Annotated in this window: 49 protein-coding genes, 1 pseudogene, 1 riboswitch and 1 other annotated feature; of the genes and pseudogenes, 31 read left to right on the top strand and 19 right to left on the bottom strand. The window is 51.5% G+C overall.

Going from position 1 to position 45,754, the window contains the following annotated elements; genetic code table 11:
* The 4 genes from JTI85_RS21375 to pduF form a co-directional block, all read right to left on the bottom strand.
* On the bottom strand, positions 1 to 94 hold a 94-nt coding region (locus JTI85_RS21375; protein WP_255575595.1), incomplete at its 3' end, for a hypothetical protein.
* Positions 91 to 1,470: a cobyrinate a,c-diamide synthase gene (locus tag JTI85_RS09540; RefSeq protein ID WP_219352497.1), complete on the bottom strand. Its 1,380-nt coding sequence runs from the start codon at positions 1,468 to 1,470 to the stop codon at positions 91 to 93. The genes JTI85_RS09540 and JTI85_RS21375, both read right to left, overlap by 4 nt.
* A gap of 87 nt (positions 1,471 to 1,557) precedes the next feature.
* Positions 1,558 to 1,733: riboswitch (cobalamin riboswitch) on the bottom strand.
* A gap of 332 nt (positions 1,734 to 2,065) precedes the next feature.
* On the bottom strand, positions 2,066 to 2,977 hold the full coding sequence (gene pocR, locus JTI85_RS09535; RefSeq protein ID WP_116360212.1) for a regulatory protein PocR: 912 nt from the start codon (positions 2,975 to 2,977) through the stop codon (positions 2,066 to 2,068).
* A gap of 202 nt (positions 2,978 to 3,179) precedes the next feature.
* A complete protein-coding gene (pduF, locus tag JTI85_RS09530; RefSeq protein ID WP_101741436.1) occupies positions 3,180 to 3,989 on the bottom strand; it encodes a propanediol diffusion facilitator PduF in 810 nt (269 codons plus the stop codon).
* 525 nt (positions 3,990 to 4,514) lie between these two features.
* Between pduF and pduA the strand changes: the two genes are divergently transcribed.
* The 21 genes from pduA to JTI85_RS09425 all read left to right on the top strand — a co-directional run bounded on the left by pduA (position 4,515) and on the right by JTI85_RS09425 (position 21,287).
* A complete protein-coding gene (gene pduA / locus JTI85_RS09525) occupies positions 4,515 to 4,796 on the top strand; it encodes a propanediol utilization microcompartment protein PduA (RefSeq protein ID WP_003030255.1) in 282 nt (93 codons plus the stop codon).
* On the top strand, positions 4,796 to 5,608 hold the full coding sequence (gene pduB, locus JTI85_RS09520; RefSeq protein ID WP_005128019.1) for a propanediol utilization microcompartment protein PduB: 813 nt from the start codon (positions 4,796 to 4,798) through the stop codon (positions 5,606 to 5,608). The genes pduA and pduB overlap by 1 nt, the downstream gene beginning before the upstream one ends.
* Positions 5,609 to 5,626: 18 nt before the next feature.
* Positions 5,627 to 7,291 (top strand): propanediol dehydratase large subunit PduC, encoded by a 1,665-nt coding sequence (pduC, locus tag JTI85_RS09515; protein WP_005128020.1) that lies wholly within the window; start codon positions 5,627 to 5,629, stop codon positions 7,289 to 7,291.
* 10 nt (positions 7,292 to 7,301) lie between these two features.
* Positions 7,302 to 7,976: a propanediol dehydratase medium subunit PduD gene (gene pduD, locus JTI85_RS09510; RefSeq protein ID WP_116360213.1), complete on the top strand. Its 675-nt coding sequence runs from the start codon at positions 7,302 to 7,304 to the stop codon at positions 7,974 to 7,976.
* A 14-nt stretch (positions 7,977 to 7,990) separates the two neighbouring features.
* On the top strand, positions 7,991 to 8,509 hold the full coding sequence (pduE, locus tag JTI85_RS09505; protein ID WP_048211994.1) for a propanediol dehydratase small subunit PduE: 519 nt from the start codon (positions 7,991 to 7,993) through the stop codon (positions 8,507 to 8,509).
* 15 nt (positions 8,510 to 8,524) lie between these two features.
* Positions 8,525 to 10,357 carry a diol dehydratase reactivase subunit alpha gene (locus JTI85_RS09500; RefSeq protein ID WP_048211995.1) on the top strand — a complete coding sequence of 611 codons (1,833 nt, stop codon included), beginning with the start codon at positions 8,525 to 8,527 and terminating at the stop codon, positions 10,355 to 10,357.
* The gene (locus tag JTI85_RS09495; RefSeq protein WP_048211996.1) at positions 10,347 to 10,697 is read left to right on the top strand and encodes a glycerol dehydratase reactivase beta/small subunit family protein; all 351 of its coding nucleotides are present in this window, start codon (positions 10,347 to 10,349) and stop codon (positions 10,695 to 10,697) included. The genes JTI85_RS09500 and JTI85_RS09495 overlap by 11 nt, the downstream gene beginning before the upstream one ends.
* A 19-nt stretch (positions 10,698 to 10,716) precedes the next feature.
* On the top strand, positions 10,717 to 10,992 hold the full coding sequence (gene pduJ / locus JTI85_RS09490; protein ID WP_001057752.1) for a propanediol utilization microcompartment protein PduJ: 276 nt from the start codon (positions 10,717 to 10,719) through the stop codon (positions 10,990 to 10,992).
* A 24-nt stretch (positions 10,993 to 11,016) separates the two neighbouring features.
* Positions 11,017 to 11,493 (top strand): BMC domain-containing protein, encoded by a 477-nt coding sequence (locus JTI85_RS09485; protein WP_061067712.1) that lies wholly within the window; start codon positions 11,017 to 11,019, stop codon positions 11,491 to 11,493.
* On the top strand, positions 11,493 to 12,125 hold the full coding sequence (locus JTI85_RS09480; protein WP_048211998.1) for a phosphate propanoyltransferase: 633 nt from the start codon (positions 11,493 to 11,495) through the stop codon (positions 12,123 to 12,125). The genes JTI85_RS09485 and JTI85_RS09480 overlap by 1 nt, the downstream gene beginning before the upstream one ends.
* Positions 12,122 to 12,613 carry a microcompartment protein PduM gene (gene pduM / locus JTI85_RS09475; RefSeq protein ID WP_219352495.1) on the top strand — a complete coding sequence of 164 codons (492 nt, stop codon included), beginning with the start codon at positions 12,122 to 12,124 and terminating at the stop codon, positions 12,611 to 12,613. The genes JTI85_RS09480 and pduM overlap by 4 nt, the downstream gene beginning before the upstream one ends.
* Before the next feature lie 3 nt (positions 12,614 to 12,616).
* Positions 12,617 to 12,892, top strand: a complete 276-nt coding sequence (locus JTI85_RS09470; RefSeq protein ID WP_219352493.1) for a EutN/CcmL family microcompartment protein — start codon at positions 12,617 to 12,619, stop codon at positions 12,890 to 12,892.
* Between the two features lie 8 nt (positions 12,893 to 12,900).
* Positions 12,901 to 13,908 carry a two-domain cob(I)yrinic acid a,c-diamide adenosyltransferase PduO gene (gene pduO / locus JTI85_RS09465; RefSeq protein WP_219352491.1) on the top strand — a complete coding sequence of 336 codons (1,008 nt, stop codon included), beginning with the start codon at positions 12,901 to 12,903 and terminating at the stop codon, positions 13,906 to 13,908.
* Positions 13,905 to 15,290 carry a CoA-acylating propionaldehyde dehydrogenase PduP gene (gene pduP / locus JTI85_RS09460; protein ID WP_219352490.1) on the top strand — a complete coding sequence of 462 codons (1,386 nt, stop codon included), beginning with the start codon at positions 13,905 to 13,907 and terminating at the stop codon, positions 15,288 to 15,290. The genes pduO and pduP overlap by 4 nt, the downstream gene beginning before the upstream one ends.
* 10 nt (positions 15,291 to 15,300) lie before the next feature.
* Entirely contained in the window at positions 15,301 to 16,413 is a 1,113-nt protein-coding gene (locus tag JTI85_RS09455) for a 1-propanol dehydrogenase PduQ (RefSeq protein ID WP_219352488.1), read from the top strand.
* On the top strand, positions 16,410 to 17,765 hold the full coding sequence (gene pduS / locus JTI85_RS09450; protein ID WP_219352487.1) for a cobalamin reductase PduS: 1,356 nt from the start codon (positions 16,410 to 16,412) through the stop codon (positions 17,763 to 17,765). The genes JTI85_RS09455 and pduS overlap by 4 nt, the downstream gene beginning before the upstream one ends.
* A gap of 2 nt (positions 17,766 to 17,767) precedes the next feature.
* Positions 17,768 to 18,322, top strand: a complete 555-nt coding sequence (pduT, locus tag JTI85_RS09445) for a propanediol utilization microcompartment protein PduT (protein WP_219352485.1) — start codon at positions 17,768 to 17,770, stop codon at positions 18,320 to 18,322.
* Positions 18,322 to 18,672: a propanediol utilization microcompartment protein PduU gene (gene pduU, locus JTI85_RS09440; RefSeq protein WP_219352483.1), complete on the top strand. Its 351-nt coding sequence runs from the start codon at positions 18,322 to 18,324 to the stop codon at positions 18,670 to 18,672. The genes pduT and pduU overlap by 1 nt, the downstream gene beginning before the upstream one ends.
* Before the next feature lie 4 nt (positions 18,673 to 18,676).
* Positions 18,677 to 19,129 (top strand): propanediol utilization protein PduV, encoded by a 453-nt coding sequence (gene pduV / locus JTI85_RS09435; protein ID WP_061067705.1) that lies wholly within the window; start codon positions 18,677 to 18,679, stop codon positions 19,127 to 19,129.
* Complete coding sequence (locus JTI85_RS09430) at positions 19,114 to 20,328, top strand: acetate/propionate family kinase (protein ID WP_115602231.1); 1,215 nt, start codon at positions 19,114 to 19,116, stop codon at positions 20,326 to 20,328. Before pduV ends, JTI85_RS09430 begins: the two co-directional genes overlap by 16 nt.
* Positions 20,329 to 20,420: 92 nt before the next feature.
* Positions 20,421 to 21,287, top strand: a complete 867-nt coding sequence (locus JTI85_RS09425; RefSeq protein ID WP_101741447.1) for an L-threonine kinase — start codon at positions 20,421 to 20,423, stop codon at positions 21,285 to 21,287.
* A gap of 39 nt (positions 21,288 to 21,326) precedes the next feature.
* Here the strand turns inward: JTI85_RS09425 and JTI85_RS09420 are convergent, their stop codons facing one another.
* From JTI85_RS09420 to phsA, 7 genes are all read right to left on the bottom strand, one after another.
* Entirely contained in the window at positions 21,327 to 21,662 is a 336-nt protein-coding gene (locus tag JTI85_RS09420; RefSeq protein ID WP_005128046.1) for a DUF496 family protein, read from the bottom strand.
* Between the two features lie 238 nt (positions 21,663 to 21,900).
* Complete coding sequence (locus tag JTI85_RS09415; RefSeq protein WP_048212010.1) at positions 21,901 to 22,959, bottom strand: FUSC family protein; 1,059 nt, start codon at positions 22,957 to 22,959, stop codon at positions 21,901 to 21,903.
* Between the two features lie 107 nt (positions 22,960 to 23,066).
* Complete coding sequence (gene sbmC / locus JTI85_RS09410; RefSeq protein WP_005128054.1) at positions 23,067 to 23,534, bottom strand: DNA gyrase inhibitor SbmC; 468 nt, start codon at positions 23,532 to 23,534, stop codon at positions 23,067 to 23,069.
* A gap of 124 nt (positions 23,535 to 23,658) precedes the next feature.
* On the bottom strand, positions 23,659 to 24,831 hold the full coding sequence (gene dacD, locus JTI85_RS09405) for a serine-type D-Ala-D-Ala carboxypeptidase DacD (protein ID WP_105242165.1): 1,173 nt from the start codon (positions 24,829 to 24,831) through the stop codon (positions 23,659 to 23,661).
* Positions 24,832 to 24,981: 150 nt separating this feature from the next.
* Positions 24,982 to 25,749 carry a thiosulfate reductase cytochrome B subunit gene (gene phsC, locus JTI85_RS09400; RefSeq protein ID WP_219352481.1) on the bottom strand — a complete coding sequence of 256 codons (768 nt, stop codon included), beginning with the start codon at positions 25,747 to 25,749 and terminating at the stop codon, positions 24,982 to 24,984.
* Positions 25,746 to 26,324, bottom strand: a complete 579-nt coding sequence (phsB, locus tag JTI85_RS09395) for a thiosulfate reductase electron transport protein PhsB (RefSeq protein ID WP_005128061.1) — start codon at positions 26,322 to 26,324, stop codon at positions 25,746 to 25,748. Before phsB ends, phsC begins: the two co-directional genes overlap by 4 nt.
* Before the next feature lie 14 nt (positions 26,325 to 26,338).
* A complete protein-coding gene (gene phsA, locus JTI85_RS09390; protein ID WP_199954518.1) occupies positions 26,339 to 28,612 on the bottom strand; it encodes a thiosulfate reductase PhsA in 2,274 nt (757 codons plus the stop codon).
* Between the two features lie 397 nt (positions 28,613 to 29,009).
* Between phsA and sbcB the strand changes: the two genes are divergently transcribed.
* Positions 29,010 to 30,434, top strand: a complete 1,425-nt coding sequence (gene sbcB / locus JTI85_RS09385) for an exodeoxyribonuclease I (protein ID WP_219352480.1) — start codon at positions 29,010 to 29,012, stop codon at positions 30,432 to 30,434.
* 39 nt (positions 30,435 to 30,473) lie between these two features.
* Here sbcB and tsuB read toward each other — a convergent pair whose 3' ends face one another.
* From tsuB to JTI85_RS09355, 6 genes and pseudogenes are all read right to left on the bottom strand, one after another.
* Positions 30,474 to 30,701, bottom strand: a complete 228-nt coding sequence (gene tsuB, locus JTI85_RS09380; RefSeq protein ID WP_048212013.1) for a thiosulfate utilization sulfurtransferase TsuB/YeeD — start codon at positions 30,699 to 30,701, stop codon at positions 30,474 to 30,476.
* Between the two features lie 16 nt (positions 30,702 to 30,717).
* Positions 30,718 to 31,776, bottom strand: coding sequence for a thiosulfate utilization transporter TsuA/YeeE (gene tsuA / locus JTI85_RS09375; protein WP_219352478.1), 1,059 nt, complete (start codon positions 31,774 to 31,776; stop codon positions 30,718 to 30,720).
* 176 nt (positions 31,777 to 31,952) lie between these two features.
* Positions 31,953 to 33,314, bottom strand: coding sequence for a putrescine/proton symporter PlaP (gene plaP / locus JTI85_RS09370; RefSeq protein WP_040231916.1), 1,362 nt, complete (start codon positions 33,312 to 33,314; stop codon positions 31,953 to 31,955).
* A complete protein-coding gene (gene yoeI / locus JTI85_RS21755; protein WP_101741514.1) occupies positions 33,304 to 33,366 on the bottom strand; it encodes a membrane protein YoeI in 63 nt (20 codons plus the stop codon). Before yoeI ends, plaP begins: the two co-directional genes overlap by 11 nt.
* A 162-nt stretch (positions 33,367 to 33,528) precedes the next feature.
* Positions 33,529 to 34,513 (bottom strand): annotated as a pseudogene (locus JTI85_RS09360) (LysR substrate-binding domain-containing protein).
* 41 nt (positions 34,514 to 34,554) lie between these two features.
* A complete protein-coding gene (locus tag JTI85_RS09355) occupies positions 34,555 to 35,379 on the bottom strand; it encodes an SDR family oxidoreductase (protein WP_048212016.1) in 825 nt (274 codons plus the stop codon).
* A gap of 174 nt (positions 35,380 to 35,553) precedes the next feature.
* Between JTI85_RS09355 and hisL the strand changes: the two genes are divergently transcribed.
* From hisL to hisIE, 9 genes are all read left to right on the top strand, one after another.
* Positions 35,554 to 35,601, top strand: a complete 48-nt coding sequence (gene hisL, locus JTI85_RS09350) for a his operon leader peptide (protein ID WP_101741515.1) — start codon at positions 35,554 to 35,556, stop codon at positions 35,599 to 35,601.
* Positions 35,577 to 35,699, top strand: a sequence feature (His leader region). Its footprint overlaps the gene before it by 25 nt.
* Before the next feature lie 45 nt (positions 35,700 to 35,744).
* Complete coding sequence (gene hisG / locus JTI85_RS09345) at positions 35,745 to 36,644, top strand: ATP phosphoribosyltransferase (protein ID WP_005128078.1); 900 nt, start codon at positions 35,745 to 35,747, stop codon at positions 36,642 to 36,644.
* Positions 36,645 to 36,742: 98 nt separating this feature from the next.
* Complete coding sequence (gene hisD / locus JTI85_RS09340) at positions 36,743 to 38,047, top strand: histidinol dehydrogenase (RefSeq protein WP_048212017.1); 1,305 nt, start codon at positions 36,743 to 36,745, stop codon at positions 38,045 to 38,047.
* Positions 38,044 to 39,123, top strand: a complete 1,080-nt coding sequence (gene hisC / locus JTI85_RS09335) for a histidinol-phosphate transaminase (protein ID WP_061067700.1) — start codon at positions 38,044 to 38,046, stop codon at positions 39,121 to 39,123. The genes hisD and hisC overlap by 4 nt, the downstream gene beginning before the upstream one ends.
* Positions 39,120 to 40,187 (top strand): bifunctional histidinol-phosphatase/imidazoleglycerol-phosphate dehydratase HisB, encoded by a 1,068-nt coding sequence (gene hisB, locus JTI85_RS09330; RefSeq protein ID WP_137364570.1) that lies wholly within the window; start codon positions 39,120 to 39,122, stop codon positions 40,185 to 40,187. Before hisC ends, hisB begins: the two co-directional genes overlap by 4 nt.
* Positions 40,187 to 40,777, top strand: a complete 591-nt coding sequence (hisH, locus tag JTI85_RS09325) for an imidazole glycerol phosphate synthase subunit HisH (protein WP_048212020.1) — start codon at positions 40,187 to 40,189, stop codon at positions 40,775 to 40,777. The genes hisB and hisH overlap by 1 nt, the downstream gene beginning before the upstream one ends.
* Positions 40,777 to 41,514 (top strand): 1-(5-phosphoribosyl)-5-[(5-phosphoribosylamino)methylideneamino]imidazole-4-carboxamide isomerase, encoded by a 738-nt coding sequence (hisA, locus tag JTI85_RS09320; RefSeq protein WP_142879747.1) that lies wholly within the window; start codon positions 40,777 to 40,779, stop codon positions 41,512 to 41,514. Before hisH ends, hisA begins: the two co-directional genes overlap by 1 nt.
* On the top strand, positions 41,496 to 42,272 hold the full coding sequence (gene hisF / locus JTI85_RS09315) for an imidazole glycerol phosphate synthase subunit HisF (RefSeq protein WP_048212022.1): 777 nt from the start codon (positions 41,496 to 41,498) through the stop codon (positions 42,270 to 42,272). The genes hisA and hisF overlap by 19 nt, the downstream gene beginning before the upstream one ends.
* Complete coding sequence (gene hisIE, locus JTI85_RS09310) at positions 42,266 to 42,877, top strand: bifunctional phosphoribosyl-AMP cyclohydrolase/phosphoribosyl-ATP diphosphatase HisIE (protein WP_048212023.1); 612 nt, start codon at positions 42,266 to 42,268, stop codon at positions 42,875 to 42,877. The genes hisF and hisIE overlap by 7 nt, the downstream gene beginning before the upstream one ends.
* A gap of 47 nt (positions 42,878 to 42,924) precedes the next feature.
* Here hisIE and ugd read toward each other — a convergent pair whose 3' ends face one another.
* Together ugd and gndA are read right to left on the bottom strand one after the other, a co-directional pair.
* Positions 42,925 to 44,091 carry a UDP-glucose 6-dehydrogenase gene (ugd, locus tag JTI85_RS09305; protein ID WP_048212024.1) on the bottom strand — a complete coding sequence of 389 codons (1,167 nt, stop codon included), beginning with the start codon at positions 44,089 to 44,091 and terminating at the stop codon, positions 42,925 to 42,927.
* A 234-nt stretch (positions 44,092 to 44,325) separates the two neighbouring features.
* Positions 44,326 to 45,732: an NADP-dependent phosphogluconate dehydrogenase gene (gene gndA / locus JTI85_RS09300; RefSeq protein ID WP_040231903.1), complete on the bottom strand. Its 1,407-nt coding sequence runs from the start codon at positions 45,730 to 45,732 to the stop codon at positions 44,326 to 44,328.
* Between the last annotated feature and the right edge of the window lie 22 nt (positions 45,733 to 45,754).

Raw genomic sequence — 45,754 nt, 5'->3', positions numbered from 1 at the left:
GGTTGCCAATCCAGCGCACCGGATGCGGCCAGTTCTGCGGATCACCAATGATAAAATCCAGCAGCCAGGCAACGCACCATGCGAGTATCGTCATAGCGCATTCCTCGCAGCGGCCAGCCAGTGATTGAGCATTTCGGGGCGCTGGGCAAAATGAACGTGCAGATAACTGGCGAAGGTATTTCCGACCTGCCATCCACCTGACCAGGCCTGCAGCGTTTTGCCATCACGCACCTTGCGGCAATTCATCACCGCCGGGGTTTCAGGGGTAAAGTCGGAATAGTGGAATTCATGCCCGCGCAGGACTTCACCGGCCGTTGCCAGTAATGTTTGCTGTGTGGCTTGTGCCTCGCAGTAGCCAAACCGGGTCAGCCGTTTGCCCATTTTGCTGTGCCCAGGAATGATATCCGCCATTAGCCAGCAATCGCCGTTGCTGTCCTCCAGCGAGCTACCGAGATACATCAACCCTCCGCACTCTGCATAAATAGCGACGCCACGCTGATGCGCCGCTCGCAGTTGCTCCAGCATGGTGACATTACGGGCCAGGGCCGCAGCATGCAGTTCCGGATACCCGCCGCCTAACCAAATCATCTGACAGTCTGGTAAACAGGTATCATGCAGCGGGCTAAAACGAACAATATTGAGGCCCGTACGCGCCAGTAATGTAATGTTATCCGGATAATAAAAGTTGAACGCCTCGTCATCAGCAATGGCCAGCGTTAGCCCTACCCCTGCGTCTGCTGCCGGTAGCGCGGGCCATTCGCCAAGAGGAAGGGTGTTTAACTGGCTTAATGCCAACAACGCGTCGATATCCAGCGTCTGTTCCAGCGTCGCGGCAAAATCCTGCCACGGCTGCTGGTTGATAACTGACTCACGAGCGGTAACTAAACCCAGATGACGTTCAGGAAGCGCGACGCCCTCCATGCGGGGAACGTAGCCTAATACAGGCACGGAGCAGTAACGCTCAATGGCAACTTTGAGTAGCTGGTAATGTGTTTCGCTGTTGACCCGATTAACAATCACGCCTGCAATGTTCAGACTGGGATCAAAATGCTGGAATCCCATCACCGTGGCGGCTATCGAAGTGGAAACCGCCTTACCATCAACCAGCAAGATGACCGGGCAACCTAACTGTTTCGCCATCGCCGCAGTACTGCAGTAATCAGGGTCTGTACCATAGCCGTCATATAACCCCATAACGCCTTCGATAACGGCAATATCCGCGTGCTGCATCTGCTCGCAAAATAAGGCATTCAGTGTAGAGGTGGGTAGCATGAAGCTATCAAGATTGCGGGAAGCCGTGCCGCACACCGCGGTGTGCCAGCCAGTATCAAGGTAATCAGGACCGACTTTGCATGGCTGGACGCGTAAACCGCGCTTTTTCATCAGGCTCAACAGGCCCAGCGTCACCGTGGTTTTGCCACAGCCGCTACCGGTACCTGCAAGAACAAATGCGTGAAAACTGGCCGCCATACCCTGATCCTGTTCAGGGTGGTAGGGGTGTATAGATACCCAGTCTCTCGACTGTATGCATCTGCGCAACCCACTTCCCACCGAAGTTGTTGGTAGTCACCGACAGGCAGGTCTTCTGGCTTAGCGTCGTCCTCGCCCGTCCTTCCCAATCTTGCGATCAGTGGTCTATACGGGGTCGTCAGCATCACAGCAGCGGGGGCTGCGGGGGATTCTCACCCCCTTCCCTACCACAAATGTGGCAAACCTGTCAGTTCAAGAGCCGATTTAATTTGGCTCTGTGTCTTGAGGCAAATTCACGACCTCATGACAATAATTCAATTTAATATCTTGCCGGGTACATTCAACCAATGTTATGGCCTCAACCCGTTTATTCATATGTTCATTTTTTGAATGAAAGCGTCATTAAAGAATAAAGAAAGTCTTTCACACAGACACTGTATCTCATCACAAAAATAAAAACTGGTGCAGTTTATCCCTCAAATACTATTATTTTGTTGCGCTATGACAATTTATTGACTGCTGTAGTTATTTTTCATTTTATAATGACTGACATAGCGTACGATATCAAAAATCGGCAATAGCAAATTATTGCTATTTAAGCTGTCTCTTCAGATGAGGTGACATTTATTTGCTGACGGAAAGCCTGCGGCGTAACCTGGTACGTTTGACGGAATACTTTGCAAAAATAACTGGTTTGTGAAAAGCCTAAATTTCGCGCAATACTGGCGATGCTCCAGTCGCTATGACAAAGCAACTCTTTGGCACTCGCCATTCGCTGTTGATTTACCCATGCGTTAAACCCTATCCCCTGATATTTTTTGAACAATTTGCTGAAATAGTAAGGACTGAGATAAACGTGAGAGGCAACATCTTCCAGACGCAGCTCGTCTGATAAATGCGCATCAATATAGCGCAAGGCTTTCTTCATTTTACTGTCATGAGGGTTCGGGCTACGATTAGCCCGCACCGGCTCTGACTGTTGCGGATTGTCTTTGATTACGACGAAATTCAGTTGTTTTTTAAGACAATTTTCTACAATGAGCTTTAGCAAATCCGCGGAAGCAATAACCCGCGAATAGTCCATTTCCGGTACATTACGAAATTCACTCACCAGTTCGGGATCGGCTTGCCAACGGTCGTCCACGTTCAGAATATCCACCAGCCCCACGTCATTGCTTAGGCGCACCTGACCGCATAAGACAAACCCGACCAGATGTCCCGCAATGACCAGCGGAATGGAGAAGTCGGTAAGTCCGGCATGGCAGCGATAAATGCAGGGTTGATCGGATTTTGAAGCTTCCAGTCCCCCACAGCGATCGCTCATACGACATCGTGTACTATGCTGAGGATGCTGGCGCATCAACTGGCAAAAAGGAGTGAAATTAAAAAGCTCAGAAATTTCATCACCGTGAATATTGACAACCACAACAGCCAGACTGGTGGCCTGCGCAAAATCCTGTGCGATTTTATTAATGAGTTCTGAGTTCAGGGCACTCGCAGAAATCATGATAAAACCTCTCAGTTAATTTATTGTTATAAATAAAACACATTATTTACATCTGCTTTTCATCTCGCTATCCAGAGCAATGATAAAAGGCGTATTCGAACATAACAAAAGTCTCCCATTCTTGGGAGACTTTTTAAGCGGTTCAGGAAACCTGATCACGAAAACAGTTATTACATTTCAAAAATAAACATTTTCCGTGAAGCTAACGCTCATTTTCCTCCAGCTTACAGCTATTACACGGTAAGTTTTTGCCAATAAAGTAACGATAAATTGCTGCCCCCGCACAAGCGCCAATGATAGGTGCCACGATCGGGACAATAAAGTAAGGAATATCACGCCCCCCAGTCATCGCGACATCCCCCCAACCCGCCATCCATGCGAACAATTTTGGCCCAAAATCACGAGCCGGATTCATGGCGAATCCGGTAAGCGGTCCGGTCGATGCCCCAAGAACGGCAACCAGAATACCGATCAGTAGTGGTGCCAACGGCCCCCGGGGAATCCCATTGCCATCATCGGTGAGCGCCATGATCATCCCCATCAGAATGGAGGTAATCACAACTTCCACCAGTGCAGCCTGCCAGACGCTGAGTGCAGCGGCAGGATAAGTGCTAAATATGCTGGCAAGCTGCAAACTTTCGAAGCTACCCCGCACCATGTGGTGGGCGGTTTCGTACTCGATAAACAAACTGCCATACAACAAATAGGCGAGCAGAGCGCCACCAAAAGCACCAGCCACCTGAGCAATGGAGTACGGCAACACTTTACGACCTGGAAAACAGGCAAACAACCACAGTGCGATGGTGATAGCGGGATTGAGATGTGCACCTGAGATCCCTGCTGTCAGATAAACTGCCAGAGAGATCCCCAGTCCCCATATAATGCAGATCTCCCATAACCCTAAACTGGCACCGGCTACTTTCAGGGCGCTCAGGCATCCAATGCCAAAAAACAAAAACAACCCGGTACCCAAAAACTCGGCAATGCATTGCGCTTTTAGTGAATCGTTCATTGTGACACCTTCTAAGCAGAGTTCGTGTCTTTACCAGCGGACTCCTTGCTGGCAAGTAGAATACTTCGAGGCTTACTATAAAAAGCCATGTCGGCAAATTGTTGGCAATCTGCGGGCGGTATGACTTTAAAAATCGTGTTGCGATAGCAAATTCTTGCCATCACTTTTATTAAACAAAGCCAAATGACGGGGAATTTCTCTATTATTTGTACATTTTAGAAATAATAAAATATTGCCAATAGCATAATCTTGTTTTCAGATAACCGTCACAAATTCATTTTCCCCGCATAGCAAATGATATTTTGCCTGTCACGTTCAAAAGTGTAAATATGGAATTAACATAACCAAATAATCACATCAACAAATCTAAAAATAATCAATAAAAACAACACAATAAAATAATTAACAGCAATTTTATATCACCAGTTCCTCACTATTTTTTCTCTCATACATTCAAGTCAGCCATTCTTTTTCCTCGCTTCTTTTTATAGTCATGAAAATCGGGACAACCCAGGCGAGGTCTTTATGCAACAAGAAGCGTTAGGAATGGTAGAAACCAAAGGCTTAACTGCAGCCATAGAGGCCGCAGATGCAATGGTGAAGTCAGCCAATGTAATGCTGGTCGGCTACGAAAAAATTGGTTCGGGACTGGTAACAGTCATTGTCCGCGGTGATGTCGGCGCTGTTAAAGCAGCAACAGATGCCGGTGCCGCCGCGGCCCGTAACGTGGGAGAAGTGAAAGCCGTACACGTCATTCCACGTCCTCATACCGATGTCGAAAAAATCTTACCGAAGGGAATTAGCTAATGAGCAGCAATGAGCTGGTTGAACAGATCATGGCGCAGGTGATTGCTCGCGTGGCGACGCCGGAACAGCAGGCTATCCCTGAAAATAATCCTCCAACACGAGAAACGGCTATGGCAGAGAAGAGCTGCAGTTTAACGGAATTTGTCGGTACTGCGATTGGCGACACCGTCGGTCTGGTGATCGCCAACGTAGATAGCGCCTTACTGGACGCGATGAAACTTGAAAAGCGTTATCGCTCCATTGGCATCCTTGGCGCACGTACTGGTGCGGGTCCACACATCATGGCTGCTGATGAAGCGGTGAAAGCCACAAATACTGAAGTCGTCAGCATCGAGTTGCCGCGTGATACCAAAGGCGGCGCTGGTCATGGTTCGCTAATAATTCTCGGCGGTAACGACGTTTCTGACGTGAAGCGCGGGATTGAAGTTGCGCTGAAAGAGCTGGATCGCACCTTTGGCGACGTTTATGCCAACGAAGCCGGTCACATCGAGATGCAATACACCGCACGCGCCAGCTACGCGCTGGAAAAAGCCTTTGGCGCACCGATTGGTCGTGCCTGTGGCGTCATCGTCGGCGCACCCGCATCCGTAGGTGTCCTGATGGCCGATACGGCGCTGAAATCCGCCAATGTTGAAGTGGTGGCCTACAGCTCCCCCGCCCATGGCACCAGTTTCAGCAACGAAGCCATTTTGGTCATTTCCGGTGACTCAGGGGCCGTGCGTCAGGCTGTTATCTCAGCCCGTGAAATCGGTAAAACCGTGCTGGCGACCCTCGGCTCAGAACCCAAAAACGACCGTCCGTCCTATATCTGATATCAGTGAGGCTGATTCATGAGATCGAAAAGATTTGAAGCACTGGCGAAACGCCCTGTGAATCAGGACGGCTTCGTTAAGGAGTGGATCGAAGAAGGCTTCATTGCGATGGAAAGCCCGAACGACCCTAAGCCGTCGATTAAAATCGTCAACGGGATGGTCACTGAACTGGACGGCAAATCCGCCAGTGAATTTGATCTGATTGACCACTTCATCGCGCGCTACGGCATTAACCTGGCTCGCGCTGAAGAGGTGATGGCGATGGACTCGGTTAAACTCGCCAATATGCTTTGCGACCCCAACGTCAAGCGTATGGACATTGTTCCTCTGACCACGGCAATGACGCCAGCGAAAATTGTGGAAGTGGTTTCGCACATGAACGTCGTTGAGATGATGATGGCCATGCAGAAAATGCGTGCCCGCCGTACCCCATCTCAACAAGCGCACGTGACTAACGTCAAAGATAACCCGGTACAGATTGCCGCCGATGCTGCAGAGGGTGCCTGGCGTGGCTTTGATGAGCAGGAAACGACCGTTGCTGTTGCACGTTACGCGCCGTTTAACGCGATTGCACTGCTGGTAGGTTCGCAGGTTGGACGCCCAGGTGTGTTAACTCAGTGTTCTCTGGAAGAAGCCACCGAGCTGAAACTCGGTATGTTAGGTCATACCTGTTATGCGGAAACGATCTCCGTCTACGGTACTGAACCCGTCTTTACCGACGGTGACGACACGCCATGGTCAAAAGGTTTTCTGGCCTCTTCTTACGCTTCACGCGGCCTGAAAATGCGCTTCACGTCTGGCTCCGGTTCAGAAGTTCAGATGGGCTACGCCGAAGGCAAATCGATGCTTTATCTGGAAGCGCGCTGCATTTACATCACCAAGGCAGCTGGCGTTCAGGGTTTGCAAAACGGTTCAGTAAGTTGCATTGGCGTACCTTCAGCCGTGCCATCGGGTATTCGCGCGGTGCTGGCAGAAAACCTGATCTGCTCGTCACTGGATCTGGAGTGTGCCTCCAGTAATGACCAGACCTTTACCCACTCCGATATGCGTCGTACTGCTCGTCTGCTGATGCAATTCTTGCCGGGTACAGATTTCATTTCATCTGGTTATTCCGCTGTTCCGAACTACGACAACATGTTCGCCGGTTCCAACGAGGATGCCGAAGATTTTGACGATTACAACGTCATCCAGCGCGATCTGAAAGTCGACGGTGGTCTGCGTCCGGTGCGAGAAGAAGACGTTATCGCCATTCGCAATAAAGCAGCTCGCGCACTGCAGGCCGTATTCGCCGGGATGGGATTACCGCCAATCACCGACGAAGAAGTCGAGGCCGCGACCTACGCCCACGGTTCAAAAGATATGCCAGAGCGTAACATCGTTGAAGACATCAAATTTGCGCAAGAGATCATCAATAAAAACCGTAACGGTCTGGAAGTGGTGAAAGCTCTTGCTCAGGGCGGGTTTACCGATGTCGCTCAGGACATGCTCAACATCCAGAAAGCCAAGTTAACCGGGGATTATCTGCATACCTCCGCCATTATCGTTGGCGACGGACAGGTGCTGTCCGCAGTAAATGACGTCAATGACTATGCCGGTCCGGCAACAGGTTATCGCCTGCAAGGCGAACGCTGGGAAGAGATCAAAAACATCCCTGGCGCACTTGATCCCAACGAACTTGGCTAAGGGGTGAAAAATGGAAATCAATGAAAAGCTGCTGCGCCAGATAATTGAAGACGTACTGTCTGAAATGCAAACCAGCGACAAACCTGTCTCATTCAGCTCAACGACAGCGGCTAGCGCACCACAGGCTGCAGCGGTACAAGGCGACAGTTTTCTGACTGAGATTGGCGAAGCCAAACAGGGCCAGCAGCAGGATGAAGTGATTATTGCCGTAGGGCCAGCGTTTGGTCTGTCGCAAACCGTCAATATCGTCGGTATACCGCACAAAAATATCTTACGCGAAGTGATTGCCGGTATTGAAGAAGAAGGCATTAAAGCGCGCGTTATCCGCTGCTTTAAATCCTCTGATGTGGCGTTTGTTGCCGTGGAAGGTAACCGCCTGAGTGGCTCCGGGATCTCTATCGGCATCCAGTCAAAAGGCACCACGGTTATTCATCAGCAGGGATTACCGCCGCTTTCTAACCTGGAGCTGTTCCCTCAGGCACCGCTTCTGACGCTGGAAACCTACCGTCAGATCGGTAAAAACGCCGCGCGTTATGCCAAGCGTGAATCTCCGCAACCGGTCCCTACGCTGAATGACCAGATGGCTCGTCCTAAGTACCAGGCGAAATCAGCCATTCTGCACATTAAAGAGACCAAATACGTCGTGACGGGCAAAAACCCGCAGGAACTGCGCGTGGCGCTTTGATAAAGGATAACTCCATGAATACCGACGCAATTGAATCGATGGTTCGGGATGTGCTGAGCCGGATGAACAGCCTGCAGGGAGAGTCCGCAACTCCGACCACGGCGAGTTCATCAGCTCATACCGCGAAAGTCTCGGACTACCCTCTCGCGAATAAACATCCTGAGTGGGTAAAAACCGCAACCAACAAAACCCTGGATGACTTCACGCTCGAAAATGTTCTGAGCAACAAAGTGACGGCGCAAGACATGCGCATCACCCCTGAAACGCTGCGCCTCCAGGCGGAAATCGCCAAGGATGCCGGACGTGACAGGCTGGCGATGAACTTCGAGCGCGCCGCTGAGCTAACCGCCGTACCTGACGACCGTATTCTTGAGATCTACAACGCGCTGCGCCCGTACCGCTCAACGAAAGACGAGCTGATGGCCATCGCCGACGATCTCGAAAATCGTTATCAGGCAAAGATCTGCGCAGCTTTCGTTCGTGAAGCGGCAGCGCTGTACGTTGAGCGTAAAAAACTCAAAGGCGACGACTAACTCAGGGACAGGATCATGCGATATATAGCTGGCATTGACATAGGCAACTCATCCACGGAAGTCGCTCTGGCTACCCTGGATGAGTCTGGCGCACTGAGCATCACCAGCAGTGCGCTGGCGGAAACCACCGGGATTAAGGGCACATTGCGTAATGTGTTTGGCATTCAGGAGGCGCTTACGCTGGCGGCTAAAAACGCCGGAATCAATGTCAGCGATATTGCGCTCATCCGTATTAACGAAGCCACTCCGGTCATTGGCGACGTGGCGATGGAAACGATCACCGAAACCATCATCACTGAGTCCACTATGATCGGTCATAACCCTAAAACGCCAGGCGGCGTCGGGTTAGGCGTCGGCATCACGATTACGCCGGAAGACCTGCTCAGTCGTCCGGCAGATACGCCCTATATTCTGGTAGTGTCATCAGCATTTGATTTCGCCGATGTCGCCACGATGATAAATGCTTCCGTCCGCGCCGGGTACCAGTTAACTGGCGTTATTTTGCAGCAGGACGATGGCGTGTTGGTCAGCAATCGTCTGACTCATCCCCTGCCCATCGTCGATGAAGTGCTTCATATCGACCGCATCCCATTGGGTATGCTGGCCGCTATTGAGGTCGCGGTTCCAGGCAAGGTTATCGAAACCCTTTCCAACCCGTACGGAATCGCGACTGTCTTTAGCCTTAGCGCAGAGGAGACCAAGAACATTGTCCCCATGGCCCGCGCACTGATTGGCAACCGCTCTGCGGTAGTGGTGAAAACGCCGTCAGGTGATGTGAAAGCTCGTGCAATACCTGCCGGAAACCTGGAACTGCAATCGCAAGGACGAACCGTACGCGTCGACGTCGCGGCAGGTGCCGACGCGATTATGAAAGCGGTTGGCGAATGCCCGAAACTGGATAACGTCACCGGAGAGGCGGGAACCAATATTGGCGGCATGCTGGAGCACGTACGCCAGACAATGGCTGAATTAACCAACAAACCCAGTCATGAAATCTTTATTCAGGATCTGTTGGCAGTTGATACTTCAGTCCCAGTCAGCGTGACCGGGGGACTTGCCGGCGAGTTTTCGTTGGAACAGGCCGTTGGTATTGCTTCTATGGTGAAATCAGATCGCCTGCAAATGGCGATGATTGCCCAGGAAATAACGCAAAAACTCAACATTGATGTGCAGGTTGGTGGTGCTGAAGCCGAAGCCGCTATTCTGGGTGCCTTAACCACACCGGGTACTACACGTCCACTGGCTATTCTGGATCTTGGGGCCGGATCTACTGACGCCTCTATCATCAACCCGAAAGGCGAAATTATTGCCACGCATCTGGCAGGGGCCGGCGATATGGTCACAATGATCATTGCCCGAGAACTGGGGCTGGATGATCGTTATCTCGCTGAAGAAATTAAAAAATACCCGCTGGCGAAAGTTGAAAGCTTGTTCCATCTTCGCCACGAAGACGGCAGCGTCCAGTTCTTCCCCACCCCGCTCCCGCCAACGGTGTTTGCCCGCGTGTGCGTGGTGAAACCCGATGAACTGGTGCCACTGCCGGGCGAACTGGCGCTGGAGAAAGTTCGCGCCATTCGCCGCAGCGCCAAGGAGCGCGTTTTCGTCACCAACGCGCTCAGAGCGCTGCGTCAGGTAAGTCCGACCGGGAATATTCGGGACATTCCTTTTGTCGTGCTGGTTGGCGGTTCCTCGCTGGACTTCGAAGTTCCGCAACTGGTCACCGATGCACTGGCTCATTATCGCCTCGTTGCCGGGCGCGGCAACATTCGTGGCACCGAAGGTCCGCGCAATGCGGTTGCCACAGGGTTGATTCTCTCCTGGTACAAGGCATTCGCTCATGGAAAGTAATCTCACCACGCCAGCCATTGTTATCTTCACTACTACCGGCTGCGCTGAAGTCTGGAATGACGTGCTGCTGGGTATTGAGGAAGAAGGGATCCCCTTTGTGATTCAGGAGAGCCATTCAACTGACGTTATCCACAATGCATGGCTGGCTGCCTGCCAATCACCATTGCTGGTTGGCATTGGCTGCAGTCATGAAAAACTGGTCGTGCACTACAAAAACTTACCTACATCAGCGCCACTTTTTACGCTGACGTATCAACAAAATAGCCATGATCGCCGCAGCATTGGCAATAACGCTGCGCGGCTGGTTAAAGGCATTCCGTTCCGCGAATGCCACTCATAATCCACAGGAGAAAAGCAGTATGAATAACGCACTGGGACTGGTTGAAACAAAAGGGCTTGTCGGCGCTATTGAAGCCGCTGATGCCATGGTGAAATCCGCAAACGTGCAGTTGGTTGGTTACGAAAAAATTGGTTCAGGCCTGATCACCGTGATGGTCCGCGGGGATGTCGGCGCCGTAAAAGCAGCGGTAGATGCAGGAAGCGCAGCAGCAAGCGCCGTTGGCGAGGTGAAATCCTGCCACGTTATCCCGCGTCCGCATAGCGACGTTGAAGCCATTTTACCTAAATCTGCATAAGTCGTTGCAAACAAGGAGCACAGCGTGAAGCAATCACTGGGATTACTTGAAGTTAGTGGTCTGGCATTAGCCATCAGTTGCGCGGACGTCATGGCGAAAGCCGCCTCCATCACGCTGGTGGGCCTCGAAAAAACCAACGGCTCAGGCTGGACGGTGATCAAGATAATCGGGGATGTGGCCTCCGTTCAGGCGGCTATATCCACCGGTGCTAATTTAGCAGAATTGCGAAATGGACTGGTCGCGCACAGGGTCATTTCCAGGCCCGGAGAAGGCATTCTTTCCCACAGTGTGCCCGTGCAGCCAGAGCCAGCACCAGCGCCAGAACCGATACCTTATCTATCGCAAGAGCAAGAAGAGATGGCTACAGAAATTGCATTACCTGAAGCCGCGCAACAGGCAGAGTTGATTAGCTGCAATCTGTGTCTTGACCCTGCCTGTCCCCGTCAAAAGGGCGAGCCGCGCACTCTTTGTCTGCACTCTGGTAAACGAGGTGAAGCGTAATGGATAAACAGCAACTGGAAACAACGGTCAGTAAAATACTGGATGAAATGCGTGAACGCCCTATCCCTCTCGGGATTTCGAATCGCCACATCCACCTTTGCGCCGAGGACTACACTCGCCTGTTTCCTAATCAGCCGATTAGCGAGAAAAAGGGTCTGTTGCAGCCCGGACAATATGCCGCAGATCAGACCGTCACGCTGGTCGGACCGAAAGGTCAGTTAAAGAATGTGCGTCTGCTTGGTCCACTGCGTAGTACTAGCCAGGTGGAGATATCTCGTACCGACGCCCGCACATTAGGTATCGCTGCGCCGCTGCGCATGTCCGGCAATATTCAGGGTACACCTGGCATTCGTCTTATCAGCCCCTTTGCTGAACTGGAGTTACCCTCCGGGGTTATTGTTGCCCAGCGACATATCCATATGTCGCCGCTGGATGCGCTGATACTGCGTGTCTCTCATGGAGATAAAGTCTCCGTGGCAATCAATGGCGATGAACGCCGACTGATTTTCGATAACGTCGCCGTACGTGTTTCGCCGGATATGCGCCTTGAGATGCATATCGATACAGACGAAGCCAATGCAGCAGGCGCTGATAATCCGCAGGCATTTGCCACACTGGTGACCTCACGATGAACAACGAACTGCTGCAACGCATTATCGAGGAGGTTGTTTCCCGATTAAAAAAACGCGCGGAAAGTACCATCACGCTGAGCGTCGCACAGTTACGGGAAATCGATTCCCTGACATTATGTTGTCAGTACTCGTCACTGCACCTCCTTCAGGCAGACCTGCCTTTACTGGAAAAAATTGCAGATTGCAGTCCGTCCAGTGTCGCAGTGGTAACAATCCACGAGGCGCTGGCATGCGGGCTTCGCGTAAAAATCTCTCTACAGCATCGGCTGCTACCGGCACTCCCCGTGAAAAAGCTCGCGCGTCTGCCGCTGGAGTTCAGTGACGAGTTGGGACGAATCATCGTGCTGCATCCTGAAACGCTTCTCAGCTACGCCGACGTCGCCCAATTGAAGGGTGGTGTACTGGTACTACGCCGTCGATGTGTCGTGACGGCTCTGGCTCAGGAAGCTGTCGGTACGCGAAATGTCCAATTAATTAAGCAGGAGTGAGCTATGCATTTGGCCCGGGTTACAGGCGTTGTGGTTTCCACGCAAAAATCCCCATCACTGGTGGGAAAAAAACTCTTGCTGGTACGTCGGGTGAGTGCTGACGGAGAGCTCCCCGCCTCCCCCGCTACCGGAGATGAAGTCGCGGTTGACTCAGTCGGTGCAGGAACGGGCGAACTGGTGTTACTCAGCAGCGGATCCTGCGCCAGACACGTTTTTTCCGGCCCGAATGAGGCCATCGACCTGGCTATCGTCGGCATTGTCGACACGCTTTCTCGTTAGGAGGAACTATGGCGATTTATACCCGAACGGGCGATGCCGGTACAACAGCTCTCTTTACCGGACAACGCGTGAGTAAAACGCATCCGCGCGTCGAGGCTTATGGTACGCTGGATGAGCTTAATGCAGCGCTTAGCCTGTGCGTTTGCGCGGCGAAAAACCCGCAGCACCGCCAGTTGCTTGAAAATATTCAGCTGCAGCTTTTTTGGTTCAGCGCCGAACTGGCAAGCGAAAGCGAACAGCCAACGCCAGAACAGCGCTACATCAGCTCAGAAGAAATTGCTGCACTGGAAGCCGCCATCGATACCGCGATGGGGAGAGTACCGCCCCTACACAGCTTTATTTTACCAGGCCGCAGCGAAGCCGCCAGCCGACTACACTTCGCCCGCACACTGGCTCGCCGCGCAGAGCGGCGACTGGTCGAACTCTCCACAGAGATCTCCGTCAGACATGTATTGATGCGTTACATCAATCGCCTGTCCGATTGCTTATATGCGCTTGCACGCGCAGAAGATCATGATGCTCATCAAAACCACATTATTCAGAAAGTGACGGAGCGCTATCTCGCAGCCATCCGCACATCAGCCACCCAGGAGCCGACTATGTCACTGTCTTTTCAGGAGCTCCACCAACTGACTCGCGCGGCGGTGGCGAGAGCAGAAGAAATTCAGGTTCCGGTCGTCATTTGCATTGTTGATGCGAACGGAACTCAAACGGTGACCTGGCGCATGCCTGACGCATTGCTCGTCAGTAGCGAACTGGCACCGAAAAAAGCCTGGACCGCCGTGGCGATGAAAACCGCCACGCACGAGCTGACATCAGCGGTGCAACCAGGGGCCGCGCTTTACGGTCTGGAAAGCCATATGCAGGGAAAAGTCGTCACCTTCGGTGGCGGGTACGCATTATGGCGAGAGGGTTTACTCCTTGGGGGTCTTGGCATCAGCGGGGGAAGCGTTGAGCAGGATATGGACATTGCAGAAACGGCCATTGCGGCGATTAACGTGAGAACACATCAATGAATACTTCAGAACTTGAAACGCTTATTCGTAACATTTTGAGTGAACAACTCGCCCCGGCAAAAGCAGAAGTTAAGGGTAATGGAATGTTTCCTTCCGTTAACGAAGCAATTGATGCCGCGTATCAGGCTTTTCTGCGTTATCAGCAATGTCCATTGAAAACCCGCAGCGCCATCATCAATGCCCTGCGAGAAGAACTGACGCCTCACCTGGCTTCACTGGCCGCCGAGAGCGCTGCCGAAACCGGAATGGGCAACAAAGAGGATAAATTCCTCAAAAACAAAGCCGCGCTGGACAACACCCCGGGAATCGAAGACCTCACTACCACGGCGCTAACCGGTGACGGTGGCATGGTGTTATTTGAGTACTCTCCATTTGGGGTGATTGGCTCCGTTGCGCCAAGTACCAACCCGACGGAAACCATCATCAATAACAGCATCAGTATGCTGGCCGCGGGAAACAGCGTTTATTTTAGCCCGCACCCTGGCGCAAAAGCAGTATCACTGAAACTGATTGCCATGATTGAAGATATTGCCTTCCGCTGCTGCGGGATCCGGAATCTTGTCGTCACGGTCACAGAACCCACTTTTGAGGCTACCCAGCAGATGATGGCACACCCTAAAATCGCAGTTCTGGCGATTACCGGCGGCCCTGGCATTGTTGCTATGGGTATGAAAAGCGGGAAAAAAGTCATTGGCGCAGGTGCAGGAAATCCGCCCTGTATTGTTGATGAAACTGCCGACCTGGTTAAGGCGGCGGAAGATATCATCAACGGTGCATCGTTTGATTACAACCTGCCCTGTATTGCTGAGAAAAGCCTGATTGTTGTCGATGCTGTTGCTGAACGACTGGTCCAACAAATGCAGTCTTTTGGCGCGTTACTTCTGCACAACGAAGACATCAACAAACTGCGCGCCGCCTGTCTGCCTGAAGGCATAGCCAATAAAAAACTGGTTGGAAAGAGTCCAGCAGCCCTGCTTGAAGCTGCGGACATACCGGTTCCGGCAAAAACACCTCGCCTGTTGATTGGCATCGTCAATGCTGACGATCCATGGGTCACCAGCGAACAGTTGATGCCAATGCTGCCCATCGTGAGCGTAAAGGATTTTGACAGTGCACTGGCGTTGGCACTGAAAGTTGAAGAGGGACTGCATCACACTGCCATCATGCATTCACAAAACGTGTCACGTCTGAATCTTGCCGCCCGCACCCTTCAGACCTCAATTTTTGTGAAAAATGGCCCCTCTTACGCCGGTATTGGTGTCGGCGGTGAAGGCTTTACCACCTTTACTATTGCTACTCCAACCGGTGAAGGCACAACGTCAGCGCGAACTTTCGCACGCTCTCGTCGTTGTGTGCTCACCAACGGTTTTTCTATTCGCTAATGGGGCCGTTATGAAAAGCTTTTCACTGCAAACTCGATTGTACAGCGGCCAGGGAAGTCTGGATGTGCTCAAGCGCTTCAAAAATAAGCACATCTGGGTTATCTGCGATGGTTTTCTCGCGCGTTCTCCCTTGATTGAAGAGCTGCGAAATACGCTGCCCGCGGATAATCGCATCAGCATTTTCAGTGATATCACACCCGATCCAACCATTGGTACGGTAGTTCAAGGGATTGCACAAATGCAATCCCTGCAACCGGATGTGGTGATTGGTTTCGGCGGTGGCTCCGCACTTGACGCCGCAAAAGCCATCGTCTGGTTTAGCCGACAGTTCGGTATCGAAATTGAAACCTGTGTCGCGATCCCTACCACCAGCGGTACGGGATCGGAGGTGACCAGCGCCTGCGTGATTAGCGATCCGGACAAAGGCATTAAGTATCCATTATTCAATAATGCGCTTTACCCGGACATGGCCATCCTCGATCCGACGCTGGTCGTCAGCGTACCGCCAGCCATCACTGCGAATACCGGCATGGATGTGTTAACGCACGCGCTGGAAGCTTACGTGTCTACGAAGGCCAGCGACTTTACCGACGCACTGGCTGAGAAAGCGGCACAAATCGTCTTCCAGTACCTGCCTGTCGCCGTCAGTAAAGGCGACTGCCTGGCAACCAGAGGAAAAATGCACAACGCGTCAACGCTCGCCGGAATGGCATTTAGTCAGGCTGGACTGGGTATCAATCATGCGATTGCCCATCAGTTGGGCGGCCAGTTTCATCTGCCCCACGGACTCGCCAATGCGCTGCTGCTGACCCATGTCATTCATTTTAATGCCCGCGATCCGCGGGCCGCAAAGCGCTATGCCCGTTTCGCTAAAGCCTGCCACTTATGCCCGGATAACGCGAACGATACGACGGCTCTGAATGCGCTCATTCATCATATCGAGCTACTCAAAAAACAGTGTGCGTTGCCTTCTTTAGTTGACGCGCTTAAAGACGGAAAGCAAGCCTGCTCGCAACGTATCCCGGTGATGGTTCAGGCCGCGCTGGCTGATGTCACGTTGCAAACCAATCCCCGCGTAGCCGATGCCAGTGCCATTCAGGAACTGCTTGAGGAATTATTATGAAGACAGCCATGACGGCAGAACATGTTCTTTATGACGCACAAACGATACGCGATCGCGTGCGTGCAGCAGGCGTGGTTGGGGCCGGTGGTGCGGGATTTCCTGCACACGTTAAACTCCAGGCGCAGGTTGATACGTTTCTGGTAAACGCCGCAGAATGCGAGCCAATGCTGAAAGTTGACCAGCAATTGATGGCCGTCCAGGCTGAGCGACTTATCCGCGGCGTTCAATATGCCATGACGGCTACCGGCGCCAGTGACGGTATTATTGCGCTCAAAGAGAAATACCAGAAGGCTATCAATGCGTTAACGCCTCTTCTGCCTGCCGGCATCCGCTTACATATTTTACCCGATGTTTATCCGGCTGGTGATGAGGTGCTGACCATCTGGATGGCAACAGGCCGGAGAGTTCCACCTGCTGCGCTGCCAGTCAGCGTCGGCGTGGTGGTCAATAACGTCCAGACCGTGCTCAACATCGCCAGAGCGGTTGAGCAGCAATACCCCGTTACCCGTCGTACTCTGACCGTCAACGGTGCGGTCGCCAGACCAATCACCCTCACCGTCCCTGTCGGCATGTCTTTACGCGACGTTTTGGCACTGGCCGGAGGCGCAACCGTTGATGACCCCGGCTTTATTAACGGTGGTCCGATGATGGGCGGCCTGATTACCTCTCTGGATACCCCTGTGAGCAAGACCACCGGAGGCCTGCTGGTTTTGCCTAAGTCTCATGCGTTGATTCAGCGGCGGATGCAGGATGAACGTACTGTGCTTTCCGTCGCGAAAACCGTTTGCGAACAGTGCCGTTTGTGTACGGACTTATGCCCAAGGCACTTGATTGGCCACGAGTTATCACCGCACCTGCTGGTTCGCGCGGTTAATTATCAGCAGGCAGCCACGCCGCAGTTGCTGCTCACGGCCCTGACCTGTTCAGAATGCAATGTCTGTGAAAGTGTGGCTTGTCCGGTAGGGATTTCACCGATGCGCATCAACCGCATGCTTAAACGCGAGCTGCGGGCGCTCAACCATCGATATGAAGGGCCGCTAAATCCTGAGGATGAAATGGCCAAGTACCGGCTGATCCCGGTTAAGCGCCTTATCACCAAACTGGGTCTTAACGACTGGTATCACGACGCGCCACTGGCTGAGACTGATTATCCCACAGATAAAACGACGCTGTTGCTACGCCAGCATATTGGTGCCAGCGCCATTCCATGCGTGCAGCAAGGCGAACGCGTTGTTCGCGGTCAATGCGTCGCCGATGTGCCGTCCGGAGCATTAGGCGCACCTGTCCACGCCAGTATTGACGGTATTGTCAGCGAAATTACTGAACAATCCATCACGGTAATAAGAGGTTAATCATGTCTCAGGCTATAGGGATTTTAGAACTCACCAGCATTGCCAAAGGAATGGAAGCTGGTGATGCCATGTTAAAAAGCGCGAATGTGAATTTGCTGGTAAGCAAAACCATCTGCCCGGGAAAATTTCTGCTCATGCTCGGCGGTGACGTAGGTGCAGTTCAGCAGGCGATTACCACCGGCACCTCTCTTGCTGGCGATATGCTCGTTGACAGTCTGGTACTCCCCAACATTCATGCCAGCGTACTCCCCGCAATCAGCGGACTAAACAGCGTAGATAAGCGTCAGGCAGTTGGTATTGTCGAAACATGGAGCGTTGCTGCCTGCATCTGCGCCGCCGACCGGGCGGTTAAAGCCTCCAACGTCACGCTGGTACGCGTCCATATGGCATTTGGTATTGGCGGCAAGTGCTACATGGTCGTTGCCGGCGATGTATCCGATGTGAATAACGCGGTGACGGTTGCCAGTGAAAGTGCGGGTGAAAAAGGCCTGCTGGTTTACCGCTCGGTCATACCTCGTCCGCATGAAAGCATGTGGCGACAGATGGTGGAGGGATAATGGAAAGGCAACCCACCACGGATCGAATGATTCAGGAATACGTACCCGGCAAGCAGGTCACGCTGGCGCACCTTATTGCTAATCCAGGTAAGGGTTTATTCAAAAAACTGGGGTTGCAGGATTCAGTCTCGGCCATTGGTATTTTAACCATTACGCCCAGTGAAGCCTCAATTATCGCCTGTGATATCGCCACAAAGTCCGGGGCGGTAGAGATTGGTTTTCTCGATCGTTTTACCGGTGCAGTGGTACTGACGGGCGATGTTTCCGCCGTTGAGTACGCGCTGAAACAGGTAACCAGAACGCTTGGCGAAATGATGCGTTTTACTGCGTGTCCCATCACCCGGACGTAATCTCATGAAACGTATCATGCTAATTGGCCCCAGCCAGTGCGGTAAAACATCACTCACACAATGTTTGCGTGGAGAAGCACTTCATTACCAGAAAACTCAGGCGATTGTCTGGTCGCCAACGACAATAGACACACCGGGTGAATATCTTGAGAACCGCTGCCTGTACAGTGCGTTACTGGCCAGCGCTTGTGAAGCCGACATTATCGCTCTGGTACTGAATGCCGACGCCCCATGGTCACCTTTTTCTCCAGGTTTTACGGGTCCAATGAACAGACCTGTTATCGGCCTCGTCACCAAAGCCGATTTAGCTAACCCTCAGAAGATTTCACTCATAGAAAGCTGGTTGGTGCAGGCTGGGGCGCAGAACGTGTTTGTCACCAGCGCGCTGGAGAATACCGGGGTCGATGAGATGTTCATTTTTCTGAATGCAAAGGAACCGTCATGTCTCACAAAATAATGGCCATTAACGCGGGGAGCTCCTCGCTTAAGTTTCAGTTACTGGCGATGCCGCAGGGTGAAATGATCTGCCAGGGGCTGATTGAACGCATCGGGATGTCTGACGCGCAGGTCACGCTTAAAACACCCGTACAGAAATGGCGGCAGACGTTACCCGTTGCCGATCACCGTGAAGCAGTAACTCTGTTACTGGAAAAACTGCTTAGCCTGAACATCATCAAAAGTCTGGAAGAGATCGATGGCGTCGGTCATCGCGTCGCGCATGGTGGTGAGTCCTTTAAAGACTCAGCCCTCGTCAACGATGAAACACTGGCCGAAATCGAGCGTCTTGCAGAACTGGCACCACTACATAACCCGGTTAATGCGCTGGGGATCGCAGTTTTTCGTCAGTTATTACCCGAAGCACCTGCCGTCGCAGTTTTTGACACTGCTTTTCATCAGACGCTGGCTGAGCCTTCTTTTATTTATCCTCTACCCTGGCGCTATTACTCAGAGCTGGGAATTCGGCGTTACGGTTTTCATGGTACCAGCCACAAATACGTCAGTACCTCGTTGGCTGAAAAGCTGGGCGTCCCGCTCAGCGCACTGCGCGTCGTATGTTGTCATCTTGGTAATGGCAGCAGCATCTGTGCTATCAAGGGCGGAAAATCGGTGAATACCTCGATGGGCTTTACACCACAGTCTGGCGTGATGATGGGTACGCGCAGCGGAGATATTGACCCGTCAATTTTGCCGTGGATTGCCCTGCGCGAAGGCAAAACACCGCAGCAACTTAACCAGCTCCTCAACAATGAATCAGGATTACTTGGGGTTTCCGGTATCTCATCAGACTATCGTGACGTTGAACGCGCCGCAGACGAAGGCGACTCACAGGCTGCTCTCGCACTTACGCTGTTTGCAGAGCGAATTCGTGCCACAATAGGCAGTTATATTATGCAGATGGGCGGTCTGGATGCTTTGGTATTTACGGGTGGAATTGGTGAAAACTCAGCCCGAGCACGCGCTGCGATTTGCCACAATCTGAATTTCTTAGGTCTGGCTGTTGATGATGAAAAAAATCAGCGCAACGCAACCTTCATTCAAACTGAAACTGCGCTGGTCAAAGTGGCCGTTATAAATACCAATGAAGAGTTGATGATCGCGCAGGATGTTATGCGTATAGCGATATCAGAAACTGTGACATTGGGCATTCCAGCTTAATCCTGCCGCACCGCAAATTGCGGCAAATCATGGTAATAGCGCGATCGCCATGACACTATGCGCCGAGGATTGCTGATCACAAAGGTGAAGACGTGGCTATTGCGCAATGTCCTGCATCGTGCGGGGAACTTATCCAGGGCTGGATTCTGGGCAGTGAGAAGCTGGTCTCCTGCCCGGTTGAATGGTATAGCACCGTTGAGGTCAGTTCGGGTTCACCACAAGTGGATGAACGCCCACTCTCGCGAGCGATGGTTGACCGGTTATTGCAGCACTGGCACTACCCGGCGCATATCAGTCAGGATATTCGTATAGATATCCAGTCAACGATTCCCATTGCGAAAGGAATGGCCAGTAGCACCGCAGATATTGCCGCCACCGCGCTTGCCACCGCTCATTTTCTGGGTCATCAGCTTGATGAACCTACACTGGCACAGCTTTGCGTTTCTCTTGAACCTACCGACAGCACCGTTTTCCACCAGTTAACCCTTTTCGATCATAACGACGCCTCTACGCAAATTCCCTGTGAAGCGCAGCCCCAGCTTGACCTGTTGGTTCTGGAAAGCCCGGAAACATTACGTACCGCAGATTATCACCGCATTCCGCGCCAGCCCGGGTTACAGGCCGGTGCTCCCGCGCTTAAACGCGCATGGGAAAAAGTACAGGAAGCCTGTATTAGCCAAAATCCCTATCGGATGGGGGAGGCCGCCACGCTTAGCGCAATCGCCAGCCAAATGTTGTTGCCAAAACCGGATTTCGATTCGCTATTGGCGCTGGTAGAAGAGTGCGATTTATACGGGGTGAATGTTGCGCACAGCGGCAGCGTGGTGGGTCTGATGCTGGACAGAAAACGTCATGATGTTGATTACATCAAATGGATGCTGGCACAGAAAAAACTGACAACTCACTGGCCTGAGCAGCATTTATTGCGGATGGTAACTGGCGGGGTAAAACTACAGTAGGGGTCGCCGCTTAGCAGCGCCCCCTACTGCCATAAAACGTTACTCTGCTTTAGCTTCGCCGTTTTTCACTTCACCCATGGCTTTCAGCTTTTTAGAGATATCACGACGCTCTTTAGAGATCTCTGCATTCTTGATGATGTAATCATCTACACGATCTTCATAGTCGCTTTTCATGCTGGCGATGATACCCTGGATAGCATCAACGCTCATGCCCGGCTTGATGTAGTCGCTCAGGTTGTCCAGCAGCAGGACGCGTTTCTGGTTGTCACGGATCTTTTTCTCAACGTCCTGGATTTCACGTTGCAGTTTGTTTTTACGACGGAACAGACGAACAAATTCCAGCACGTCCTGGAAAGAAGGCTTGGTAGTTTCCATTTTTACACCCCTGATAATGTGAGATTCGGATTCGTTAAAACAACGGCTAAAGTGGGTCAACATTACTTTCATGCCCGCCATACTTCAAGTTGCATCTGCATTGATAATGCATGGCTGAAACCTGAATTATCGAGGGTAAAGCCATTGTAGTTACCAATGGTTTTAGCCTTTTTCAGTATCATACCCTTAATCTTTGCTGAATCGAAGCAGCAGTAGAACCAATCCCCTTATCTGCTCTTTATTTGCGCAGCGCGCGACAAATCAAATGTGAGAGCAATTCCAGTTGCCGTGCCATCTCCATATTCAACCAGACATAGCCATGAATAGGTGTTTCAGCAACATTATCGCCTTTATGCTCAGCGATGAGTTGGCGCAACTCCGCCACGGTGTCATTGAGCTTTTCCGTATTGACAAGTATCGGCTGCGGATTACCTTCATATAGCGCATGAGTGATCGTCAGTAGCGCTTGTTGCGTTCTGAGCTGAGTTTCACGCAAGGTATGCGCGTTCAGCATCACAAAGTGACTGGTACGTGTCGCCCACAGCGCGTTGATTTGCAGCTCAAGCATGCACACCAGGTTGCGGTTAACCGTCTGAATAGCTTCAAAGATGGATTTTTGGATGTGGGTCTCTTTACTGGCAGGAACGATGAGTCCACGCATTTTGACAACGTCACTCAGTAGTTGTTGTAAATGCTTCTCCAGTCGGGGCTGCTCGAGCAGATTGGGGGAGAGCGCGGCCTGATACACCCGATTGTACCCCGTTACACAATGCGCCAGTTGAATACGCCAGTGAATAAATGCCCGCTGCGGCCAGATGCCGGTAAACAGCATCGCCAGTAACGATCCCAGAATCACGTCGCCACCGCGCCACAACGCTGTATTCATGTCACCCGCGGGAGCCCCGACGACGACGGCAAGCGTTATACCAATCAGCAACGCCTGATAGGGTTTTTTACCTAAGGCCAGCCAGCCGCAGAGAAACATCGCTACTGCGCACCATATCAGCATAAGCGGAAGTGACAGGAGTTCGAGACGCAGAGCAACCAGCCCAAGTACTGAGCCCAGAATCGTCCCGCCAATGCGTTCAAGCGCTCTTGGGACGACATTACCCCAGAATGAAATAGGCCCCATAATCACCACCAGCGTGATCAGAGGCCACGTACCTTCAGGAATATCCAGCAGGCGAACCAACAGAAAAGTAAGAAGAAACGCCAGCGCAATGCGAATACCGTGCACTACGCGATAATGACGATACAAACGAATTTCAAAAGGACTCAGCGACTTATCGGCACGCACTCATCCACTCCGTCAGGGAATAGCAAAGAACAGAATTGTACCTGCTTTTTTAGTGAAAACATCATCGTTATCACCAGGACTTTCATCCTGATTTACACAAAAAACAGCTACTTCGGCTGTACCGGCACATACATTTCGATGTCCCAGTAACCGTCTTCCATGCCATTATTCATATAAATCTCAAAACAGGGTTTGGCGGCTATCTGGTATGTTGCGTCCTGCAGCAGAAGATTAAAAAATTGATACCATGGCGTCGCAAAGTCATGATTTTCAACACGAGCAACAGCAATAGCATACTCACCACCGGCCAGTTCAGTCAGTATCACACCTTCGCTGTTCTCTGGGATCTCGAAATTCTCTGCGACGGAAACCACAGTATCGCAGCGCAGTTTGTCAGCAGGCACAACATCCGGGTTGTCGTAATAAACGGCGATCCATTCCAGCGGCACTATCTGCTTGTCATCCACCCACATGACTAACTGCTCAAAACCCTGCTTTACCGTTTGCTCCCACGGTCCAACCATATGAAAACCAGCAATCCTGCGTTTATCGACCTGCTTTATCTCGTACTCCATATAACCTCCGTCATTACACTGTATTTATATACAGTGTAATTATTGTATATTACGGCCACAAGGAAATAGTGATTATTATGTGAGCAGTTTCGCACTCTTGCCAGTCAGTAGCATGGGTGAAAAATTACACCTTATGGTGGAAGTAATCGCTCAGACGCGAAAATACGCCGCCTTTACTGACCGATTCCAGGGTGACCAGTGGCCAATGCGCCACCAGCTTATCCCTGTCATAGAGTTCAATTTCCCCCACGCGTTGATGCGCGGCAATAGGCGCTACCAATTCTTTCTTATCAAGAACATATTTTGCTTTGATATTCTGGACTTCAGCCTTAGGAAGCGCCATCCAGAAATCCTGCTCGGTACCGAGGCTAATTTTTTCTTTATCGCCATACCAGATTCGTTCGACGCCGACTTGCTTACCGCTACGCAAAACCTGCACCGTATCAAAATTTTGTTGCCCCCACTGCAGCAGTTTGCGTGCCTGATCCTCGCGCCCTTTCGCGCTCTCGGCTCCCATGACCACGGCAATCAAGCGACGTTGTCCATCAACTGCGGAGGCGATCAGGTTAAATCCTGCCCCGGATGTGTGCCCGGTCTTCAGGCCATCGATGTTCATCGTTTTATCCCACAGCAGCCCGTTACGGTTTTGCTGCGTGATACCATTCCAGGTAAGACTCTTCTCACTGTACATGTGGTAGAACTCAGGTTCCCCGTGAATAATCGCCCGGGACAACACGGCCAGATCGTAGGCCGAGCTATGCTGGCCTGGCGCGTCCAGCCCATGCACCGTTTCGAAATGTGTATCTTTAAGCTTCAGTTTCTCAACGTAACTGTTCATCATCGCGACAAACTGTGGCTGTCCACCCGCGATGTAATCAGCCAGCGCGACGCATGCGTCATTGCCGGAATCAACAATTAAGCCGCGACTTAAATCGCGTACTGACACGCGATCGCCTTCTTTCAGGAACATTAATGATGAGCCTACAAACACCGGATTATCTTTCGCCCATGCGTCACGTCCGACAGTGACGATATCCGTTGGGCTAATGCGATGGCTATCAATCGCGCGATCGACAACATAGCCGGTCATTAACTTGGTCAGGCTGGCGGGGTTGCGTTGCTGGTGTTCATTACCGGCGGTCAGGGTTTGGCCCGTGGTGTAATCCATAAGCACCCACGCGCCAGCATTGATGGCGGGAGGCCGGGGTGCAAAACTGGCGACATCAGTCGCATAAGCGGACGAAAAACTTATCGCGAATAGCGAAGCGGCAATAAACAAACGGCGTTTCAACAGCATGTCCTCATAACCAGGAGAAATAGCCGTTCTTTTTACGGAAGTTCTGCCGAACAAACATGGATAAATTGCAAGAAAATGTGACATAAGGCACATTTTCTTGCTGTTAAAGAAAAAAGTCAGACGGACTCCCCCTGCAAAATACGCGCAGGATTAGCCTTTATGTGATGCTGTTTCTGCATGATGGCTGCGATGACGGTGATAGCCGTCAATCATGCTGCGAAAGATTTGCCCCGGTGTGTCACCCAATGTGCACAGGTAAATATGTGCACAAATGAACAGAATGCCAACAATCGCCAACACCATATGCAGCACCAGCACCACCGGCCCGGCGCCTATAATCTGCGGGTAAAGACAGAGCAACCCGGTAATGATTAACAGCGGAACCAACGCATACATGATGGCCAGATAGGCTAACTGTTGCAGGGGGTTAAATTTATTCTCCGCTGTTGCCGCAAACGGATGTGCCTCACCTTTCATTATCCCATACAGATAAAAACGCGTTTGCAGCAGGCAACGCGTTATCAACCCGCTGAATTGCACACGATAGTGACTACCGTTGCCGCTGGTGGCATTGATCATGACGAAGCCAATCCAGAAAGCCAGTAATGCGAATCCACACCAGGTGTGCACCTGCACCATCAGCGCTACCGGTCCGATAGAAAAATGGCCGAACAAACCGCTGAGCAGAAGCAGGATAAAAAGCAGCGCATTTCCCCAGTGCCAACGGCGGACAGCCAATGAGTAGAGATAGTCACGGTGCTCTTCTCCGGCTGCCATTTTGGGTGCCAGCATTCGACGCAGCAGTGCATGCATCACCAGACCGGCAATCATCAACAGAATGACTACGCCGGCATAAATGAGCCACAGCGGCCAGTAGTCTGGCGCATAGTTAAGCTCTGCTCCCCAGATAGAATTCATACTTTTCCCTCCTGATGAATCTCTTTACGCCGAAAAATACTCACCGCACCGCTACGCGTATCCTGCTGACGGTAAACCTCTTTTTGAAGAATCCAGTGCTGAATTTCAGGGTCATCACGGCGACCAAACTTCAGCGCATCCGTAGGGCATACGGAAACACAGGCAGGCGATTGTCCAGCGTCCAGACGGGTGTCTGCGCAAAAGTTACATTTATCTGCAATTCCTGTTTGTGGGTTCAGGTAGCGCACATGGAACGGACAGGCAGCTACGCAATAATCACAGCCAATACAGCGGGACTTGTCCACCTGCACAATGCCGTTTTCGTCCCGAAACGAAGCGCCAGTCGGACAGACGCTGACACAAGGCGCATCTTCGCAGTGCTGGCAGGAGACGCGGACAAACTGAAAGTGAGACAGCACCTCAGGTTCGTTTTCCGGTGAGCGGATCTGCACCTGCAGCCGGCTAAAACCTTCTGGCACATCATTCAGAACTTTGCAGGCAACTGTGCACGCCTGACAACCAATACAGCGTTTCTCGTCATGCAGCATGACATACGGATTTGTTGACTGATTCATGATGTTCTCCTTTCTCATGCCCGACGAAGCGTAACGCCAGCGGTATGGACCACTGTGCCGGATACCGGACTGGTTACATGCGGAAGCAGGTTGCCACAGTGGATCCCATGCGTTGTCGCTGCGGTTTTCGCGCCAGCCTTGGCGCCGAATCCCATATAGACGAACAGCGTGTCGGGTCGAATACCGGCAGTGACCAGCGCTTTGCCTTTCTCCTTACCCGTCGCATTTTCAAGCCAGATGTCATCGCCGCTTTTAATCCCTTTTTCTCCAGCCGTTTTCGGGTGGATCCACACCGCGTTATCCCACATCAGTTCGCTGAGTAATGGGACATATTGCGTCGCGCCATTGGTGTGAACTGCGACTTTGCCTTGAATGAAATAGAGTTCATTGTCGGCCTTGAGCGCAAAATTGCGTGCACGCGGAATACCATAGCCCGGCAGGAGAGTTTCCAGTTCTTCGGAATAAAGTTCGATCTTTCCGGATGGGGATTTGAAGCGCAGTTGTTCGCCATACGTACCGTCATTGTCAACGGCCACTGCTCCCGGATACTGCGCAGTAAACTGGCGTACCGATTCAGGCTCACGGAGTAACAGTGGAACGCCCCACTCCCGATACCCTTTCTGGCGCAGTTCAGCAGATAACGCATGGTCACCATTGAGCTGATACAACTGGCGTACTTGCATATCTTGCCACGGATAGTACTGCCCAAGACCCAATTGCTCACCCAGCTCTTTCCAGATTTGCCAGCTTGGGCGCGCATCACCGATAGGCTCAACGACCTGCTGGCGCAGCGCATAGGCCGGATTCAGCCCCGACATATCAGAGACTTCTTCATCGCGTTCGAGATAGGTGCATTCAGGTAACAGGTAATCGGCATAGGCCGCGCTTTCGCTTAAATAGACATCGCAGCTCACCACCAGATCCAACTGCTCAACGGTTTTGACCAGATCCGGCCGACAGGTCACGGTTTGAAAAGGGTTATGCCGGGACATAATCCATCCTTTCACCGGATAAGGCGTCTGGTTTAACACAGCATCGATAATGCTCTGCACCACCCCACCGCCCGCAGCGATGTATTTGAATTGCGGCGCGACCAGGTCAATACGCTGCGCCGTTGGCTTAGGGAGTTTGGCATCCGGTTTCGCCAGCACCGGAGCCACCTTCTCTCCTGCCAGCTTATTGTAGGTTGCAGCGGCTTTTTTCTGGTACATGCCACCTTCGCGCTCAATATTTCCCAGCAGCACGTTGAGGGTGAAAATCATGCGCCGCATGTCGATCTCTTCCTGCGAAAAAGTCGCACGGTGACCAGGGCTGACAATCGCATGGGGGGCGCAGGCCGCCATTTCTCGAGTCACCCGGGTAATGACATCCGCAGGCACGTCGGCCAACTTTTGTGCCCATTCCGGCGTGGCCTCTTGTACTGCCTCTGCCAGTTGGTCAAAACCTGTTGTGTAGCGTTCAACGAATCCCGCGTCATACAATTTTTCAGTAATCATGACGTTGCACATCGCCATCAGCACCGGTAAGTCGCCCCCCGGTTTAATCGCATGCCATTCATCCGCCTTACTGGAAAATACCGACAGCCGGGGGTCGAAGCTGACCATCTTCGCGCCCTTCTCTTGTGCGGTCATCAGTTCATGAGTATCAGCAACCTCAATCCCTTCATAGAGGTTATGTCCAAAAGAGACCATATAGCGGGTATTGGCGATATCCATTGCTAAATCCCCACCCATCATCACTTTGGCGGCAATGGCTTTACCTGCTGGACAAGTTGAAGCGTGCGTAAAGGTATTTGGTGAGCCAAAAGCCGTCGCCAAATGAAATAAATGGCCGGAAAGCGAACCAGATTTAGAGGAGAATACAACGCCCTGCGGCCCATATTGATTTTTTATTGCCGCCATCTTTTCGGCAATTTCTTTATACGCCTGTTGCCAGCTAATGACCTGCCATTCGCCACTGCCACGCGGCCCGGTGCGTTTCATTGGTTTAACAATCCGGTGCGGGTCGTTTATCAGGCTAACACCGCTGCCCCCACGAGCACAAACGCGCGTGCCTTGCTGAGGGGCATTAGGGTTTCCCTGGATAAAAACTGTTTTATTATTAATCACCTGAGCCTGAATTGGACAGCGAAAGGAACACATTTCACACAGACTCGGCGTCAGGGATGTTTTCCCTTTAATACTCTCTGGTGAATTTCGCGCCAGTGCGCCAGGGGGGAAACTGCCTATTGCACAGGCCGAGCAGCCAATACCCACACCCCGCAAAAAATTACGCCGACTAATGCTCATATAACCTCCTGTTATTAGATATATCCAATGATTATATGGCCTTTAAATTATTAATTTTTAACCTTACTCACATTTCATTACAATGAAATTCCGTTAACTGGCAAGAATAAAACTCATTGTTTATAAAAGAGTTTTAAAGTTTCCAGAACACACTACCAAACGTAAAAATAACAATAATAGTTCTCAATTAGCTTATTTATGCACTCACAAAATAACGTTATCTTATTTCATGAAATATCCTTAAAACCCCAAATATATTAATTCATTTTATTTTAATCACGTTTACCGCAATTTTATTGCGGCCACCGCCGGGCATTGATAATCCCGTTGCTGATTACCGCGCTATTTTTTGGTATTCTTAGATAAGCGCTAAATTGATCCCGGACATAACTGAACAATGAATGACGGCAAGCAGCAACCTGGTTTTCTCTTCCACGATTACGAGACCTTTGGTACCCATCCGGCACTGGACAGACCCGCACAGTTTGCGGCCATCCGCACAGATAGCGATTTCAATATCATTGGCGATCCCGAAGTCTTTTACTGCAAGCCCGCCGACGACTATCTGCCACAACCCGAAGCGGTACTGATAACCGGTATTACGCCGCAAGAAGCACGTGAAAAGGGTGAGAACGAAGCCACTTTTGCTGCCCGTATCCATGCGCTGTTTACCGTGCCGAAAACGTGTATCCTCGGCTATAACAATGTGCGCTTCGATGATGAAGTGACACGTAATATCCTGTATCGCAATTTTTATGATCCCTACGCCTGGAGCTGGCAGAACGACAATTCTCGCTGGGATTTGCTGGATGTAATGCGCGCCTGCTATGCACTACGACCGGAAGGGATCAACTGGCCAGAAAACGACGATGGTCTACCCAGTTTCCGCCTTGAGCACCTGACCCGCGCCAACGGTATTGAGCATGCTAATGCCCACGATGCGATGGCAGACGTGTATGCCACCATTGCAATGGCGCAACTCGTAAAGTCACGTCAGCCGCGTCTGTTTGACTATCTCTACAGTCACCGCAATAAACACAAGCTGGCTGCGTTGATTGATGTCCCGCAAATGAAGCCCTTAGTGCATGTATCTGGAATGTTCGGTGCATGGCGAGGTAACACCAGTTGGGTTGCCCCGCTTGCCTGGCATCCGGATAATCGTAATGCGGTTATTATGGTCGACTTAGCGGGTGATATTTCTCCCTTGCTTGAACTGGATAGCGACACCCTGCGCGCACGTCTTTACACCGCCAAAGCCGATCTGGGGGATAACGCAGCGGTGCCGGTTAAACTGGTGCATATCAACAAATGCCCGGTTCTGGCACAGGCTAATACGTTACGTCCGGAAGATGCCGATCGTCTCGGAATTAACCGCCAACATTGCCTGGATAATCTTAAAGTCCTGCGTGAAAACCCGCAGGTGCGCGATAAAGTGGTGGCTATTTTTGCCGAAGCAGAACCCTTTGCGCCATCGGATAACGTAGATGCGCAGTTATACAACGGTTTTTTCAGCGATGCCGACCGCGCCGCAATGAAGATCGTTCTGGAAACCGAACCTCGAAATTTACCCGCACTGGACATCACTTTTGTCGACAAGCGCATTGAAAAACTGCTGTTTAATTATCGCGCACGCAATTTCCCCGGGACTTTGGATGAGGGAGAGCAGCAACGCTGGCTGGATCATCGTCGTCAGGTATTCACACCGGAGTTTTTGCAAAATTACGCGAATGAATTGCAGATGTTGAGTCAGCAATATGCTGACAATAAAGAGAAGCTGGTGCTACTGAAATCACTCTGGCAGTATGCGCAAGAGATAGTCTGAAGATGAAATGCCCTCCGCCAGACGGCGGAGGGATCCTGGTTACGCTTTCTGCACCGTAATGCTCCAGGCGGCGTCACCCACCTGTTGATAATCAGTAATCACGTGCCCCTCTTCGGCGGCCCATTGCGGGATTGCCTCAGTTGCCTGGGTACAGTCAAATTCGATCACCAGTTCATCACCACTTGCCATTTCAGCCAGTGCCGCTTTTGCTTCAATCAGTGGAAACGGACAAACCTGTGTGACCACATCCAGTCTTTTAATTGCCATCATCAAATCCTTACGCTTAATTTGCCGCAGCAGCGACTAGTTTTGCCTTACGCTGCGGTCTGATATACACAATCCATGACGCGGTCCAGACACCGAAAATCATAAAGACCAGGCCAACCCATCCCTGCCAGGTCATCATCGCCGTCATAACCAGACCGTTGCCAATCGAACAGCCACCCGCGATGCTGGCACCAAAGCCCATTAACAGACCACCAAAACCGCTACGCAGCGTGGTGGGTGCGTCGGCTGCGCGAACGCGAAATTCGCGACTGGCTTTCGCTGCAATAAATGAGCCGATAAAAATGCCCAGCACCAGGAACACTCCCCAGTTAATAAACTTACTGTCGCCTGCGACAAGAAATTGCATAATATTGGCGGTTGGTGACGTGATACCCAGGCCAAACATTCGTCCGGTTGCTTCGCTCAGCGGCCATGCCAACAGCGCAATCAGCGCAATCAGAACCGCAGTAACAAATGGATGCCAGCGCTTCTCAAACAAAATATGCGCAAGGCCGGTACGACGAGGCGGTAGCGTAGCGACTTTCAATTTTGGTTTTCTCAGCTCTTTCGCTACCACCCACACTGTAACCGCCAGCAGAATAGCGATCAGTGGCCATACGGACAGGCTCAACGTATCGGCAATGGAGTTATGCTCAGTACTGTAGGTTTTCAGCGCCTGATTCAGCCCACTCGCATGCGTAGAGCGCATCACCGCACTCATCACCATATAGGTAAACAGCGCAATCCAGCTACCGATAAGCCCTTCTCCTGCACGATACCAGGTTCCGGTAGCACACCCGCCCGCATAAACAATTCCGATACCAAAGACATAACCACCAACAACGGTTCCCAGCCATGGGAAGGGGCCGGCATCATAGCTGAGTACACCCGCCTGAATCAGCGCAAAGACACCCACGCTTTGCACAGAGATGGCTATCAGTAGCGCATAGAACATACGATTGTTTTTCGCAATATACATATCGCGAAAGCCGCCCGTCAGACAGAATCGTCCACGTTGCATGACAAAGCCAAGCAGCGCGCCACAGATAAGCCCGCTTAAGATCATTGAAAACATAAATTAATTAGCCAGAAGTATATTAGTCAGGAAATTATTAATGACTAACGGGTTCAGAACCAATAACCAAATTCTCTAATTTAGAACTAACGGTTATTAATATTGGCTGGAAATAAAGCAGAGGAATAAAAAAACCGGAGAACATGTCTCCGGTTTTTCGATGTCAGATTAGGTTATTACGCGATATCTTCATCGTACTGCGGTACCGGGTTGCGGAAACTCTTGGTCACACAAGCCAGGTAGATCAGACCAATACCAGCCCAGATCAGCCCCAGAACCATAGAGCTCTCTTCCAGGTTCACCCACAGCGCCCCCACGGTCAGCGCACCGCACATCGGCAGGAACAGATACTGGAAGTGGTCTTTCAGCGTCTTGTTACGCTTCTCACGGATCCAGAACTGGGAGATTACCGACAGGTTAACGAAGGTAAACGCCACCAGCGCACCAAAGTTAATCAGCGCCGTCGCCATCACCAGGTCGAAGTTGATTGCCAGCAGGGCAATCGCGCCAACCAGGATGATGTTCATGGACGGAGTACGCCATTTCGGGTGTACATAACCGAAGAAACTTTTCGGGAATACACCGTCACGCCCCATCACGTACATCAGACGCGCTACGCCAGCATGCGCCGCCATCCCGGATGCCAATACGGTAATGGTGGAGAAAATCAGCGCACCGACCTGGAAGAACTTACCGGCTACGTACAGCATGATTTCAGGCTGTGAAGCATCCGGGTCCTTGAAGCGAGAGATATCCGGGAAATACAGCTGCAACAGATAAGTGGAGACAATAAAGATCAGGCCACCAATCAGTGCGGTCAGGAAAATTGCACGCGGGATCACGCGCTCAGCATCCTTGGTCTCTTCAGAGAGGTTGCTGATACCGTCGAAACCAGTGAACGAGAAGCACAGGATAGTAGCCCCTGTGATCATTGGAATCACGTGTGCGTCACCTGACCAGAACGGACGGCTGCTCACCAGCGTACCCGCCCCTTCCCCTTCGAACACGCCATAAACGACCATGCCGAGGATCACCGCAATCAACACGACCTGCAACAGCACGATCACGGTGTTGAAGTTCGCGACAGATTTGAGGCTGCGCAGGTTAAAAGCGGTCATAAAGGCCACCAGTGCTACCACGAAAATCCATGACGGTATCGACGGCACCAGAGCTTCAAAATAGATTTTCGCCAACAGAATGTTGATCATCGGTGCGAACAGGTAGTCCAGCAGTGATGACCAACCCACCATAAAGCCAACGGTCGGGCTAATGGATTTCTGGGCGTAAGTGTAGGCAGAGCCTGCAGACGGATAGCGACGCACCAGTTTACCGTAGCTCAGTGCGGTAAAAAGGATGGCGATCAGTGCAAAGGCGTAAGCTGTCGGGACGTGACCATCGGTCATTCCTGATACGATACCGAATGTATCGAACAGCGTCATCGGCTGCATATAGGCAAGGCCCATCATGACAACCGGAACCAGCGTAAGCGTTTTACGTAATTCCACGCGAGAGGTGTTTGGAGTAGCGTTATGCGACATGGTTATCCTCCATTACGGCGGAAACCGTCGCGTAAGCAAAAAATTGCCCCATTTTTTGTTAATCCTCAGCGACAACAACTGTCGATTTTTAAGTAAGTATCTATCCGGTACGAAGCCCGGCCTCTTTTATGAATGATTGGTTTGATGCAAAAAAATAACCGACGCGTATTAAAACGTCGGTTAATCTCATTTTTTGCAAGCGGCGCATTGTGCACTAAATTAGGGCGAAATGACAAGAGAATGAGAGCCTTGTCAAAAAATATTTTTTTCTAACCGATTGATTTATCGACAACCGTTTTTACATAGACACCCGCGATAGCACTATTTGCTAAAATTTCATCCCGCCACCATGCACTGGCTAATCCCGCGGTCTGCTCGTTCCAGCCAATCCACACGGGTTCAAACAGAATCTGCGCGACAACTTTCTTCTCAATCAGGGCCCCGCTGTCCAGAAATCGTTGTGCCAGATAGCGCGGAATATAACCACACCCCAAACCACTTATCTGCAGTTCCAGTTTGGTTTTGAAGTCAAAAACGGTGATGGCTTCCTGATCGTCAAGTAGCTGAGAAGCCGATACGTTCGCGGGATGCACATTATCGCCGACCACAATGGCGCGAAAACGTTTGATCGTTCTACGACTCAACGGTTCCGGTTCCTGCGCCAGTGGATGATGGGGGGCAACAACAAAAACCTGTTCAAGCACACCCAGACGCGCAAAACCAAAGTCACTCGCTGTGGGTGGATCACGCATGGCACCCACAATGATATCGGCCCGGCCCTGAATCAGGGCATCCCACGAGCCGCCCAATACGCCATTGATAAATTTAAGACGCGTCACGCTGTGGTGTTGATAGAAAGATTCGATAAGCGGGGCAAGAAGCGAAAAGGGAAAGGTATCGTCTACGCCGATAACCAGTTCATTCTCCCATCCTTCATGCAGTTTGATGGCCTGCTTTTCGAGTTCGCGCACGGTATGTAATACCTCGCGTCCCTTTTCCAGCAGCATCTGTCCGGTACGGGTAAATTTGGCCCGGTGTCCACTGCGATCCAACAACTGAATATTGAGATCGCTTTCCAGTTTGTGGACGGTATAACTCAGCGCTGACGGCGTCTTAAACAATTTTGCGGACGCCGCCGCGAAACTCCCCTCTTTCTCTAACGCATCAAGAATGATCAGAACATCCAGCAGTGGTTTCATACTCGCCCCCTGGCGGTATACAGCGACACTCTGCTGATCTGTCACTCCATCGGCATCACCAGCGGATCGGGATACTGGTACTCAAACCCAAGCTCATTGCAAATTCGGTTGCCATCAATGACTTTACCTTTACCGTTATCCACTCCGTCCCGGAAATCCGGTGGTTCCATCCCCAACAGGCGAGCCATCTGGGGGTAGAACACATTGCGTGCCGGATGCATAGGCGCACATATATTATAGATGTGTCCCCCTTTAGGCGCTTGTAGCAGCAACGTGATAGCAGAAACCACGTCATCCAGATGCACCAGATTGACGCCATGCTGTCCATCAGGTGCTGTTTTACCCGCAAAAAAGCGACCGGGATGTCTGCCCGGTCCCACAAGGCCCGCCAGGCGCAGAATATCCACCGACGTTCCCGGCAGATTGTGCAGCCAGTCTTCGAGTTCTTTCAGGGCACGACCGCTCGCCGTGACCGGATTGCGTGGTGTGCCCTCTTTTACTGTCCCCTGCACATCACCATAAACTGAGGTAGAGCTGGTAAAAATAATCCGTGGAATACGATACGCCAGCGCACTGTCGACCAGTTCCTGCATTGCCTGCAAGTAAAACGACTCACCCGGGCCACTACGGCGTGCAGGCAGGGTGATGACCAACGCATCCGCATCCATCAGCGCATCGAGATCGTCAGGTTCACAGACCAGTTCAGGCTCCAGGCGCAACGAGTAGCTTTCAATACCGCTCATTCGGGCCGCTTCCACCCCATCCAATGTGGTTTTGCTGCCGGTAACCTGCCAGCCCCTGGCCGCCAGAGACATGGCTAATGGCATGCCTAACCAACCTAATCCGACAATTGCGACCTTTTTCATGCCTTTTCTCCTGACTTTTGGCCTATAACCCAAGGCTACGCCAGCCCACGGTGGCTGACAATTCATAGTATCAATATGAAATGAATTAATGATCAAAAAAAGCCCTTGCTTTCCGTGGCTAAAGTGGTTTAGGTTAAAAGACATCAAATGAATAAGCATTCATCGAGAAAATTTATGACACGCGCTCAATTTAATCACCATCATCACCATCATCCTGACTAGTCTTTCAGGCGATGTGTGCTGGGAGACATTTAAATCTTCCAGTGGTGCATGAGCGTATGAGAAAGCCCCCGGAAGATTTCTTCCGGGGGCTTTTTTTTGTGCGTGACCCAAACCGATTCAGACAGGATAACGAGGAATAGAGAATGTTAGACAACACCCGCTTACGCATAGCTATGCAGAAATCAGGCCGTTTAAGCGATGACTCACGCGAATTGCTGGCCCGCTGTGGTATTAAAATTAATCTTCACACCCAGCGCCTGATTGCGATGGCAGAAAATATGCCAATCGATATTCTGCGCGTACGCGATGACGATATCCCGGGTCTGGTCATGGATGGCGTCGTTGATCTCGGCATCATCGGTGAAAACGTGCTGGAAGAAGAACTGCTCAACCGCCGCGCACAGGGTGAAGATCCTCGTTACTTTACGTTACGTCGTCTGGACTTCGGCGGCTGTCGTCTTTCGCTGGCGACCCCAGTAGACGAAGCCTGGGACGGTCCGTCGGCACTGAACGGCAAACGCATCGCCACCTCTTATCCGCACCTGCTCAAACGCTATCTCGACCAGAAAGGAGTGTCGTTCAAATCCTGTTTGTTAAACGGCTCTGTCGAAGTTGCTCCCCGTGCAGGACTTGCTGATGCAATCTGCGATCTGGTCTCTACCGGTGCAACGCTTGAAGCCAACGGCCTGCGTGAAGTGGAAGTCATTTACCGCTCCAAAGCCTGTCTGATTCAGCGTGACGGAGAAATGGCCGATGCTAAGCAACAACTGATCGATAAGCTGCTGACCCGTATTCAGGGGGTTATTCAGGCGCGCGAATCTAAATACATCATGATGCACGCGCCAAGTGAACGTCTGGACGACGTTATCGCCTTGCTGCCAGGCGCTGAACGCCCAACGATTTTGCCACTGGCCGGCGATCAGCAGCGCGTGGCAATGCACATGGTTAGCAGCGAAACCCTGTTCTGGGAAACGATGGAAAAACTGAAAGCGCTTGGCGCCAGCTCCATCCTGGTGCTGCCTATTGAGAAGATGATGGAGTAATTCCACTTATGCTGCCCGGTAGCGCTTCGCTAGCCGGGCCTACAAGACCCGTAGGCCGGATAAACAACGTGCCATCCGGCAAAAAAAGGAAGACGATTATGAGCTTTAATACCATCATCGACTGGAATAGCTGTACTGAAGAGCAGCAAAGTGAATTACTGATGCGCCCGGCAATCTCGGCGTCAGATAGCATCACCCGTACCGTGAGCGAAATTCTGCATAACGTAAAGTCGCGCGGTGACGCAGCGCTACGTGAATACAGCGCAAAGTTTGATAAAACTAACGTGAGTGCGCTGAAAGTCAGCGCTGAAGAGATTGCCGCCGCCGGCGCACGTCTTGGCAATGACCTGAAACAGGCCATGGCAGTCGCCGTGAAAAACATCGAAACGTTTCATAACGCGCAACAACTGCCGGTAGTCGATATTGAAACGCAGCCCGGTGTACGCTGCCAGCAGGTTACCCGCCCGGTAAATTCTGTTGGACTGTACATTCCCGGGGGCTCCGCGCCACTCTTCTCAACAGTGTTAATGCTCGCCACCCCGGCCCGCATTGCAGGCTGTAAAAAAGTGGTGTTGTGCTCTCCCCCACCCATCGCCGATGAAATTCTGTATGCCGCACAACTCTGCGGCGTACAGGAGGTGTTTAACGTTGGGGGCGCACAAGCTATTGCCGCGCTGGCATTTGGCAGTGAATCCGTGCCGAAAGTGGACAAAATTTTTGGCCCCGGTAATGCCTTTGTGACCGAAGCCAAACGTCAGGTGAGTCAGCGTCTGGACGGTGCCGCCATCGATATGCCAGCAGGTCCGTCTGAAGTGCTGGTGATTGCCGACAGCGGCGCCACGCCGGATTTCGTTGCCTCTGACTTACTCTCGCAGGCCGAACACGGCCCCGATTCCCAAGTGATCCTGCTGACGCCGGATGCCGGTATGGCCAGCCGGGTTGCTGAAGCAGTAGAACGCCAGCTTGCAGCGCTGCCACGCGCTGAAACCGCGCGGCAGGCGTTAAGCGCCAGTCGTCTGATTGTCACCCGCTCCCTTGCGCAATGCGTAGCAATTTCTAATGCGTACGGCCCGGAGCACCTGATCATTCAGACCCGCAATGCTCGCGAACTTGTCGATGACATCACCAGTGCGGGCTCTGTCTTTCTCGGTGACTGGTCACCGGAATCTGCCGGTGACTATGCCTCCGGGACTAACCACGTGCTGCCTACCTACGGCTATACCGCAACCAGCTCAAGTCTTGGACTGGCCGATTTCCAGAAGCGGATGACCGTACAGGAATTATCGCCGCAAGGTTTCTCTGCCCTGGCCGCAACCATCGAAACGCTGGCCGCAGCAGAACGACTGACAGCCCACAAAAATGCCGTTACCCTGCGCGTTAACGCCCTGAAGGAGCAAGCATGAGCACTGACAACATTCTCAGCGTTACTGATTTAGCCCGTAAAAATGTCCGTGAGCTAACACCGTATCAGTCTGCCCGCCGTCTGGGCGGAAATGGCGACGTCTGGCTCAATGCCAATGAGTTCCCCACCGCCGTTGAATTCCAGCTAACTCAGCAAACACTGAACCGTTATCCGGAGTGCCAGCCGAAGGCGGTGATCGAGAACTACGCACAGTATGCGGGCGTTAAGCCAGAGCAGGTACTGGTCAGCCGCGGTGCTGATGAAGGTATCGAGTTGCTGGTACGTGCTTTTTGCGAGCCGGGTAAAGATGCGATTCTCTACTGCCCGCCGACCTATGGTATGTATAGCGTCAGTGCGGAAACCATTGGCGTTGAATGTCGCACCGTGCCGACTCTTGCCGACTGGCAACTGGATTTACAGGGCATCGCTGACAAGCTTGATGGCGTGAAAGTGGTTTACGTTTGCAGCCCCAATAACCCGACGGGCCAGTTAATTAACCCGCAGGATCTGCGTTCACTGCTCGACATGACGCAGGGCAAAGCCATCGTGGTCGCCGATGAAGCGTATATCGAGTTTTGCCCGCAGGCCACACTGGCGGGTTGGCTGTCGGAATACCCAAACCTGGTGGTACTGCGCACCCTGTCTAAGGCGTTTGCCCTTGCCGGTTTGCGCTGCGGATTTACGCTAGCTAATGAAGATGTCATCAACCTGTTGTTGAAAGTGATCGCGCCTTACCCGCTCTCTACACCTGTGGCAGATATCGCCGCTCAGGCACTAACGCCGCAAGGCATTTCCGCCATGCGTGAGCGCGTGGCACAGATTCTGCAAGAGCGTCAGTACCTGGTTGATAGCCTGAAAACCATCCGCTGCGTAGAACAGGTTTTCGATTCTGAAACCAACTATGTTCTGGCGCGCTTCACAGCATCAAGCAGCGTATTTAAATCTTTGTGGGATCAGGGCATTATCTTACGAGACCAGAACAAACAACCTTCATTGAGCGGCTGCCTGCGTATTACTGTCGGAACCCGCGAAGAGAGCCAGCGCGTCATTGACGCCTTACGTGCGGAGCAAGTATGAGCCAGAAGTATCTTTTTATTGACCGTGATGGAACCCTGATTTCCGAGCCGCCCAGTGACTTTCAGGTTGATCGCTTCGACAAACTTGCCTTTGAGCCGGAGGTTGTCCCGGTCTTGCTAAAACTACAAAAAGCTGGTTTTAAGCTGGTGATGATCACCAACCAGGATGGACTGGGAACACAGAGCTTTCCGCAGGCGGATTTTGACGGTCCACACAACCTGATGATGCAAGTTTTCACCTCGCAGGGCGTTATATTTGATGAAGTACTGATCTGTCCGCACCTGCCGGCAGACGCGTGTGATTGTCGTAAACCCAAAGTGAAGCTGGTCGAGCAATACCTGATTGAACAGGCGCTGGATACCGAGAACAGCTATGTGATCGGCGATCGCGCAACCGATATTCAACTGGCGGAAAACATGGGCATCACCGGGTTACGCTATCACCGCGACACACTGAACTGGGCAATGATCGGTGAGCAGCTAACCAAACGGGATCGTTACGCCCACGTTGAGCGTAATACCAAAGAAACGCAGATTGACGTTAAAGTCTGGCTGGACCGCGAAGGCCGCAGCAAAATTAATACCGGCGTCGGCTTCTTTGACCACATGCTGGATCAAATCTCGACCCACGGTGGTTTTCGTATGGAAATAGCCGTCAAAGGCGATCTGTATATTGACGATCACCACACCGTTGAGGATACAGGGCTGGCTCTGGGCGAAGCCTTAAAACTGGCGTTGGGCGATAAACGCGGCATCAACCGTTTTGGTTTTGTGCTGCCGATGGACGAGTGCCTGGCACGCTGCGCCCTGGATATCTCCGGGCGTCCACACCTGGAGTACCGGGCTGAGTTTACCTACCAGCGCGTCGGCGATCTGAGTACGGAGATGATCGAACACTTCTTCCGTTCGCTCTCTTACACCATGGGCGTCACGTTACACCTTAAAACCAAAGGTAAAAATGACCACCACCGCGTGGAAAGTCTGTTCAAAGCCTTTGGCCGCACGCTGCGCCAGGCTATTCGCGTAGAAGGCGACACGCTTCCTTCTTCAAAAGGGGTGCTGTGATGAACGTGGTGATCCTCGACACCGGCTGTGCCAACCTGAACTCGGTGAAATCCGCCGTCGCACGCCACGGCTACGATCCGGTAGTTAGCCGCGATGCGGATGTTGTGCTGCGCGCCGATAAACTGTTTTTGCCGGGTGTCGGTACCGCCCAGGCGGCAATGGATCAGCTACACGAGCGTGAGCTGATTGAACTGATCAAAGCCTGCACACAGCCTGTACTGGGGATTTGCTTAGGTATGCAGCTGCTTGGTCGACGCAGTGAAGAAAGTAACGGTGTCTCCCTGCTGGGGATTGTTGATCAAGACGTACCCAAAATGACCGATTTTGGTCTGCCGTTGCCGCATATGGGCTGGAACCGTGTCTATCCACAGGCCGGAAACCGCCTTTTCCAGGGCATTGAGGATGGGGCGTATTTCTATTTTGTACACAGCTACGCCATGCCGGTGAACCCATGGACTATTGCGCAATGCAACTACGGTGAGCCCTTCACCGCAGCGGTACAAAAAGATAATTTCTTTGGCGTGCAGTTCCACCCGGAGCGTTCAGGTGCCGCTGGCGCGAAGTTGCTGAAAAACTTTCTGGAGATGTAATGATTATTCCGGCATTAGATTTAATCGACGGCACGGTTGTGCGTCTTCATCAGGGCGATTACGCAACGCAGCGTGATTACGGTAACGATCCCCTGACCCGTTTACAAAGCTATGCCGCACAAGGCGCAAAGGTGTTGCACCTGGTGGATCTGACCGGGGCAAAAGATCCGCAGAAACGGCAAATACCGCTGATTAAAACACTGGTGGCTGGCGTAAACGTGCCAGTGCAGGTAGGGGGTGGCGTACGTACCGAAGCAGATGTTGAAGCGCTGCTTAACGCTGGCGTCGCCCGCGTAGTGGTGGGTTCGACTGCGGTAAAATATCCCGAAGTCGTCAAGAACTGGTTTGCCCGTTTTGGTGCCGACGCGCTGGTTCTGGCTCTGGATGTGCGGATTGACGAGCACGGGAATAAACAGGTTGCAGTTAGCGGCTGGCAGGAAGATTCCGGGGTTTCACTGGAAGAACTGGTTGAGACCTATTTACCCGTCGGCCTGAAGCACGTGCTGTGCACCGATATCTCCCGCGACGGCACGCTGGCGGGCTCAAACGTCGCGCTTTATGAAGAAGTGTGCGCCAAATATCCGCAGGTGGCATTTCAGTCATCCGGCGGGATTGGTGGGATTGAAGATGTCGCCGCCCTGCGCGGAACCGGCGTTGGCGGCGTCATTGTGGGTCGTGCTTTGCTGGAAGGTAAATTCACCGTTGAGGAGGCCATCCAATGCTGGCAAAACGCATAATCCCTTGCCTTGATGTTCGTGACGGACAGGTTGTCAAAGGTGTTCAATTCCGCAATCACGAGATTATTGGCGATATCGTTCCGCTGGCGAAACGCTATGCCGATGAAGGCGCAGATGAGCTGGTTTTTTACGATATCACCGCATCGAGCGATGGTCGCGTGGTGGACAAAAGCTGGGTATCACGCGTGGCAGAAGTGATCGACATTCCGTTCTGTGTCGCCGGTGGGATTAAATCACCAGAGGATGCCGCAAAGATACTGTCTTTCGGCGCAGATAAAATTTCTATCAACTCCCCGGCTCTGGCTGACCCAACGTTGATCACCCGCCTGGCAGATCGCTTTGGCGTGCAGTGTATCGTGGTGGGCATTGATACGTGGTATGACGCAGAAACCGGCAAATATCACGTTAACCAATATACCGGGGATGAAAGCCGTACCCGCGTCACGCAGTGGGAAACGATCGACTGGGTAACGGAGGTGCAAAAACTGGGCGCCGGTGAAATCGTTCTTAATATGATGAACCAGGACGGCGTGCGTAACGGCTACGATCTCGAGCAGTTGAAAAAAGTGCGCGAAGTTTGTCACGTTCCGCTGATCGCCTCAGGCGGTGCCGGAACGATGGAGCACTTTCTCGAAGCCTTCAGGGATGCGGATGTCGATGGCGCGCTTGCCGCCTCGGTCTTCCACAAGCAAATTATCAATATTGGCGAATTAAAAGCGTACCTGGCAACACAGGGCGTGGAGATCAGGATATGTTAACCAAGCAACAATGCCGCGAGCTGGACTGGGAAAAAACCGATGGGATGATGCCGGTCGTCGTGCAGCATGCAGTTTCCGGTGAGGTGCTGATGCTCGGGTATATGAACCCGGAAGCGCTGGATAAAACGATCGAAAGCGGCAAAGTGACCTTTTTCTCGCGTACTAAACAACGCCTGTGGACCAAAGGTGAAACCTCTGGCAACTTTCTTAATGTCGTCAGCATTTCCGCTGATTGCGACAACGACACCCTGCTGGCGCTGGTTAACCCTATTGGGCCAACCTGTCACAAAGGCACCAGCAGTTGTTTTGGTGAGTCCAGCCACCAATGGTTGTTCCTGTATCAACTGGAGCAACTCCTGGCTGAGCGTAAAACGGCAGATCCCGCCAGCTCCTATACCGCAAAATTGTACGCCAGCGGTACGAAGCGAATTGCCCAGAAAGTTGGAGAGGAAGGTGTTGAGACAGCACTGGCCGCGACCGTGCATGACCGTTTCGAGTTGACCAATGAGGCATCGGATCTGATGTATCACCTGCTGGTTCTGCTGCAGGACCAGGATCTCGATCTGACGACAGTGATTGAGAATTTACGCAAGCGCCATCAGTAATAGACTGATACCGGCATGATGCCGGTATCAATTATTTCGCCGAGCGTTTAATCGTTACCGAATAAATCGCGGGTATACACCTTATCAGCGACATCCTGCAGTTCTTCTGCCATGCGGTTAGAGATAATCACATCGGCCTCACGTTTAAATTTAGCCAGATCACGCTCAACCCGTGAATGGAAGAAACTCTCTTCTGCTATTACCGGTTCATAAATTATGACCGGGATACCTTTCGCTTTAATGCGTTTCATGATGCCCTGAATAGACGATGCCCTGAAATTATCCGAGCCGCTTTTCATAATCAGGCGATAGATACCGACAACTTTGGGTTTACGCGAAAGAATGGCATCAGCAATAAAATCTTTTCGTGTGCGGTTAGCATCAACGATGGCTGAAATAATATTATTAGGTACAGATTGATAGTTGGCAAGTAATTGCTTCGTGTCTTTTGGCAGACAATATCCACCATAACCGAATGAAGGATTGTTGTAATGGTTACCAATACGCGGGTCCAGACAAACCCCTTCGATGATCTGTCGTGCATTAAGCCCCAGGCTTTCTGCATAGCTATCAAGTTCGTTAAAATAAGCAACACGCATTGCCAGATAGGTATTTGCAAAAAGCTTAATGGCTTCAGCTTCAGTAGAATCAGTGAACAGCACCGGGATATCCTGCTTTATCGCCCCTTCCTGTAATAAGGCAGCAAAACGCTCAGCACGAGCAGATCGTTCGCCGATGACAATTCGTGAAGGGTATAAGTTATCATACAGTGCCTTCCCTTCGCGCAGGAACTCAGGAGAAAAGATAATATTATCCGAGTTAAATTTCTGTCGCATAGTCTGCGTAAAACCAACAGGTACTGTTGATTTAATCACCATGAGTGCATCAGGATTTATTGCAATCACATCTCTGATAACTGATTCAACGCTGGAGGTATCAAAATAGTTTGTTTTCGGGTCGTAATCTGTAGGCGTTGCAATAATAACAAAATCTGCATTCTGGTAGGCGTCGTACTTGTCCAGCGTGGCTTTAAAATTTATATCGCTTGATTGTAGATACTGTTCAATTTCTTTATCGACTATCGGAGACATCCGATTATTTAGCATCTCGACACGTGAAGGGACAATGTCCAGAGCAATGACCTGATGATGTTGAGCGATAAGAAGACCATTTGACAGGCCAACATATCCGGTACCAGAAATGGTAATTTTCATTTCATGCTCTCAGTATTAACTTAATATTTAATCATGATGTTGGACATCCTGATAAGAGAATAATGTTTTAACGTTTTGTTGAATATTGTGTCAACGAAGGTTAAAACAATTCAGATTTTCTTTATCAGGGTACGCCAGAAATATTAAGTAAAGATTAAGCAATCAACGCAAATCAATCAGATTTAAGATAAAAAAAGCCCGGTTAGAGAACCGGGCCAGTGACTATCAGAAGACTTATTCCATCCATTCGGTATGGAAAACACCTTCTTTATCAGTACGTTTGTAGGTATGCGCACCGAAGTAATCACGCTGGGCCTGAATCAGGTTAGCGGGCAATACTTCTGCACGATAGCTGTCGTAATAAGCGACAGCAGCAGAGAATGTCGGTACAGGGATACCATTCTGCACGGCATACGCTACAACATCACGCAGTGCCTGTTGATATTCATCGGCAATGTTCTTGAAGTACGGGTCGAGCAACAGGTTCGCGATACCCGGATTTTTAGCGTAGGCATCGGTGATTTTCTGCAGGAACTGCGCGCGAATAATACAGCCCGCACGGAAGATTTTTGCAATCTCGCCGTAATTCAGATCCCAGTTATGCTCGTCCGATGCGGCACGCAGCTGTGAGAAGCCCTGAGCATAAGAAACGATCTTACCGAGGTACAGTGCACGACGTACTTTCTCAATAAATTCTGCCTTATCACCCGCAAGCTGAGCTTTAGGTCCAGACAGGACTTTAGAGGCAGCGACACGCTGATCTTTCAGCGAAGAGATGTAACGTGCAAACACAGATTCAGTGATCAGAGACAGCGGTTCACCAAGATCCAGAGAGCTTTGACTGGTCCATTTACCGGTACCTTTGTTCGCCGCTTCATCCAGAATGAAATCCACCAGATATTTACCATCTTCATCTTTTTTGGTGAAGATATCTTTGGTGATGTCGATCAGATAGCTGCTCAGCTCACCGTTATTCCACTCGGTAAAGGTGCTGGCCAGTTCTTCGTTGCTCAGGTTCAGACCACCTTTCAACAATGAATAGGCTTCGGCAATCAGCTGCATGTCACCATATTCAATGCCGTTGTGCACCATCTTCACGTAGTGGCCTGCACCGTCGGCACCAATATACGTCACACACGGCTCACCATCTTCAGCAACCGCTGCGATTTTAGTCAGGATTGGCGCTACCAGTTCATAAGCTTCTTTCTGGCCACCCGGCATGATGGATGGGCCTTTCAGCGCACCTTCTTCACCACCAGAGACGCCGGTTCCGATGAAGTTAAAACCTTCAGCGGAGAGCTCACGGTTACGACGGATAGTGTCCTGGAAGAACGTATTACCGCCATCAATGATGATGTCACCTTTATCCAGATAAGGTTTCAGGGAGTCGATAGCAGCATCAGTGCCAGCACCCGCTTTCACCATTAACAGGATACGACGAGGTGTTTCAAGGGATTCAACAAACTCTTTTACCGTATAGTAAGGAACCAGTTTTTTCCCCGGATTCTCGGCGATAACCTCTTCCGTTTTTTCACGTGAGCGGTTGAAAACGGACACGGTGTAACCACGGCTTTCGATGTTGAGCGCCAGGTTGCGCCCCATCACAGCCATACCAACGACGCCGATTTGTTGCTTAGACATTATGTACTCCTGTCAGGTGATG

This window comes from Citrobacter sp. Colony219, assembly GCF_019382635.1.
Classification (GTDB): Bacteria; Pseudomonadota; Gammaproteobacteria; order Enterobacterales; family Enterobacteriaceae; genus Citrobacter; species Citrobacter youngae.
The sequence above is the reverse complement of the archived record's forward strand: the minus strand, read 5'-3'. Positions and strand labels throughout refer to the sequence as shown.

Coding starts and splice junctions, on each gene's coding strand:
- pduT (WP_219352485.1), top strand. CDS start 17,768: ATGTCTCAGGCTATAGGGATTTTAGAACTCACCAGCATTGCCAAAGGA.
- phsB (WP_005128061.1), bottom strand. CDS start 26,324: ATGAATCAGTCAACAAATCCGTATGTCATGCTGCATGACGAGAAACGC.
- tsuB (WP_048212013.1), bottom strand. CDS start 30,701: ATGGCAATTAAAAGACTGGATGTGGTCACACAGGTTTGTCCGTTTCCA.
- pduV (WP_061067705.1), top strand. CDS start 18,677: ATGAAACGTATCATGCTAATTGGCCCCAGCCAGTGCGGTAAAACATCA.
- pduJ (WP_001057752.1), top strand. CDS start 10,717: ATGAATAACGCACTGGGACTGGTTGAAACAAAAGGGCTTGTCGGCGCT.
- pduS (WP_219352487.1), top strand. CDS start 16,410: ATGAAGACAGCCATGACGGCAGAACATGTTCTTTATGACGCACAAACG.
- ugd (WP_048212024.1), bottom strand. CDS start 44,091: ATGAAAATTACCATTTCTGGTACCGGATATGTTGGCCTGTCAAATGGT.
- hisB (WP_137364570.1), top strand. CDS start 39,120: ATGAGCCAGAAGTATCTTTTTATTGACCGTGATGGAACCCTGATTTCC.
- hisF (WP_048212022.1), top strand. CDS start 41,496: ATGCTGGCAAAACGCATAATCCCTTGCCTTGATGTTCGTGACGGACAG.
- JTI85_RS09500 (WP_048211995.1), top strand. CDS start 8,525: ATGCGATATATAGCTGGCATTGACATAGGCAACTCATCCACGGAAGTC.
- pduC (WP_005128020.1), top strand. CDS start 5,627: ATGAGATCGAAAAGATTTGAAGCACTGGCGAAACGCCCTGTGAATCAG.
- pduF (WP_101741436.1), bottom strand. CDS start 3,989: ATGAACGATTCACTAAAAGCGCAATGCATTGCCGAGTTTTTGGGTACC.
- pduA (WP_003030255.1), top strand. CDS start 4,515: ATGCAACAAGAAGCGTTAGGAATGGTAGAAACCAAAGGCTTAACTGCA.
- hisD (WP_048212017.1), top strand. CDS start 36,743: ATGAGCTTTAATACCATCATCGACTGGAATAGCTGTACTGAAGAGCAG.
- JTI85_RS09355 (WP_048212016.1), bottom strand. CDS start 35,379: ATGAAAAAGGTCGCAATTGTCGGATTAGGTTGGTTAGGCATGCCATTA.
- phsC (WP_219352481.1), bottom strand. CDS start 25,749: ATGAATTCTATCTGGGGAGCAGAGCTTAACTATGCGCCAGACTACTGG.
- JTI85_RS09420 (WP_005128046.1), bottom strand. CDS start 21,662: ATGGAAACTACCAAGCCTTCTTTCCAGGACGTGCTGGAATTTGTTCGT.
- JTI85_RS09480 (WP_048211998.1), top strand. CDS start 11,493: ATGGATAAACAGCAACTGGAAACAACGGTCAGTAAAATACTGGATGAA.
- hisG (WP_005128078.1), top strand. CDS start 35,745: ATGTTAGACAACACCCGCTTACGCATAGCTATGCAGAAATCAGGCCGT.
- pduP (WP_219352490.1), top strand. CDS start 13,905: ATGAATACTTCAGAACTTGAAACGCTTATTCGTAACATTTTGAGTGAA.
- JTI85_RS09495 (WP_048211996.1), top strand. CDS start 10,347: ATGGAAAGTAATCTCACCACGCCAGCCATTGTTATCTTCACTACTACC.
- gndA (WP_040231903.1), bottom strand. CDS start 45,732: ATGTCTAAGCAACAAATCGGCGTCGTTGGTATGGCTGTGATGGGGCGC.
- JTI85_RS09470 (WP_219352493.1), top strand. CDS start 12,617: ATGCATTTGGCCCGGGTTACAGGCGTTGTGGTTTCCACGCAAAAATCC.
- pduD (WP_116360213.1), top strand. CDS start 7,302: ATGGAAATCAATGAAAAGCTGCTGCGCCAGATAATTGAAGACGTACTG.
- sbmC (WP_005128054.1), bottom strand. CDS start 23,534: ATGGAGTACGAGATAAAGCAGGTCGATAAACGCAGGATTGCTGGTTTT.
- JTI85_RS09540 (WP_219352497.1), bottom strand. CDS start 1,470: ATGGCGGCCAGTTTTCACGCATTTGTTCTTGCAGGTACCGGTAGCGGC.
- JTI85_RS09430 (WP_115602231.1), top strand. CDS start 19,114: ATGTCTCACAAAATAATGGCCATTAACGCGGGGAGCTCCTCGCTTAAG.
- plaP (WP_040231916.1), bottom strand. CDS start 33,314: ATGTCGCATAACGCTACTCCAAACACCTCTCGCGTGGAATTACGTAAA.
- JTI85_RS09455 (WP_219352488.1), top strand. CDS start 15,301: ATGAAAAGCTTTTCACTGCAAACTCGATTGTACAGCGGCCAGGGAAGT.
- pduU (WP_219352483.1), top strand. CDS start 18,322: ATGGAAAGGCAACCCACCACGGATCGAATGATTCAGGAATACGTACCC.
- hisIE (WP_048212023.1), top strand. CDS start 42,266: ATGTTAACCAAGCAACAATGCCGCGAGCTGGACTGGGAAAAAACCGAT.
- hisA (WP_142879747.1), top strand. CDS start 40,777: ATGATTATTCCGGCATTAGATTTAATCGACGGCACGGTTGTGCGTCTT.
- pocR (WP_116360212.1), bottom strand. CDS start 2,977: ATGATTTCTGCGAGTGCCCTGAACTCAGAACTCATTAATAAAATCGCA.
- sbcB (WP_219352480.1), top strand. CDS start 29,010: ATGAATGACGGCAAGCAGCAACCTGGTTTTCTCTTCCACGATTACGAG.
- dacD (WP_105242165.1), bottom strand. CDS start 24,831: ATGCTGTTGAAACGCCGTTTGTTTATTGCCGCTTCGCTATTCGCGATA.
- pduM (WP_219352495.1), top strand. CDS start 12,122: ATGAACAACGAACTGCTGCAACGCATTATCGAGGAGGTTGTTTCCCGA.
- pduO (WP_219352491.1), top strand. CDS start 12,901: ATGGCGATTTATACCCGAACGGGCGATGCCGGTACAACAGCTCTCTTT.
- tsuA (WP_219352478.1), bottom strand. CDS start 31,776: ATGTTTTCAATGATCTTAAGCGGGCTTATCTGTGGCGCGCTGCTTGGC.
- hisC (WP_061067700.1), top strand. CDS start 38,044: ATGAGCACTGACAACATTCTCAGCGTTACTGATTTAGCCCGTAAAAAT.
- pduB (WP_005128019.1), top strand. CDS start 4,796: ATGAGCAGCAATGAGCTGGTTGAACAGATCATGGCGCAGGTGATTGCT.
- hisH (WP_048212020.1), top strand. CDS start 40,187: ATGAACGTGGTGATCCTCGACACCGGCTGTGCCAACCTGAACTCGGTG.
- pduE (WP_048211994.1), top strand. CDS start 7,991: ATGAATACCGACGCAATTGAATCGATGGTTCGGGATGTGCTGAGCCGG.
- phsA (WP_199954518.1), bottom strand. CDS start 28,612: ATGAGCATTAGTCGGCGTAATTTTTTGCGGGGTGTGGGTATTGGCTGC.